Source organism: Halobacterium sp. KA-4 (genome assembly GCF_021028995.1).
Taxonomy (GTDB): domain Archaea; phylum Halobacteriota; class Halobacteria; order Halobacteriales; family Halobacteriaceae; genus Halobacterium.
On sequence record NZ_JAJJZG010000003.1, the window covers coordinates 1 to 50696 of the forward strand.

General features: G+C 65.5%; 74 protein-coding genes and 1 pseudogene (1 of these 75 running past the window's edge). 27 read left to right on the plus strand and 48 right to left on the minus strand.

Annotated elements, in window-relative coordinates; all coding sequences use genetic code 11:
* Positions 1–2082: 2082 nt before the first annotated feature.
* The 6 genes from LPA44_RS04035 to LPA44_RS04060 form a co-directional block, all read right to left on the minus strand.
* Positions 2083–2307, minus strand: coding sequence for a hypothetical protein (locus LPA44_RS04035; RefSeq protein ID WP_230888308.1), 225 nt, complete (start codon positions 2305–2307; stop codon positions 2083–2085).
* Positions 2304–2537, minus strand: a complete 234-nt coding sequence (locus LPA44_RS04040) for a hypothetical protein (protein WP_230888309.1) — start codon at positions 2535–2537, stop codon at positions 2304–2306. Before LPA44_RS04040 ends, LPA44_RS04035 begins: the two co-directional genes overlap by 4 nt.
* Complete coding sequence (locus tag LPA44_RS04045) at positions 2534–2683, minus strand: hypothetical protein (protein ID WP_230888310.1); 150 nt, start codon at positions 2681–2683, stop codon at positions 2534–2536. The genes LPA44_RS04040 and LPA44_RS04045 overlap by 4 nt, the downstream gene beginning before the upstream one ends.
* Positions 2680–2916: a DUF7389 domain-containing protein gene (locus tag LPA44_RS04050; protein ID WP_230888311.1), complete on the minus strand. Its 237-nt coding sequence runs from the start codon at positions 2914–2916 to the stop codon at positions 2680–2682. The genes LPA44_RS04045 and LPA44_RS04050 overlap by 4 nt, the downstream gene beginning before the upstream one ends.
* Positions 2913–3182, minus strand: coding sequence for a hypothetical protein (locus tag LPA44_RS04055; RefSeq protein ID WP_230888312.1), 270 nt, complete (start codon positions 3180–3182; stop codon positions 2913–2915). The genes LPA44_RS04050 and LPA44_RS04055 overlap by 4 nt, the downstream gene beginning before the upstream one ends.
* Positions 3183–3258: 76 nt before the next feature.
* The gene (locus LPA44_RS04060; RefSeq protein WP_230888313.1) at positions 3259–3453 is read right to left on the minus strand and encodes a hypothetical protein; all 195 of its coding nucleotides are present in this window, start codon (positions 3451–3453) and stop codon (positions 3259–3261) included.
* A 148-nt stretch (positions 3454–3601) separates the two neighbouring features.
* Here LPA44_RS04060 and LPA44_RS04065 point away from each other — a divergent pair, with 148 nt between their 5' ends.
* Positions 3602–3901, plus strand: coding sequence for a hypothetical protein (locus tag LPA44_RS04065; RefSeq protein WP_230888314.1), 300 nt, complete (start codon positions 3602–3604; stop codon positions 3899–3901).
* 3 nt (positions 3902–3904) lie between these two features.
* Here the strand turns inward: LPA44_RS04065 and LPA44_RS04070 are convergent, their stop codons facing one another.
* The 15 genes from LPA44_RS04070 to LPA44_RS04135 are packed head-to-tail and all read right to left on the minus strand — an operon-like array spanning position 3905 to position 10228.
* Positions 3905–4525 (minus strand): hypothetical protein, encoded by a 621-nt coding sequence (locus tag LPA44_RS04070; RefSeq protein ID WP_230888315.1) that lies wholly within the window; start codon positions 4523–4525, stop codon positions 3905–3907.
* A gap of 60 nt (positions 4526–4585) precedes the next feature.
* Positions 4586–4924: a hypothetical protein gene (locus LPA44_RS04075; protein WP_230888316.1), complete on the minus strand. Its 339-nt coding sequence runs from the start codon at positions 4922–4924 to the stop codon at positions 4586–4588.
* Positions 4924–5109 (minus strand): hypothetical protein, encoded by a 186-nt coding sequence (locus tag LPA44_RS04080; RefSeq protein ID WP_230888317.1) that lies wholly within the window; start codon positions 5107–5109, stop codon positions 4924–4926. Before LPA44_RS04080 ends, LPA44_RS04075 begins: the two co-directional genes overlap by 1 nt.
* A gap of 2 nt (positions 5110–5111) precedes the next feature.
* Positions 5112–5453, minus strand: coding sequence for a hypothetical protein (locus tag LPA44_RS04085; protein WP_230888318.1), 342 nt, complete (start codon positions 5451–5453; stop codon positions 5112–5114).
* Positions 5446–5853: a hypothetical protein gene (locus tag LPA44_RS04090; RefSeq protein WP_230888319.1), complete on the minus strand. Its 408-nt coding sequence runs from the start codon at positions 5851–5853 to the stop codon at positions 5446–5448. The genes LPA44_RS04085 and LPA44_RS04090 overlap by 8 nt, the downstream gene beginning before the upstream one ends.
* On the minus strand, positions 5853–6569 hold the full coding sequence (locus tag LPA44_RS04095; protein WP_230888320.1) for a hypothetical protein: 717 nt from the start codon (positions 6567–6569) through the stop codon (positions 5853–5855). The genes LPA44_RS04090 and LPA44_RS04095 overlap by 1 nt, the downstream gene beginning before the upstream one ends.
* Entirely contained in the window at positions 6566–7051 is a 486-nt protein-coding gene (locus LPA44_RS04100; protein ID WP_230888321.1) for a hypothetical protein, read from the minus strand. Before LPA44_RS04100 ends, LPA44_RS04095 begins: the two co-directional genes overlap by 4 nt.
* On the minus strand, positions 7048–7227 hold the full coding sequence (locus tag LPA44_RS04105) for a hypothetical protein (protein ID WP_230888322.1): 180 nt from the start codon (positions 7225–7227) through the stop codon (positions 7048–7050). The genes LPA44_RS04100 and LPA44_RS04105 overlap by 4 nt, the downstream gene beginning before the upstream one ends.
* A gap of 60 nt (positions 7228–7287) precedes the next feature.
* Positions 7288–7416, minus strand: coding sequence for a hypothetical protein (locus LPA44_RS18040; RefSeq protein ID WP_269069653.1), 129 nt, complete (start codon positions 7414–7416; stop codon positions 7288–7290).
* Positions 7413–8381: a hypothetical protein gene (locus LPA44_RS04110; RefSeq protein WP_230888323.1), complete on the minus strand. Its 969-nt coding sequence runs from the start codon at positions 8379–8381 to the stop codon at positions 7413–7415. Before LPA44_RS04110 ends, LPA44_RS18040 begins: the two co-directional genes overlap by 4 nt.
* Complete coding sequence (locus LPA44_RS04115; RefSeq protein WP_230888324.1) at positions 8381–8707, minus strand: hypothetical protein; 327 nt, start codon at positions 8705–8707, stop codon at positions 8381–8383. Before LPA44_RS04115 ends, LPA44_RS04110 begins: the two co-directional genes overlap by 1 nt.
* Positions 8700–9041, minus strand: coding sequence for a hypothetical protein (locus tag LPA44_RS04120; protein ID WP_230888325.1), 342 nt, complete (start codon positions 9039–9041; stop codon positions 8700–8702). Before LPA44_RS04120 ends, LPA44_RS04115 begins: the two co-directional genes overlap by 8 nt.
* Complete coding sequence (locus tag LPA44_RS04125; RefSeq protein WP_230888326.1) at positions 9041–9463, minus strand: hypothetical protein; 423 nt, start codon at positions 9461–9463, stop codon at positions 9041–9043. Before LPA44_RS04125 ends, LPA44_RS04120 begins: the two co-directional genes overlap by 1 nt.
* A gap of 21 nt (positions 9464–9484) precedes the next feature.
* Positions 9485–9991: a hypothetical protein gene (locus tag LPA44_RS04130; RefSeq protein WP_230888327.1), complete on the minus strand. Its 507-nt coding sequence runs from the start codon at positions 9989–9991 to the stop codon at positions 9485–9487.
* Entirely contained in the window at positions 9992–10228 is a 237-nt protein-coding gene (locus LPA44_RS04135; RefSeq protein WP_230888328.1) for a hypothetical protein, read from the minus strand.
* A gap of 57 nt (positions 10229–10285) precedes the next feature.
* Between LPA44_RS04135 and LPA44_RS04140 the strand changes: the two genes are divergently transcribed.
* The 5 genes from LPA44_RS04140 to LPA44_RS04160 are packed head-to-tail and all read left to right on the plus strand — an operon-like array spanning position 10286 to position 12334.
* A complete protein-coding gene (locus LPA44_RS04140) occupies positions 10286–10498 on the plus strand; it encodes a hypothetical protein (protein ID WP_230888329.1) in 213 nt (70 codons plus the stop codon).
* A gap of 4 nt (positions 10499–10502) precedes the next feature.
* Positions 10503–10910 (plus strand): hypothetical protein, encoded by a 408-nt coding sequence (locus LPA44_RS04145; protein WP_230888330.1) that lies wholly within the window; start codon positions 10503–10505, stop codon positions 10908–10910.
* Entirely contained in the window at positions 10903–11271 is a 369-nt protein-coding gene (locus tag LPA44_RS04150) for a hypothetical protein (RefSeq protein ID WP_230888331.1), read from the plus strand. The genes LPA44_RS04145 and LPA44_RS04150 overlap by 8 nt, the downstream gene beginning before the upstream one ends.
* The gene (locus LPA44_RS04155) at positions 11268–11942 is read left to right on the plus strand and encodes a hypothetical protein (protein WP_230888332.1); all 675 of its coding nucleotides are present in this window, start codon (positions 11268–11270) and stop codon (positions 11940–11942) included. The genes LPA44_RS04150 and LPA44_RS04155 overlap by 4 nt, the downstream gene beginning before the upstream one ends.
* The gene (locus tag LPA44_RS04160; protein ID WP_230888333.1) at positions 11939–12334 is read left to right on the plus strand and encodes a hypothetical protein; all 396 of its coding nucleotides are present in this window, start codon (positions 11939–11941) and stop codon (positions 12332–12334) included. The genes LPA44_RS04155 and LPA44_RS04160 overlap by 4 nt, the downstream gene beginning before the upstream one ends.
* 231 nt (positions 12335–12565) lie before the next feature.
* Here LPA44_RS04160 and LPA44_RS04165 read toward each other — a convergent pair whose 3' ends face one another.
* The 6 genes from LPA44_RS04165 to LPA44_RS04190 form a co-directional block, all read right to left on the minus strand.
* Complete coding sequence (locus LPA44_RS04165; RefSeq protein WP_230888334.1) at positions 12566–12859, minus strand: DUF7692 domain-containing protein; 294 nt, start codon at positions 12857–12859, stop codon at positions 12566–12568.
* Positions 12852–13064: a hypothetical protein gene (locus LPA44_RS04170; protein ID WP_230888335.1), complete on the minus strand. Its 213-nt coding sequence runs from the start codon at positions 13062–13064 to the stop codon at positions 12852–12854. The genes LPA44_RS04165 and LPA44_RS04170 overlap by 8 nt, the downstream gene beginning before the upstream one ends.
* Positions 13054–13869 carry a phosphoadenosine phosphosulfate reductase domain-containing protein gene (locus LPA44_RS04175; RefSeq protein WP_230888336.1) on the minus strand — a complete coding sequence of 272 codons (816 nt, stop codon included), beginning with the start codon at positions 13867–13869 and terminating at the stop codon, positions 13054–13056. The genes LPA44_RS04170 and LPA44_RS04175 overlap by 11 nt, the downstream gene beginning before the upstream one ends.
* Positions 13859–14278: a ribbon-helix-helix domain-containing protein gene (locus LPA44_RS04180; protein WP_230888337.1), complete on the minus strand. Its 420-nt coding sequence runs from the start codon at positions 14276–14278 to the stop codon at positions 13859–13861. Before LPA44_RS04180 ends, LPA44_RS04175 begins: the two co-directional genes overlap by 11 nt.
* 154 nt (positions 14279–14432) lie before the next feature.
* Complete coding sequence (locus LPA44_RS04185) at positions 14433–14849, minus strand: hypothetical protein (protein ID WP_230888338.1); 417 nt, start codon at positions 14847–14849, stop codon at positions 14433–14435.
* The gene (locus tag LPA44_RS04190; protein ID WP_230888339.1) at positions 14846–15058 is read right to left on the minus strand and encodes a hypothetical protein; all 213 of its coding nucleotides are present in this window, start codon (positions 15056–15058) and stop codon (positions 14846–14848) included. The genes LPA44_RS04185 and LPA44_RS04190 overlap by 4 nt, the downstream gene beginning before the upstream one ends.
* Positions 15059–15354: 296 nt before the next feature.
* Here LPA44_RS04190 and LPA44_RS04195 point away from each other — a divergent pair, with 296 nt between their 5' ends.
* The 3 genes from LPA44_RS04195 to LPA44_RS04205 all read left to right on the plus strand — a co-directional run bounded on the left by LPA44_RS04195 (position 15355) and on the right by LPA44_RS04205 (position 18293).
* On the plus strand, positions 15355–15732 hold the full coding sequence (locus LPA44_RS04195) for a DUF5805 domain-containing protein (RefSeq protein WP_230888340.1): 378 nt from the start codon (positions 15355–15357) through the stop codon (positions 15730–15732).
* On the plus strand, positions 15729–16775 hold the full coding sequence (locus LPA44_RS04200) for a tyrosine-type recombinase/integrase (protein ID WP_230888341.1): 1047 nt from the start codon (positions 15729–15731) through the stop codon (positions 16773–16775). Before LPA44_RS04195 ends, LPA44_RS04200 begins: the two co-directional genes overlap by 4 nt.
* 234 nt (positions 16776–17009) lie before the next feature.
* The gene (locus LPA44_RS04205; protein WP_230888342.1) at positions 17010–18293 is read left to right on the plus strand and encodes a DUF7405 family protein; all 1284 of its coding nucleotides are present in this window, start codon (positions 17010–17012) and stop codon (positions 18291–18293) included.
* Here LPA44_RS04205 and LPA44_RS04210 read toward each other — a convergent pair whose 3' ends face one another.
* Together LPA44_RS04210 and LPA44_RS04215 are read right to left on the minus strand one after the other, a co-directional pair.
* Positions 18294–18599, minus strand: a complete 306-nt coding sequence (locus LPA44_RS04210; protein ID WP_230888343.1) for a putative quinol monooxygenase — start codon at positions 18597–18599, stop codon at positions 18294–18296. It abuts the gene before it with no gap.
* Between the two features lie 48 nt (positions 18600–18647).
* On the minus strand, positions 18648–19592 hold the full coding sequence (locus tag LPA44_RS04215) for a DUF7282 domain-containing protein (protein ID WP_230888344.1): 945 nt from the start codon (positions 19590–19592) through the stop codon (positions 18648–18650).
* An 85-nt stretch (positions 19593–19677) separates the two neighbouring features.
* Here LPA44_RS04215 and LPA44_RS04220 point away from each other — a divergent pair, with 85 nt between their 5' ends.
* Both LPA44_RS04220 and LPA44_RS04225 read left to right on the plus strand, forming a co-directional pair.
* Positions 19678–20736, plus strand: coding sequence for a DUF7350 domain-containing protein (locus tag LPA44_RS04220; RefSeq protein WP_230888345.1), 1059 nt, complete (start codon positions 19678–19680; stop codon positions 20734–20736).
* A 57-nt stretch (positions 20737–20793) separates the two neighbouring features.
* Positions 20794–21030 carry a hypothetical protein gene (locus LPA44_RS04225; RefSeq protein ID WP_230888346.1) on the plus strand — a complete coding sequence of 79 codons (237 nt, stop codon included), beginning with the start codon at positions 20794–20796 and terminating at the stop codon, positions 21028–21030.
* Position 21031: 1 nt separating this feature from the next.
* On the opposite strand, the gene LPA44_RS04230 is transcribed toward LPA44_RS04225, so the two are convergent.
* The 5 genes from LPA44_RS04230 to LPA44_RS04250 form a co-directional block, all read right to left on the minus strand.
* Positions 21032–22021 (minus strand): CapA family protein, encoded by a 990-nt coding sequence (locus LPA44_RS04230; RefSeq protein WP_230888347.1) that lies wholly within the window; start codon positions 22019–22021, stop codon positions 21032–21034.
* A gap of 43 nt (positions 22022–22064) precedes the next feature.
* Positions 22065–22973: a hypothetical protein gene (locus LPA44_RS04235; RefSeq protein WP_230888348.1), complete on the minus strand. Its 909-nt coding sequence runs from the start codon at positions 22971–22973 to the stop codon at positions 22065–22067.
* Between the two features lie 66 nt (positions 22974–23039).
* Entirely contained in the window at positions 23040–24392 is a 1353-nt protein-coding gene (locus LPA44_RS04240; protein ID WP_230888349.1) for a hypothetical protein, read from the minus strand.
* Positions 24393–24473: 81 nt separating this feature from the next.
* The gene (locus LPA44_RS04245; RefSeq protein WP_230888350.1) at positions 24474–25316 is read right to left on the minus strand and encodes an MBL fold metallo-hydrolase; all 843 of its coding nucleotides are present in this window, start codon (positions 25314–25316) and stop codon (positions 24474–24476) included.
* A gap of 60 nt (positions 25317–25376) precedes the next feature.
* A complete protein-coding gene (locus tag LPA44_RS04250) occupies positions 25377–25775 on the minus strand; it encodes a YlbF family regulator (protein WP_230888351.1) in 399 nt (132 codons plus the stop codon).
* A 101-nt stretch (positions 25776–25876) separates the two neighbouring features.
* On the opposite strand from LPA44_RS04250, the gene dph2 reads away from it, so the two are divergent.
* Positions 25877–26914 (plus strand): diphthamide biosynthesis enzyme Dph2, encoded by a 1038-nt coding sequence (gene dph2, locus LPA44_RS04255; protein ID WP_230888352.1) that lies wholly within the window; start codon positions 25877–25879, stop codon positions 26912–26914.
* Between the two features lies 1 nt (position 26915).
* Here the strand turns inward: dph2 and LPA44_RS04260 are convergent, their stop codons facing one another.
* A complete protein-coding gene (locus LPA44_RS04260) occupies positions 26916–29132 on the minus strand; it encodes a PAS domain S-box protein (RefSeq protein WP_230888353.1) in 2217 nt (738 codons plus the stop codon).
* A 112-nt stretch (positions 29133–29244) separates the two neighbouring features.
* On the opposite strand from LPA44_RS04260, the gene LPA44_RS04265 reads away from it, so the two are divergent.
* Together LPA44_RS04265 and LPA44_RS04270 are read left to right on the plus strand one after the other, a co-directional pair.
* On the plus strand, positions 29245–29631 hold the full coding sequence (locus LPA44_RS04265; protein ID WP_230888354.1) for a hypothetical protein: 387 nt from the start codon (positions 29245–29247) through the stop codon (positions 29629–29631).
* Positions 29632–29685: 54 nt separating this feature from the next.
* Positions 29686–30306 carry an METTL5 family protein gene (locus LPA44_RS04270; protein ID WP_230888355.1) on the plus strand — a complete coding sequence of 207 codons (621 nt, stop codon included), beginning with the start codon at positions 29686–29688 and terminating at the stop codon, positions 30304–30306.
* Here the strand turns inward: LPA44_RS04270 and LPA44_RS04275 are convergent.
* Entirely contained in the window at positions 30297–32066 is a 1770-nt protein-coding gene (locus LPA44_RS04275; protein ID WP_230888356.1) for a rhomboid family intramembrane serine protease, read from the minus strand. The two genes, LPA44_RS04270 and LPA44_RS04275, sit on opposite strands and share 10 nt — an antisense overlap.
* Before the next feature lie 92 nt (positions 32067–32158).
* Here LPA44_RS04275 and LPA44_RS04280 point away from each other — a divergent pair, with 92 nt between their 5' ends.
* Positions 32159–32443, plus strand: coding sequence for a DNA-directed RNA polymerase subunit L (locus LPA44_RS04280; RefSeq protein ID WP_230888357.1), 285 nt, complete (start codon positions 32159–32161; stop codon positions 32441–32443).
* On the opposite strand, the gene LPA44_RS04285 is transcribed toward LPA44_RS04280, so the two are convergent.
* Positions 32440–32844: a hypothetical protein gene (locus LPA44_RS04285; RefSeq protein ID WP_230888358.1), complete on the minus strand. Its 405-nt coding sequence runs from the start codon at positions 32842–32844 to the stop codon at positions 32440–32442. The two genes, LPA44_RS04280 and LPA44_RS04285, sit on opposite strands and share 4 nt — an antisense overlap.
* A 77-nt stretch (positions 32845–32921) precedes the next feature.
* Complete coding sequence (hisF, locus tag LPA44_RS04290; RefSeq protein ID WP_230888359.1) at positions 32922–33731, minus strand: imidazole glycerol phosphate synthase subunit HisF; 810 nt, start codon at positions 33729–33731, stop codon at positions 32922–32924.
* 74 nt (positions 33732–33805) lie between these two features.
* Here hisF and LPA44_RS04295 point away from each other — a divergent pair, with 74 nt between their 5' ends.
* Positions 33806–34243 (plus strand): universal stress protein, encoded by a 438-nt coding sequence (locus LPA44_RS04295; protein ID WP_230888360.1) that lies wholly within the window; start codon positions 33806–33808, stop codon positions 34241–34243.
* Positions 34244–34291: 48 nt separating this feature from the next.
* The gene (locus tag LPA44_RS04300; RefSeq protein ID WP_230888361.1) at positions 34292–34432 is read left to right on the plus strand and encodes a DUF7550 family protein; all 141 of its coding nucleotides are present in this window, start codon (positions 34292–34294) and stop codon (positions 34430–34432) included.
* Here LPA44_RS04300 and purL read toward each other — a convergent pair.
* On the minus strand, positions 34429–36543 hold the full coding sequence (gene purL, locus LPA44_RS04305) for a phosphoribosylformylglycinamidine synthase subunit PurL (RefSeq protein WP_230888362.1): 2115 nt from the start codon (positions 36541–36543) through the stop codon (positions 34429–34431). The genes LPA44_RS04300 and purL overlap by 4 nt on opposite strands.
* Positions 36544–36673: 130 nt before the next feature.
* Between purL and LPA44_RS04310 the strand changes: the two genes are divergently transcribed.
* Both LPA44_RS04310 and LPA44_RS04315 read left to right on the plus strand, forming a co-directional pair.
* Positions 36674–37357: a PHP domain-containing protein gene (locus tag LPA44_RS04310; protein ID WP_230888363.1), complete on the plus strand. Its 684-nt coding sequence runs from the start codon at positions 36674–36676 to the stop codon at positions 37355–37357.
* A 3-nt stretch (positions 37358–37360) separates the two neighbouring features.
* Positions 37361–37930 carry a hypothetical protein gene (locus LPA44_RS04315; protein ID WP_230888364.1) on the plus strand — a complete coding sequence of 190 codons (570 nt, stop codon included), beginning with the start codon at positions 37361–37363 and terminating at the stop codon, positions 37928–37930.
* Here the strand turns inward: LPA44_RS04315 and LPA44_RS04320 are convergent.
* Positions 37848–39140, minus strand: a complete 1293-nt coding sequence (locus LPA44_RS04320) for an RNA-guided endonuclease InsQ/TnpB family protein (protein WP_230888365.1) — start codon at positions 39138–39140, stop codon at positions 37848–37850. The genes LPA44_RS04315 and LPA44_RS04320 overlap by 83 nt on opposite strands.
* A 79-nt stretch (positions 39141–39219) precedes the next feature.
* Here LPA44_RS04320 and LPA44_RS04325 point away from each other — a divergent pair.
* Positions 39220–39861 (plus strand): annotated as a pseudogene (locus tag LPA44_RS04325) (asparagine synthase C-terminal domain-containing protein); the annotation flags it as partial.
* Here the strand turns inward: LPA44_RS04325 and LPA44_RS04330 are convergent.
* Entirely contained in the window at positions 39862–40332 is a 471-nt protein-coding gene (locus LPA44_RS04330; RefSeq protein ID WP_230888366.1) for an NUDIX hydrolase, read from the minus strand. It abuts the pseudogene before it with no gap.
* Positions 40333–40425: 93 nt separating this feature from the next.
* A complete protein-coding gene (locus tag LPA44_RS04335; RefSeq protein ID WP_230888367.1) occupies positions 40426–41409 on the minus strand; it encodes a transcription initiation factor IIB in 984 nt (327 codons plus the stop codon).
* Between the two features lie 154 nt (positions 41410–41563).
* Here LPA44_RS04335 and gatC point away from each other — a divergent pair, with 154 nt between their 5' ends.
* Entirely contained in the window at positions 41564–41839 is a 276-nt protein-coding gene (gene gatC, locus LPA44_RS04340) for an Asp-tRNA(Asn)/Glu-tRNA(Gln) amidotransferase subunit GatC (RefSeq protein WP_230888368.1), read from the plus strand.
* Complete coding sequence (gatA, locus tag LPA44_RS04345) at positions 41839–43110, plus strand: Asp-tRNA(Asn)/Glu-tRNA(Gln) amidotransferase subunit GatA (protein WP_230888369.1); 1272 nt, start codon at positions 41839–41841, stop codon at positions 43108–43110. Before gatC ends, gatA begins: the two co-directional genes overlap by 1 nt.
* 540 nt (positions 43111–43650) lie before the next feature.
* Here the strand turns inward: gatA and LPA44_RS04350 are convergent.
* The 4 genes from LPA44_RS04350 to LPA44_RS04365 all read right to left on the minus strand — a co-directional run bounded on the left by LPA44_RS04350 (position 43651) and on the right by LPA44_RS04365 (position 45327).
* On the minus strand, positions 43651–44100 hold the full coding sequence (locus LPA44_RS04350; RefSeq protein ID WP_230888370.1) for a hypothetical protein: 450 nt from the start codon (positions 44098–44100) through the stop codon (positions 43651–43653).
* A 48-nt stretch (positions 44101–44148) separates the two neighbouring features.
* A complete protein-coding gene (locus LPA44_RS04355; protein WP_230888371.1) occupies positions 44149–44454 on the minus strand; it encodes a hypothetical protein in 306 nt (101 codons plus the stop codon).
* Between the two features lie 15 nt (positions 44455–44469).
* Positions 44470–44661: a hypothetical protein gene (locus LPA44_RS04360; RefSeq protein WP_230888372.1), complete on the minus strand. Its 192-nt coding sequence runs from the start codon at positions 44659–44661 to the stop codon at positions 44470–44472.
* A gap of 210 nt (positions 44662–44871) precedes the next feature.
* Positions 44872–45327 carry an acyl-CoA thioesterase gene (locus LPA44_RS04365; protein WP_230888373.1) on the minus strand — a complete coding sequence of 152 codons (456 nt, stop codon included), beginning with the start codon at positions 45325–45327 and terminating at the stop codon, positions 44872–44874.
* 117 nt (positions 45328–45444) lie between these two features.
* Between LPA44_RS04365 and LPA44_RS04370 the strand changes: the two genes are divergently transcribed.
* The 3 genes from LPA44_RS04370 to purM are packed head-to-tail and all read left to right on the plus strand — an operon-like array spanning position 45445 to position 48577.
* Entirely contained in the window at positions 45445–46950 is a 1506-nt protein-coding gene (locus LPA44_RS04370) for a TraB/GumN family protein (protein WP_230888374.1), read from the plus strand.
* A complete protein-coding gene (locus tag LPA44_RS04375) occupies positions 46947–47537 on the plus strand; it encodes a metalloprotease (protein ID WP_230888375.1) in 591 nt (196 codons plus the stop codon). Before LPA44_RS04370 ends, LPA44_RS04375 begins: the two co-directional genes overlap by 4 nt.
* A 53-nt stretch (positions 47538–47590) precedes the next feature.
* Entirely contained in the window at positions 47591–48577 is a 987-nt protein-coding gene (gene purM, locus LPA44_RS04380; RefSeq protein WP_230888376.1) for a phosphoribosylformylglycinamidine cyclo-ligase, read from the plus strand.
* On the opposite strand, the gene LPA44_RS04385 is transcribed toward purM, so the two are convergent.
* Both LPA44_RS04385 and LPA44_RS04390 read right to left on the minus strand, forming a co-directional pair.
* The gene (locus tag LPA44_RS04385) at positions 48574–49113 is read right to left on the minus strand and encodes a CBS domain-containing protein (protein ID WP_230888377.1); all 540 of its coding nucleotides are present in this window, start codon (positions 49111–49113) and stop codon (positions 48574–48576) included. The genes purM and LPA44_RS04385 overlap by 4 nt on opposite strands.
* 41 nt (positions 49114–49154) lie before the next feature.
* The gene (locus LPA44_RS04390) at positions 49155–49529 is read right to left on the minus strand and encodes a DUF555 domain-containing protein (RefSeq protein ID WP_230888378.1); all 375 of its coding nucleotides are present in this window, start codon (positions 49527–49529) and stop codon (positions 49155–49157) included.
* 252 nt (positions 49530–49781) lie between these two features.
* On the opposite strand from LPA44_RS04390, the gene LPA44_RS04395 reads away from it, so the two are divergent.
* Positions 49782–49955: a hypothetical protein gene (locus LPA44_RS04395; protein WP_230888379.1), complete on the plus strand. Its 174-nt coding sequence runs from the start codon at positions 49782–49784 to the stop codon at positions 49953–49955.
* A gap of 96 nt (positions 49956–50051) precedes the next feature.
* Positions 50052–50696: the 5' portion of an archaeal proteasome endopeptidase complex subunit beta gene (gene psmB / locus LPA44_RS04400; protein WP_230888380.1), read on the plus strand. It continues 87 nt past the right edge of the window; the window shows 645 of its 732 coding nt (coding positions 1–645); it begins with the start codon at positions 50052–50054; the stop codon falls past the right edge of the window.

Sequence of the window (50696 nt, forward strand, 5' to 3'; positions counted from 1 at the left end):
TGCTGGCGACGTGGCGCCAGCAGGGACGCAATCCATACGAAGAGCTTCGTCGAGTCGTCAGCAACAATGATATGATCTCACGGGCTCACACTGTGCCGACTGTCGAGACCTCGGGGTAAACACGTACTTTCAGTGTATTCCACCTCCTTCGATTCCCCATTTTCAAGGATATATTCTGCGACCGCATAGTTATCCTTTATAGTAGGGAACCTAGCATCTACAACGTCGTGTTCCCATCCCTTTTGCGAAGTGCTACCAGCCTTAACAAGCCCCAGAGGGCCTGAGGAAAGACCAGCCATTCCAATTCCTGCTAGTACCGCTCTCCTGGAAGTCTGATTATGTTCAGACATAATCCAACTTTGATTAGAAGGGTATTTATAGTATATTTTCCCCTCATTCTCACACTCTGCAATCACTAATTATTTTATAGAATGCTGCTGCTCTGAAAATCCAATAGAGCTACACTAGACCTCGAAGTTGCGTGGTCAGTCCTGCGGGACTAACCACGCGGCGGCGTTCCTGTATTGATTCACCGACGAATATGCTGTTACTGACACAGGTTTCTCGTCGATGCTGCTAGGTATCTAACTGCCTTGCTCGCCACAAGTTGAGCGGTCAGCTTAACTACGCGTTCGAAACCCACCATCAACAATAATTTTAGACTGCACTATGCGAATTGACTACTTCCACTCTTCCTGGCGAGGCACTCAATCCAATGCATGACCCTGATTACGTCGATTTGGCTACCACGACAACACGAACGGCCGAGTTAAGCGCATAACGGAAAGAAACTAGCGGAGGAAGTCCTGACTCGGACCGTGTTGATCATAAGATGTATTGTCCGATTGGTGGTTTGTAGAAATCCAAACGCCGAATCTCTGGTAGCCACCGTAGACGAGATTAATATAGCGAAATAGAATTTATTTATTCGGCTTGTGGGGTGCGAGAAACCGGTGCGTTGACGAACGTACTATTACGGAACGCGAAATCACCCCTGAATAGATGCGAGAGCACGTTCGGTCGTCGAGGACGTCAGTCGTAGCCAGTCATTTCCATATCCTCCGCTAACTCCAGGCTCAGCCGACGAAAGAACGAGTTGCGGGTAGGTGTGTATCCGTGTGAGTCGGCCTGTGTTCGAGCAGTCGAAGCGTAGCACGCGGGGATTCGAGGTCCCGAGACCCCTCCCTGCGTAGCCCCGGTCTGTACGTCCGTTTTCGAGGGGCTCGACGAACCTCAGTAGATTTCCGTCTTCGAGACGGCGTGACAGCGGCTTTTCCATATACGCCAGCGAAATCGTTCCATCTGGCGGTCTCTCTTCTCGTGAATTGGGCGACGGAGAAGCAACGAGGTTAGTGCTTCGCGTGCTGGAGGGACGTTGTCGTCACTCGGTGGAGTGTGCCTCACTCGCCGATTCGGTACCTTAGCGCGTCGAAAGCGAGGTGGCGCGCAGTCATCGCGGGCCATCCATCCAGATAATTCGCTCCTCGAACGAAGTCTTGAACGGCTGCACGAGGTTAGTGTGCTTTTCGGTATAGGGGAGCGGCGCTCGTACAGTCAACTCCAATCGCAGCAACATCATGTCCTCGGAATGGTGTATTCCATCCCGGACTGAGCTAGGGCGGATTCGCGACGGGATTAGTTTGGCGAGTCGCCCAGCCGTTCGAGAACGAGTTCCGACTGATCGCGGACCGAGTGCTTGTGGGCGAGTTCTTCGATCAGCACCGGCTGTATCGAAGCCGTTCGGTTCGACGACACGAGGGAAAACGACGACTGCTGCGAGAGAATCCGACTCGGTCGCTCGCGAGTGGTCGGAATTACGAGACGGCGCTAAATTCTATATCACGGCAGAAGGCACCATCCGTCAAAAGTAAATATCGTTCTAAATGGTTCTTTAGTTCTACTAATCATGCGGGAGGGTACTGTATTTGCCCTTGTTAGGATGCTGGTACAGACGATAAGGTGTCTTATCTGCGAGTGTGGTGCCGGATTCGGGGGGAGATTGCAGTACCGGCTGGCTGGAACAGGGGTTATTCGTACCAGATTCATGGATTAGTTCGCTGGAGGCTGTAGTGCCGTCTGGCGTCATATCTCGCCCTCCAGTGCGAGGATGTACGCGGCGATAAGCGCGAGTTCGTGCGTGTCGAGTCGGTCGCGGTCCGCGGGCTCGACGTGGAAGCCGACGCGCTGGCCGATGCGCTCCATCAGCTGCGGTCGGGTGTCGACGAGCGTGAGCCAGTCGACGACGCTGGCCGGGTCGGTGTCGTCGCGGATGAACGGCGGGAGGTCGGTGGGCTCGGGGCGGGTCACGCATCACTAACCCCCGTGCTCGTAAACTCGTCGTCGCTATACTTTTCGAGGTCGTCGTCGGTCCACTCGGCGAGCTCGTGCTGGCCGTCGGCGAGGTCGGTGTTGCGGATGCACGCGACGTGCGGGCCGTCGTGGCCTTCGGGACGGCTACACAGAAGCCCGTACGGCGGCTTCTCCGCCTGACAGAGCGGCCGCGTCAGGTCGTCGGGACAGTAATCGCAGTCGGTCACTGGTAGTTCCCTCCCTCGGCGGCCGCGTGGTTGTGCCGTCTCGCGGCGACCGCGAGCGACAGCGTCATCACGCCGAGCACGTCCTTTTTCGCCTGGGTGCGTTCGGCTTCGCTCCACTCGTCGCGAGCGTTCGCGCGCCGGCTCATGCTTTCACGCTCCCGAGGTCCTGCTGGTCCTCACTCGTGCGGCGACTCGCCTCCGGCTGGACGTCGCGGAGGTCGTCGGCCCACTCGGCCATGTACGCCTTGACGGCGTCGACGCGGTCGTTCAGCGTCTCCACGTCGGGCGCGCTGACGGTCGTCTTGATGGTGTCGCGGTCGTCGGTCGACGTCCCGCGCGTCAGCTTGACCGTCGTCGAAAACGCGGCTTCGTCGCTCATCGCTGCTCGACCTCCGGGAGCGGCATGAGAACGAGGTGGTCGTTGGGCGTCCGATTCTCGTAGACAGCGACGTACCAGCCGTACTTCTCCACGAGGTCGGTGAACGAGTTCTTGTCTGTGGCTGCCTCGTTCTGGACGACCTGAAGGCCGGGGCCGCAGTTGGCTGTCTCTTTGATGTGGGGTTTACTCTCGACGTGCTCGGCCATCTCCTCGCGGTCGAGCACGTTGCTGGCGCGAGCGAACGCTTCGCGGTCGTCGTCGCTCATGGGCCGGCCTCACTGTCGTCAGAACTATCCTCGTCGCCCTCGTCTCCGGTCGTGGGGGCAGCCGGGCTACCAGGCATCAGGCGGCCCCCTTCTGTGCATCCTCAACGTCGCTGTCGTCGACCACGAGGTCAACGTCCGAATCGGTCGGGTCAAATGGCGAGCTTTGAGCCTCCCGAATCAGCGCGCGTAGGTATTTTGCATTGCTGAGTCCGTACTTCTCGGCTTCGTCTTCAATCGTCTGCGCCATCTCGGGCGAGAGATTGAGGGACATGGTTACCCACATTGCAATCATGAGTTATGAAGTTATGAACTTCAATGTTTCTATGGGGCTGAAGATATGCAGAATTGGCGAAAATGATGCTAAGCGCGCTCCTATCCGGTGCACTTTTTAACTTATGCTGTTCATTAGTTATTGAGACATGGCCCGGCCCTCGTTCAAGCTTGACGACGAGATAGACCGACGCGTAGAGTCGCGTCTATCCTACGGAGATAGCAAGTCGGAGTGGCTTCGGCACGCGGTGAAGCTTCGCCTTCAGGTGGACCCCGTTCTCGACCGCCTCTATGAACCCTCGCAGCATGAAGAGCGCATGGAGTTCGTCGAGCGCGCGGTTATCGATGCGGTCAATCGGGAGCTGGAGCGCGCGCCAAAGAAGGGCCACGAAGAGCGCATGGAGCGGATGCCGTCCGAGGTCCGCGAACCTGAGAACGGCGAAGAGTAGTCGTTATATTCCCCGAACTGTCGCCTTTATCTCCACTTGAGCGGGGTCTTCGTCGAAATTCGACGGCGGCTGCGCTTCTACAAGTTCGGAGTTGTCGATGACCAAGTGATAGCTACCCGGGTCCAGCCGTACCGTATCTGAGCCGCCGGCAGAGTCGAGCGTGTCGCCGAAGTACTTGAAGCGTTCTCCCTCTTCGTAGTGGGTAAACTCGGAATCTGCGGCAATAAAAACGTCTACGGCGGGTCCGTCACGAACGACAAACTCGTATTCGATCTCCCACGACTCTTCCCACTCCCAGGAAAACTGGTAGTATTGGTCTTCAAGGATGTTGGTGTTTTCATCAATCCAGTCCTCCTTAACGCGTTGCGTCGTTTGCTGTTCCGCATCATCAATCTCGTCGTCAAAGACCTGTTCCACCGGGCTTTCTGTCGTCGGCTCTGGGGCCTCAGTCGTCGGTTCTAGGGTCTGCGGTTCTGTCGTCGGTTCTGTCGTTGGTTCTGGGGTTGGGGCCTCGGTCGTTGTCTCACTGCCACCCGTATCATTCGTTGCCGCGTCGGTACAGCCGGCGAGCCCGGCTGTAAGCGCAACTGTCCCCCCGATGAATTTGCGTCGGTTGAGTTCCACGCTCACCAACTAGTCGAAAGCCACCTTAGAACTGTTGGAAAGAGAAAGAGTTAGCGGCGCTCACACGAGGGACGGGACGAGCGCGACGCCGGTCGCGACCGCGCCCGCCGCCCACCCGATGAGCCCGCCGCCGATGCCGTACCAGGGCTCGCGCTTCAGCTCGGAGCGCACGCCGCGGCCCGCAAACCGTTTTCCGAGGTCGACGCCTTTGATGCCGAGCGCGACGACGAACAGCCCTGCGAGAATCATGGGCTGGCCGAGCGCGCTCGAAGCGAACCCGGCGGCGAAGCCGATAAGCAGCGCGTGGAACTCGCCTGCGTAGGAGAGGACGCCGTCGTACTCGTGGGCGTCCTCCGTGCTCGCAGAGCGGCGCTTGAGCCACTGTAGCGGATTCTTCACTATGACCCACCTCGTGCTTTCTCGTGCGCCCGCTTCGCGGCCTCGTGTGCCTCCGCGGCTTTCTCTCGGGCCTTCGGGTCTTTCCCGACACGGCGTGCGTTTTGCACGCTGATGCCGAGGACCGCGAGGTCCAGTGAGACGAGCACGCCGACGCCAGCGACGAAAGTGCCGGTATCAACTGGCATGCTCAGTTCGTCACCCCCGCGCCGATTTCGAGTAGTGGCCGGAGCAACCAGAGCGCCACGCCCACGATGAGCGCGCCGCCGACGAGCCGCCATGGGAGTTCGGGGACGCCAAGCGTCTGGTCGAGGTCGATGCCGCCGCCGTTCTCGTCGAGTTGGATGGGCGTCGCCTCAACGATAGACTGTCCTGTGCCGTCGTTCCCGCCGACGCCCTCAACGGCCTCCCAGAGGTCGGTGTTGCCGTAGCTGGACGGCGGAGTGTCGACGGGTTCGGCGTCCGGGTTCGGGTCGGCGTCGGGCGCGCCCGGCAGGCCGGTGTACTCCCAGCCCGGAATCCAGTTAGCCATCATCAATCACTCCGGCGAGTGCGGCGATGGCGGCGACGACCGCGACGACGACCGCGACGACGGCCATCAGCCGCGACCCCGTTGACGGCAGCACTCCCGAGCCCGACCCGGAGCCCGTCGACGACGGGAGCGAGTCAGGCAAATCAACCTCGTGGCCGGCCGCCGTCTCCTCGGGCTCGCCGTCGCCGTCTGGGTCCGACACCCCGACGAACCACGAGGCAGGGTCGGCGAACCCGCCGTCGCTCCCGTCGCCGTCGGTAGCGTCCGCGAGGTCCTGCACGCCCTGCATCGGGTCCTCAAGATAGCTGTTGCCCGTGCCGATAGTGTGGTCCTCGCCGTATGGACTGTTACCGCCGACCTCCGGCACGACCGCGTCGCCGTCGGCATCCATCCGCGGCATCAGTCACCACCTCCGAGTAGGACCGCGGCGATACTCGCAACAACCAGGGCGACCACCGCGAACGCCCCTGTGCCGAGCCCCGCGAGCGGACCGGAGTACGACCCGCTCTCGGACTCGCCTGGGGTCGGGACCATATCCTCGGTCACGTCACGCCACGAGTCGGCGTCCGTCGGGATGCCGCTGCCCGTCTGGTTGCCCTCGCCTGCGGGATCGGGCTCGAAGGGGTCGACCGAGTCCGCGGGCGTCGTCTGCTCACTCTCCGAGCGCCCGGCGTTGTTGCTGAGCCAGGTCGCGACGGCCTCGGTCGCCGTCAGCGCGTCCTCCGGCAGCGGCTCCCACGACGCCGGCCCCGTTGACCGGAGCGTGCGCGTCGTCGGGATGACCATGGATGCCGCCCGGTTCGCGACGTGCGAGAACGAGTCGCTAAGCCGGATAGCGTCCGTCGAGCGGTCGACCTCGCCAGCGTCCTCGTCGACATTTATCGCATCCAGCAGCGCGTTCGAAGCGTCGAGATGGAACGCCTCGCCAGACTCCCACGCTGGGGTTTCGCCAGCGTCCCAGTCGAGGGGCGCGCCGACGCCGGACCCGACCTCATAATGCACGAGGCCATCGCTGCCGATGCTGGTTTCCGGGCCGCTGTCGGGGCTGTAAATCGCCGTGACAGCCTCCCGAATCTCGGCCTGCGAGTAGTCGGCGAGCGGGTCGCTCGTGCTCACGACGACGCACCTCCGGCGACCACGGCGACTGCGACCGCGACGACCGCGGCGACCGCCGCCAACGTGCGCTTCCCGAGCCCGCCGCTCGCGTCGGCGTCGGTTGTCTGGCCGCCCGTGGACGGGGGCGACGGCGCGGGGTCAGTCGTCGGTGCGTCCGTCGTCTGGCCGTCCGACGGCGTGGGCTCGGGGTCGGGTTCGGGCGTCGACGTGTCCGGCTCGGGGTCGGGTTCGGGCGTCGACGTGTCCGGCTCGGGGTCGGGTTCGGGTTCGGGTTCGGGAGAGGGTTGCGGGGTGGCACTCCCGACCGGACTCGACGCTGTCGCCGCGAACGTCTCATTTGACTGGTAGGCGTCCTTCACACGCTGCATCTCGCGACGAGCGAGATTGCCAGCCCGATACGCATCGGTTGCGTCCATCACCTCGAAGCTCTCGATGCTGCCGGAGTTGTCGGTGTCGAAGCGCCGCAGCAAGCCGAGGCTCACTGCGATCCCCTCGACTGTCCCGGCGGCGTCCCACCATGACCGGGCGGCTCGTTTCCTTCGCGGTGCGCTCGACCAACCGCGCGAGCGTCCTCAACACGGGTCGCGTCCTTGACTGCCTTGACGTGCTCGGGTGGCGGCGCTTCCCCCGGTCCTGTAACGCCGTCGTCTGCGAACATTTCGAGGATCGTTTCGCCCTTCGCCGCTTTCAGGTGCGTATTGTAATTAGGCAATTGTAGTCACCGTAGTTGGACCGTCGGCGACGTGGCGGTCCCGCTGGTTTCTCCGTCTCCGAGTGCGAGGTCGCCGTTCTCGTCAACGACCGTTCCATCGTGGTCGTAGACCGCGAAGTTGCTGAGGGCTCTCATACGAACCAACTCAGGAACGCGGAGTCAAACGTCGGATTATTGCTCGTATCCTGACGCGACAGTTCGACCTCGAAGCGAACCCACGAATCAGCGGAGATGTTCGGGTCGTCCGCCAACGAGTAGTTGCGACTGATGGGGTTGCCGCTGTTCGTGCGCGTCCACGTACTCCCGCCATCCGTCGAGTAGGCCACGAACACGTCCACGGTTTCGCTGTCGAGCGTTCGCGTGAACGTTGCTATGTCCCATTCGTAGAGGTCCGTGGGGTAGGGCCACTCAAGAGTGGCCGACCCTGACGTAGTGGGGGTGATTGAGGATACGTCAGAAATCGCATAGGCAGCGATTGATGTTACACGATCACTCGTGTTGTCATCAGGATGAAGACCGTACGTTCCGTCTGTAATATCAATATCAGAGGACGTATATGGATAATTCGGCGAACCATCCAAACCCACCGTCTGGTCAGCGCCGTCATTATAGACGCCTACGTAGTAATTAGTCCCGCTCTGGAGGTCGGCGTTTAGAGTGACAGTATCGCCCCCAGAATACTCTGCGGTCTTTTCATCCAGTATATTTTCATTCGAGTCCAACAGAAACACGTCTTGGACTGGTCCCGTATTGCTGGAGAGCGTTACTTCAACGCCCACTAACCCGCTGGCATTAGGATTGATTTTAAGGCCTTCCGAGCGCGAAGTGCTATGGGTTGACTCATCAGCCCCTCTTGTTGCGGTTGTTCCAACTGCACCCGAGTCAAATTTGATTGAGCCACCAGATACCACGGTCCCATTATGCGTCACGCTCACACTGCTCTCCGTGAACGTTTGTGCGGCGTCGTAGGGATTCGGCCCCTGCCGCGTCGCCGAAATAATGTTCCCCGCGTCGTCGTATTCGAGGCCGTGTCCGAGCGACTGCCCAATGTCGTCCTGAACGCCCTCAGTCGACTTCCCGGGAGAGTTATAGTCAGCCATCAGGTATCACTCTCGAAGAGGACCGCGACGCCATCGCCCGCGGTCGGCGCGCGAATCGAAATGGCGTCCGTGTTCGTGACGGTGAACGTCAGCGATGCCTCCGGCTTCAACGGCGCCGGCTGCGCGCTGCCATCCCCAACGTAGACGCGACTGCTCGCGTCGTTACTATCCAACGCCATCACCAGCACAGACACGCCCTCAGGCACGTCATGGGACGGGAGCGCCGTCGCCGTGCCGTCGCTCGGCACAACCTCGACGGCAGTGACGCTCTCCCTATTTCCAACTTGCTCACGGATGGCTTCGAGGCTGGGCGAGTAGTCACTCACCGGCCCACACCCCCTTAATCGACGCGCCCGTATTGTCCGCGTCCGCGACCTCAACGGCGTCGATCTCGAGCTTGTCGAGCGTGAGCGTGCCGCCCTCGTGGGGCACGGTAATCGTTGAACCGCCCGTGGTCGATAGCGTCAGCGTCAGCGACGGGTCGCCGACGTGGGTCACGACCAACTCCTGGACGACGGCCGCCGGATTCAGGCTGTCTCCATCGGAGAGGCTGAAGTCGCCGCCGGTCGCGTAGTTGTCTGTTTCGACGGTCCCGGTGGTGTTCGTCGCGAGCGTCCCGCCACTGCCAGCGACGGTGTTGTTAAACTGTTTCTCGCCCATTACGAGAACACCCCCGAGACGAAGGACGCGAGACTGCGGCCCGCGCCGCCCTCGCGGTCAAGGGTCACGTCTACGGCGATGTCATAGCCGTTCTCGTCGTCGACGTTCTTGACCTCGACGCCGACGCGGTCCTCGCGCTCGACGCTCTCAGTCGGGTAGAACGAGTATCGGTCGCCGTCGCCGTCGATGTAGTCCTTCCCGATGAGGTCAACGAGCGGTACGCGGTCGGTGTGGTCGCCGCCGACCTGCGGCTCGACGAACGGCACGACCTGGAGGTCCAGCCGCGGACCTGTGTAAATGCGCACGTCCACGCGGTCGACGGTCGCCGCTTCAGCCACCTTCTTGGTGAGCGTCTTCGACGAGTCGGGACCGACGCGGTCGGCGAACCTGACGGTCTTGCGGTTGCTTGTGTTTGCACTCATAAATAATGGATTTCGGGGGCGTTAGCCCGACTGCGAGTAGTACAGCCGACCTTCGCAGGCCGACGGGTCGATTTCCACGCCGTCACTGGACGGGTCCGCGACGACGCGGAACTCCAGGTGTCGGCCCGGCTTCGCGTAGGGGCCGAGTGCGGCGAGGATGGGGCGCATGGTGCGGTCGCTGGCCTTCGCGTCGGCCAGCTCGCCGAGCGCGTCGATAGTCGTCGACGCGAGCACGCGCCGCTGTTCGGAGTCGGTGATGGCCGCCACAAGTTCGCCTTCGATAGCGTCACCCGCGTCGCCGGAGCCGTTCCCCGACGCCTTCAGCACGGCGTAGATGAACGCTTCAGCGTAGTCGCGGTTTGTGACGCCCGCGCCGAACCAGCCGACCTTGTCCTGCGGAATTTGCTTGCTCCAGACCGTTACCTCGGTCTCCGCGACGAGTGTTCGCGGCTCGAAGTTGCTCGGGAGGACGGGGAACTTCTGGCCGACCTGTGCGAGGTCAGGTGCGTTGGTGAGGTCGCGCGGCATCTAGACACCCCCCGTGCCGCTGTCGCCATCCTGGCCGGTCGCAGGATTATAGCCGGTGAATGCTTGGAACGCCTGTGCAACTCGGTTAGCGAGGGTCTGGCCGACAGCGTCGGCGAAGTTCCACACTGTCGCGCCCAGGATGATGGCGACGACAGCGAGCACCCCGCCCGTCGAGAAGAGGTCGATAGACCCCATCCCGAACGGCAGTTTCGCCTCGGTCGCTTCTTCGATTGCCATTGCATCCTTAGCAACGACCGGGGGAAAGTTAATATCCGAACAGTGAAATTACAGTATATGCCCCTGCTCGGCTTCGGGGCAGTCACCGTCATCATGGTGGCGCTAATCACGAAGGCCTACAAATCGGACTTGGCGGTCGTCATCGCCAAAATTTGGGCGGTATACGCCCTGTACGCGTTCGGCGTGCGTATCCATCACGCCGAGGCCGTGGTTGCGCTCATCAGTGGCTGGCTGGCTGTACTCGCCCGGACAGTAGGCACAGTGCTGTAAACCCATGCCAGAACGCTGCCCACGGTGCGGAAGCACCCACGACAGTCTCGACGGCGTCGCCAATCACGCGTGGAAAACGCAGGACGACGCTCACGACGACGCGACCTCGAAAGACGAGGGAATGCGCATCGCCGTCGAGGAAGAGTACAGTAGCGACGACCAACCGCCCGACGACCCGCCCGCGGACTCGGACAGTGATTCACCCGACGACGACGGGGACGCGCACAGTAACGGCGGCAGTAGCGACCCGACAGTAAGCGACGGCCCACCCGATATTCCCGACGACACAGACGACAGTAGCGACGACCTCGAAGAAGCCCCGTGCGGCTGTACCGTCGACACGGCCGATTTCGAGGATGGCACAGTTCTCCGCTGTACTGAGCACGACAAGAAATTCGTTTACAATGAGTGACCCAAGCAGCTTCAGCGCCGTTGACGAACAGGCCGCCGAAGGACACGCAGCCGCGGAAGGCGTCGAGCCGGTCGACGGCGGTGACGTCGGCAGTGAGCGCACCGTCCGCGAGATGCTTTTGTCGACCGGACGCGGCCGGTCGCTCGACGAGGTCGAAAGCCCGTGGGACCCCGACCGCGGGGGCATGACTCGGATTATGCGCGCCATCCAGAAGGCGACGGACGTGGACGGGCTGCCGGCGATTGCCGACCTCGGGATTGGGCTCGGTGAGTGGTGGGTGAATCTTGACCTCGACGACGGTGAGAGCAATAGCGACGGCGACAGTGGAGAGCCTGGAGAGCCTGGAGGGCCCACGCCATGAATGCGAAACACATCCTCCTTGGCGGGTCGTCTGGCGGCGGGAAAACGACTCGCGCTCGGGAAATGGTTGACAAGCACGACGGCGTCGCGGTGTGGGTGAACCACAACGACGAGGACGCCCCAGGCGATACGGTTCGGTCACTCGCGGAGATGGAGGACGCCGTCCAGTCGTGTTCGTCGCTCGCGGAGGTTCGGAACCTCCGGCTGAACTACGTCTGTCAGGACGCGCAGAGCGGCGCAGAGACGGCGCGGACGTTCGCGCGGAGTGTCGGTCAGCACTTTGACGCGGAGGTCTGTACGCTCGTGCTCGTGGACGAGGCGCATAACGCGCTGCCGGACTCGAAAGCGGAGAGTAGCGTGAAGAACGGGAACCCGGTCGCGAAAATGCTCCACGAGGACCGCGACCTCAACGTGAAATGCGTGCTCGCCACGCAGGACCCTCAAGACCTCTACTATCCACCGACTAAGCAGTGCGTGTTTATCGTCTGGTGTGGGCCCGTTCGCACGTTCCACAAAGGCTTCGTGAACTACTACAACCTCAACGAGATGGAGGCCGCCGACGACGTCGAGGACGCGAGCCTGCCGACCGATAACTATGAGGTCGTCGTTATCGACCCGACGCTCCCGCCGCGCGTCGTGCATCGCACCGAGACGAATCCACAGTACGGATGAACGGGAGCACCGGAGGTCGCGGGTCGACGGCGACGCACGCGGTCGCGGAGCGATACGGTCTAGAGGTCGAAAGCCGGCCGTGGTACGACGCCGTCAGTCCGACCGGCACGAAGTACGAAGTGAAAGCCACGTCGCGGGCGCTCGCCGACGGCAGCACCGGCCGGTTTCGTCTCTGGGAGGAACAGCACCGGAGTCTCACGGCGTCGGACGCGCAGGGGACCTCGTGGTATGCGTTCGTGTTGCTGTCCCAGAGTGGCGACGTACGCCGGATTCAGCGCCGGAAGCCGTCGACGGTGACGCGGCTGGTCAACGAGCGCGGCGGTTGGTACGACGCCGGCCACGAGGGGAAGGACGGGCGGCAGTTCAAGCTCGCGCACGACGCTGTTTTCTGAAGTCGCGCGAACCCCTGCGAACCCGGTTTGCGTCTGAGCACACGGGGTCGCGCGTCGAGAAAATGGCTTCCGCCGATATGAACACGAGCGCGAGAACTCCCGTGTTCATATCGGGAGTGCCGCGGTGGTTCAACGCAGCGTAGTAGTAAGCGAACCGAGAAGAAAACAGGCATTTCACCCCGATTTGGGGGTTTCAGTCACCCACTCAGAGACCCGTTTCCGGGTTCGTGTTCACGACTCTAGGCCGACCTCGACGTCCGGGCCGTCGTAGTCGACCGAGATTTGCCGCGTCGAAATGGTCTCGGCCAGCTCCTCTGCGAGACTCGGCGGCAAGTCGGGATGCTGTAGGGCCTCCTCGACGTTCTCGACGAAGTCGCCAGCGGCGTCACACGCGAACGCCACCGCCTTGGCGTTGGTTTCCACGTCGAAGGTCCGCTTCGCGCTCTGAATGGCGTCGTAGCGGTACGCGAGCCCTTCGTCGGGGTCCGTGCGGATTCGCACCGAGCCCGGGACGTCGTTACTCATCGGTCCACCCCTTCGAGATGCTGTAGTCCTCGTCCTTCCACTCGTGCGTGAACGCGTGGACGCCACAAACCGATTCGGCTATCTCGCGGTTGTTCTCCCGCGGGAGGTTCGAGGCGTCGGCCAGCCGCTCGACGACGACGTCGCCGCACGAGCACGTCGCCCGATAGATGTCGCGGTCGTACTCCGCACGCTCCTCACTCGCCACCGGCCTCACCTCCGTCAGGAACCGCGCACGTCGAGCACAGCGTCATCTGGTCCTCGTCGACGCGAGCGGCACGCTGCTGGTGCTCGGAGAGGGACGCCCACGCCCACAGCGTGGTCTCGTCGTCGGTCTCGGTGTCGAGGTTCCGCAGCCACTCGGCGTGGTCCTCGTAGCCTTCTGCTTCCAGGTCGATCAGCTCCTCGCGGCTGCCGAAGCACCCGCAGAAGCAGTCGCCGGAGCGACCGAGCGTGTCCCAGAGCGGATTCTCGGGAAGGTCGCGCTCGTCGAGGAACTCGCGGCAGTCCTGTTTCGTCCAGTCGTGGATCGGCGCGACCCACGTCCAGCGGTCGGCCTCTTGGACGCCCTCGACGTGCGCCATCCGACGCTCGGACTCGTGACTGCGGACGCCCGTCCAGAGCACGAGGTCGTCGCGGCCCTTCGCCAGCTTCCCCAGTTGGCGCTCCTTGAGGAAGTTGTACATCATCCCGTGCCGGCTGGGGCCGGGATAGCCGTTCTCGCGGACCTTCTCGGCGTAACTCTCGTGCGTTCGAAGCGTCCACAGCTGCGCGCCGAGCGCGTCGGCGAGGTCCTCGATGTACTCGCGGTTCGCGTCGAGGCCGGTGCCGGTGTCGAGGTACGCGAGCACGTCGATGGTTGGCGCGACCTCCTGCGAGACCGCGGCGGCGACCGTCGAGTCCATCCCGCCCGAGACGAGCGCGACGTGGAAGCTACGCCGTCCGGTCGGGACGTCGTCAAGGTCGATGCTCACCGACTGCGGAGTTGCACGGCCGTCTTGCTCAGTCGGCACTGCGATCCCCTCGTTTGACGGCGATATGGGGCTCGTTTATCGGGTCGCCCGTCTGCCGGAGGTAGCCGCGGTTGTCGAGCGGCTTCAGGACGCGCCGAGAGATGCTTTCCTTCGGGACGTTGAGCTTCGAGGACAGCACGCTCCGAGCCTCGTCGAGCGGGATAGTGCTGCCATCTGAAAGCGAGAGAAGCGCGCGGTAGGCATCAGCGAGAGTCTCATCGTCCTGTGGGGGGACAAGACCGCCGTCGGTGGCGGGCTGAGAGACAGTCTCGCGCATATGCTCTCGGATGGCCTGGCTCCGGTTCTTTCCAGCTTCGTCGAGGGCGTCGTCGTACTCTTCGACGAGCTGCTTAGGCACGCGGACAGTGACCCGCTTCGTGTTGGACTCGTCGCTCTCCATGCGAGCCATCGTTAGGCTACCTCCGCATGACGCACGCCGGTCGTGTCATACGCCACAGAATCCCCACACTGCGAGCGGTTTTGGGGACGAAGGGACAGTATGTAGGACGCCCCTCCCCCATCGCCAGCGGGACTCACGCGCGGTCGTGTGTGCGTGCGGGGGCTCACAGCCGACCCTCCGGCCGTCCGAACTGGCGGCCATCGTGTCCGGCGGCGGGCTCGACCGGCTGGCCGCCGTCGGTGACTGGTTCGGGGCTACTCTCGGTGTCGGGGATGCGGATGGGCTGGTCCTCGACGTCGTGGTCGTTGACAAAGTCGGCCTTGCGGAGCGCGCAGAGGTGAGCGCACGGTCCGTCGTGGTAGCGGTAGCCGTCGCAGTCGCACCAACCGACGTAGGCGCCGCGTTCGCGGGCGAGAGCGCACTCGTGGGTGTCGCCGTCGGGAAGGGTGACGACCCAACCGTAGCGGTTCAGGCTCTCTATGAGAGCGTCGTCGGGGTCACCGCGGGTCCAAGAGCCTGTATGGTCGTCGCGTTCGCTGAGGAAGTCGAGGGGTTCGGAGAGTGGTGGGGTGTCCGTCATAGCCGACCCCCGGCGAGTTGGCCGTCACTCGTCACGCAGCCGGACATGCGGTCGGTGCCATCGCCGAACGCGTAGGTGCCGGTTCGTCCGCAGTCCAGGCACTCGTAGCGTTCGGTGGCAGTGCCGGTCGGGTTGCCGTTGGCGTCCTCGGGGTACGTGGCGTCGACGATTTCGATTGCGGGGCTGCCGCACTCGCAGACGAGGGTCACGCGGGGACACCTCCGAAAACAGGGGCCGGGTTAGTTAGCGGGCGGGACGTCGAGGTCGTGGTCGTCGTGGTGGCGGTCGGTCCTTGTGGTGGACGTGGTGGATTCGTGGTCATGGTCCTCTCTGGCTTGTCCGTAGCGGTGTATCTATGCGAGCGGTACGACGAGTCTGAGACGACACGCCAGCGGGCTCTAACGGCCGTGAGACGCGCTAAATTCCACGAATAGCCGGGGGTGCAACACGACACCTTATCTGCTCGTGGAGAACACTGAAGTTACCGGGCGAAAATGCGGGGAGTATGGCTGGTGACGACCACGCGGTCGTAAAGACGTACGTGCCGACCGAGCAGAAATCGGCGTGGAGCGAGCACGCCGACGAGCTCGACATGTCCCAGAGCGAGTACCTGCGGACTATGGTACAAGCCGGGCGAAGAGGGTTTCTGGACGACCACGAGGAAGGTGGTTCTGGGGACGCTACCCCTGGGGGGAGCGGCCTTGAAGACCGGGTCCTCGAATCGGTGTCTGCGGCGGACGTCGTGTCGTGGGACCAACTCGTCTCGGAGCTCTCTGGTGACTTCGAGGACCGCCTCGACGAAGCGGTGCAGTCGCTGGTCGAGCGCGGGGAGATTCGCCACGACCCGCGGCAGGGCGGCTACGTCCGTCAGGAGGACCGATGAGCGAGCGCGCCGTCGACGCCGGGCGCGGCCACGACGCCGAAGACCCGATCGAGTACTTCCTCGAAGACATGGCCTACCACGGAAAATCCGAGCGTACGCGTGAGGCGTACGGGCGCGTCCTCCGGGAGTTCGAGGCGTTCCTCGCGGAGACGGGCACCGAGCCCGCGGAGGCCGACCGCCGGGACTGCCTCGCGTGGGTGCACGAACTCCGCGGCGACCACGCCGACAGCACAGTCGCGACGTACGCCTCGTATCTCAACCGATTCTACGGCTACATGACCCAGGTCGGAGAGTTCGACGGCAACCCGATGACGCTGGTCACTCAGGAAATGGACGAGGCCATCGACACGGACCCGACTCGCCGCGAGGTCTCGGTGCCCCAGATGCGGTCGTTCGTCGACGGAATCACCCACCCGCTGGAGTGGGCAGTCGTCCTCACACTGCTGAAAACCGGGCTGCGCGTCGGCGAACTCTGCAATCTCGATATTCGTGACCTCGCACTGGACGCGCCGGCGGTCGAGTCCTCTTACGACCTCGGAACGCGCGCACAGCTGGACGGGCGGCCAGACACGCTGTTCGTCGACCCGGACGTGAGCCGTGGCGAAATGGCGAACGGCGAGGAACGCACCGCGTCGAACAAGCGCAAGCGCGCAACGCTCGTACCCGTTGATGGGGAGCTGAAGGCCGCATTTGTGCGCTGGCTGGCGATTCGCCCGGACACGCCGTCCTCAGCAGAGCCGCTGTTTGCGAGCACACGAGACGCGTGGGGCGAGCGGCTCACCCCGGAGATGGTGCGGTCGTTCGTCCGCGAACACGCCGAAGAAGCGGGCTGGTACCGTAGTGGCGCCGACGCCGCCGAGAACGTCACGCCCCACTACTTCCGGCACTTCTTCACGACGCACCTCCGGGACCGCACCGGCGACCGCGGCGTCGTGAAGTACCTCCGGGGCGACGTCGCCGACGACATCATCGACACGTACACCCACAACTGGGGGGACAGAGTCCGCGAGGTCTACCTCGCGAACGTGTACTCGCTGACGTGACGTTCGAACGCCAGTACATAAATTGCATGCTGCTATATTGAATTGTGTCTCGCGGCGGTGGTCGTCTTCTCGACGATATTGGGGGCCAGTAGCGCTCTAACGCCTGCTGCTGGAGTTTTCCGCGAACAGTCTACGACCGCCTCAGTTACGCTATCGACTGCCTGAGCCGCGCCTCCAGCTCGAATGCCCAGTAACGACAACACCCAAGCCGCGGCGGACCGAATCCACTGCCGAATGCCGCCCTACGACTGGTCGCGCCGCGACGTGCTGAAGGCCGCCGTCGCCACCGGCACGACAGCTGCTCTCTCTGCGTGTCTTGACCTCGCACCCGACGACAGGCCACCACGCGGCTCTCCCGCCTCGAAGCCGGCTCGTCAACACGCGTGGAACGACCACGTGCGCACCGACGAGTACGGGAACATCGAACTGCCGCGCCACCAAACCTTGCTGTACCTCTCGCTGGACCGCGACGGCCAGCCCACGGAATCCGACCGCGAGACCGTCGAACGTGCGCTCGCCGTTCTTGACGAGGCATACGAGTGGTCGAACGACGGCCTGCTGTTCTCCGTGGCGTACTCGCCGGCGTATTTCGAGCGCTTCGACGCCGCACCCACGGGCGTCGACCTTCCGCAACCGGAGCCGCTGTCGCCGTTCGAAGACCCGGTCTTCGACACGCAGGACGTGCTCGTCCACCTCGCCAGCGACCGCGCAGACGTGGTACTCGAAACCGAACACGCGCTCACCGGGAGAAGCGACGAAATGAACGGTATCAGTGTCGACGCGGCGCTAACCGACGTGCTGACGGTCGAATCGCGGCGGACGGGCTTCGTCGGCGCGGGGATGCCCGCCGAACGTCAGGACGCCGCCGGCATCCCCGACTCGAAGCCAGTCCCCGAGGAGTCACCGCTGTTCATGGGATTCACCGCCGGCTTCCGCGAGAATCAGGCGACGGAAGACGACGTCACCATCCAGTCGGGGCCGTTCGCGGGCGGCACCACGAAGGTCGTCTCGAACCTCCGCCAGCGCCTCGACGACTGGTACGGCGAACAGAACTACGACGAGCGCGTGATGGAGTTGTTCAGTCCTGGCCACGCTGCCGACGACCTCGTAGAAGGCGTCGGGAATAACCTCGGCTCGAACAGCCGCGTGGACGACTACGTCGACGACATTGAGGAGCACGTCCGCGAGTACGGCCGCGTGGGCCACGCGCAGAAAGCCGCTCGTGCTAATCGGGACAGCGATGGGAACGTACGCGTGCTCCGGCGACACTTCGAGTCCACGGACGACATCGGCTCCAACCGCGCCGTCGCCAGCCTCCACTTCCCGTCGCTGCAGCGCGAGATTTCGACGTTCAAGGACGTGCGTCGCGCGATGAACGGCACAGACGTGACCGAGGTGACGCCGGCGGTTCGCCAGCGCGTCAACAACGGGATTCTGGAGTACATCTTCGTGCGCCGGCGCGGCTACTTCCTCGTGCCGCCACGGGGGTTGCGCGCGCTGCCCGAACCCGACCCGTGACTACAGTTCGAGTTCAGTAGCGTCGCTGACGTCGAACTTCAGGACTTCGGGTTCGCCAGCGAGCAGGTCCGGGAGTTCTGCTTCGAGTCGCTGGAAGTGGTCGCTGTTCTCGTGGGCTTCCAGTGCGGCTTCGTCCTCGTACTGCTCGAAGAATCGAATCCGGTTCTCGTCCTGGACGTCGACAGCCGCGCGGTAGTCGATGACGCCGTCTTCGCGGTTCGACTCCTCGACGAGGTGGTCGGCGAGGTCGAGGGCGTCCTCGCGGCGCGCCGGGTCGATTGGGAAGGTCGCGTGGAGTACAATCATGCGTGCCCGGATAGCGGCCACCAGCCGAAGTAAGTCCGGGTAGCGACACTACCGACGGACGAGAACGATGGCGGCGAGCGCGAGCGCTGTGAGGGCGTGGACGACGCCGTATCCGGAGACCGACGTGCCGGATTCGCTGGTGGCCGCGTCGGCGGTTTCCGTGGGCGTGACGACGCTGTCGTCGTTCGACGGCGTCTGTACGACGGGTTCGCTGGTCGTCGCAGCAACCTCGTCGACCTGCCAGACGAGGAAGTACGTGCTCACGGGGCTGTCGCCGGCGCGCACGAGGCGGTCGCCCTCGGAGAACTCGCCATCCCCGCCGTCGGTGTACAACTGTGCGTACAGCCCGACAGTCGAGCGATTCTCGGAGAACACGGACGAGTCGAAGTCGACGCCGACGTCCGCGTGAGCGCCGGCATCGAGTGCTTTCGTGCCGACAATGTGGCCTTCCGTGCCTGACTCCGTGCGGAGCACGAGAAAGACGTCGTCGGGGAGCACAGCGCTGTCGACGATCGCGGTCGCGGACGCCGTCTGCTGGGCCTGCGCGCGCTCGGCGACGACGCTGGCTGGCTGGTCACGTTTGGCGAGCGTCACCGACTGGCTGGTCGTCGCGCCGAACGCCGACGCGCGCTCGTCGACGCCGGGGTCGAACTCGCCGTCATCATGGCGGTCAGCGTGGAACACCACCCACAGCGGCCCGTTGTCGGGCCAGTCAGCCCAAGCGTCGGCGTCCATCTCGACGGGGAGGTTCTGCTGGAAGCCGTCGTCGAAGTCGACGCTTCTGTGGCCGACGGGGTCGCCGATTTCGCCGTCGTCGGTTGCGCGGTGGAGGACGACGAAGCCGTCCGTGAGTGGCCGAACGGCCTCTACGACGACCGTGCCGTCAGCGGAGTGCTGGCTGTCGACCTCGACGTGGTTGCCGTGGGCGGCGACGGGGCTGGCGGACGCCACGAGCGCGAGCGCGAGGAGGGCGGCGAGGACGGCACGTCGCATGCCGGCGTCTACCCGGGACGCGAGGTTAATGCTTCTGGAGCGGGAGACCACAGCGGCTATGGGTTCGCCGACCCCTGTTCGCGGTATGCGCCGCCGACGGTTCCTCGCGCTCGGCTCCGTCTTCGCCGCTTCGACTCTCCTCGCTGGCTGCACGGGCGACGTGAGCACGGACGCGACAGAGACGACGCCCGCAGCGACGACCAGCACGAAGCCCGACGGCGTCTACGTCCAGTCCTTCGAGGAGCGGATGGCGATGCAGGGGACGACGACTGTCGGCGACTACACGGTCGCGCTGATGTTCACGGTACCGCACACGTTCTGGACGTTGACGAACACGGAGCGCTCGAAGACCGCGAAGACGAGTGAGGACTCCATTCACCTGATGGCGGTCGTCTGGGACGACGAAACCGGAGCTGTGCTGCCGGACACGGGCGTCTCCGTCGAGTTGGAGCGCGGCGAGTTCCTCGCGCAGGAAGTGATGTATCCGATGCTCTCCCAGCCGATGGGGTTCCACTACGGCGGGAACTTCGGGCTCGACGGCGACGGCACGTACACCGCGAACGTCTCCATCGGCGGCATCTCGGCGCGCACCACGGGCGCGTTCGAGGGGCGCTTCGAGAGCGCCGAAACCGCCGAGATGACCGTGGAGTTCACCGAGGAAACACGCGCACGAGTCGGGTCGACGCCCATCGAGCAGGCGAGGGAGTCGGGCGCACTCGCACCCCGAGAGACGAGTTATCCGAAGTCGATTTCGCCAGCACCCGAGGACCTGCCGGGGACAGTTCGCGGGACCGCGGCCATCGACGACGCGTACCTCGTCGTCACCGATCTCACGTCCGCCGAGCGTGTCGGTCGACCAGAGGACGCGTATCTCGCGGTGTCGGCGCGCACGCGGTACAACAGCTACGAGCTCTCGGGGATGGCGCTGGACGTGACGCTCGAACGAGACGGCGAGACGGTCTACGAGGGCGCGCTGACGCGGACGCTCAGCCCGGACCTCGGCTACCACTACGGCGTCGCGGTGCCGAGCGTCGAAACAGGTGACGACCTCACGCTCTCGGTGCGGACGCCACCGCGGGTCGCGCGCCACGAGGGCTACGAGACGGCGTTCCTCGAGACGGCATCGGTGACGCTGACGCTGTAGGCGTCCGCAGAGCACTCCGGCCACCGGACCTACGTGCTGGCCGTCGAAGACCACGGCATGACCGGGCCACACCCGTCGAAGTACGAGTTAGAGGGCGCGAAGGTGTACGTTCACGAGGAGGGCGAGGCTGCCGAAGTCACGCACATCGACGTCGAACACCCCGACATCAACGAAATTATCGAGCCCGGGGAGAACACGTTCGTCGGCGGGAAAGAGGGCGGCGTCTTCGTGGGACTGAAAGACGAGATGCTGGAACGCGCCCGCGACTATCTCGCCAAGCGGAAAGAAGAGTGAGTCAGTCGAGGTCGACGAGGAGGTCGTCGCCGTCGCGCTCGAATTCGGTGTCGAAGGGGGCGGAGCGCTCGCGCATCGTCTCGCGGCACCACGCCGCGGCCTCCGCGTCGGCGTGGTAGACGCTGTAGTGGTCGATTTCTGTGGGGTGGAGGCGGAGTTCGGTCGGGTCGCCGTCGGCGGTCACGTCGAGTTCGAAGAGGAAGCCGCGGTCGTTGCGGAGGTCTTCGTCGATGGCGTAGTCGTCGACGAAGTCGCCGGTGTCGTAGAGAATCGGAGCGCCGTCACGGAGTTCGACGCCCTGGAAGACGTGGGCGCTGTGGCCGTGGACGACGTCGACGCCCTCGTCGACGAGCCAGCGGCCGAATTCGCGGTACTGCTCGGCCGGCGTCTCGACCATGTTCGGCCCCCAGTGAAGGGTCGCAACGAGCAGGTCGGGATCGTGGGCGGCCGCACGGTCCAGCGCCTCGCGGACGGCCTCGCGGGTGTCCGCGTCGTCGACATCGCACTCTATGCGCGCCGTGCCAGGGCTGTCCGGGCCGGCGGCGTACTCGGGCGTGTTATCGGTGAACGCGACGAACGCGGCTGTGCAGTCGCCGACGGAGACGACGGCGGGGTCGAGCGCGTCGTCCCAGTCGCGGCCAGCTCCGGTGCGAGCGATGCCCGCGTCGTCGAGTTCGTCGAGCGTGTCGCGGAGCGCGCGCTCGCCGTAGTCGAGGACGTGGTTGTTCGCGAGCGTGACGCCGTCAACGCCCGCGGCCCTCAGCGCGGGAATCGCCCACTCGGGGTCCGCGCGGAAGTGGAACGCACGGGTCGTGCGCGTCCACGGCTCGCCGCGCGTGGAGAGACAACACTCCAGGTTACAGAACAGTCCGTCGAGCCCGGCGAGCCGGTCTTCGAGGTCACCCCAGACAGCAGTGGCGTCGCGGGTGCGCTGGCGCTCGTCGACGGCGCGGCCCAGCATCACGTCGCCGGTGAATCCGAGCGTCGGCATGGCCGGCGCTACGCGCGAGCAACTGTTAGTCGTTCTCGCCGACCTACTGCGGGGGAATCGCGGTTTCGTCGGCGTTCGCGGCGAGCGCGCGCTTGACCGCCTGTACGTCCTCGCCGCCGGCTTCGGACTGGTTCTCCATCAGGACCGTCTCGCTGGGGAACAGGCGCTCGCCGACTTCGAGGCCGTGCTCGCGGGCGGTCGAGCCCGTAACCGTGAGGTAGACGCCGACGCCGACGTCCGCGATGGCGGCTTCCTCCTCGCGGCCCGCATCGGGGTAGACGAACTCGACGCCCTGCGTGGCGTCCGTGCCGAGGACCGCGCGGACGAGGCGCTCGTAGCGCGGGCTGATGCAGACTTCTCCCTCGTAGGCCGCGAGGAACGCGCGGTCGAGTTCCTCTGCGCCGACGGACTGCTTGGCCGCGGGCGTCGCCAGCAGCGTGTGGTAGACGGTGTCGCCGAGCCCCGAAATCACGCGGACGTCCGTGTCATGGGGGTCGATGCGGTCGTTCAGGTCAGCAATGGTCGAGAGCGGTTCGGGCTCCAGTTGGACGACCTCTTCGAGCACGAGGTCAGCGCTGTCGAACCCGAGCGCGAATTCGTGGGTGCGGAGCGCGCGGAACGGCTCCTCGCGGCCGACCAGTTGGACGGGCGTCCCCTCGACGTCGAGGGTCAGCGAGTCAAAGACGACGCGCCGGGGCTTACCCGCGCGGGCGTCCCGCAGCAGCGTGAAGTCCGGTTGGTGTGGTTCAGCGGGCTCGCTGTACTCGGCCAGGCGCTCGTAAACGCCGCGCTCAGCGTCCTGCTCGTCTTTCGTGACGGCCTTCTCGTAGCGCAGCGTCGACACCACGTCGTCGGCGACCGCGGTCGCGTCGGCGCGAGCGGCGAATCTGTCGAGTACGGCTTCCAGCGGCCGTCCCTTCCGCGGAACGGCGACGCGCACCGGCGCAGTCATGATAGGAGAAGAGAGCCGGCGAGCGCCGAAAACGGTTGTGATTCCCCCGGATGGGCGGTCGCGGCGCTACGTGCCGAAGACGTCCGAGAGCTGGTCGCGCCACTCCTCGATTTCGTCGACGTGCTCCTCGACGTCCTCGAGGTCCTCAGCGACGTCTTCGAGGTCGTCCTCGATTTCGTCGACCTCCATGACGGCGTCCTCAGTGTCTGCGAGGCGCTCATCGATGGCGTCGACGTCACCGCGCAGGCGTTCGAGGTCCTCGCGGAGGTCCTCGACTGCGCCAACGTCGTCTTCGACCGCCGCGACGCGTTCGCGGAGCTGCTCGCGGTCGCCGGCGGCGTCCTCGACGCTCGCCTCCACTTCCGCAACTTCGTTCGAGAGGTCGCCGAGTTCCGCGGACAGCGAGGAGACCTCATTCTCGACGTCGCTGACGAGCTGCTGGGCGGTTCCTTCCTCGTCGAGGAACTCCTCAAGGGCGTCCGTGTACGCTTCCAGTTCGGAGACGCGGCTCTGGAGGTGTTCGATTTCGACCTGCGTACTGTTGGGGACGCCGCCGAAGGCGTCCTGCAGGGTCGCGAGGTCGTCGTCGCTGACCTCGTCGTTGCGGATGGCCTCCGCGAGCGTCGCGACGAGGTCGCTGGCGTCGAAGCCGATCGATTCGGGCGCGGACTCTGCTTCAGCTCCCGCCTCTGCCTCGGCTTCCTCCTCGCCGAATCCTTCAGCCTCGGGCTCCTCTATCTCTTCTTCCTCGGCTGCGGACGGCTCGGGCTGCTCTGCCCCGTACCCTTCGGCCTCCGGCTCGGTTGGCGGTTCCTCCTCGAACGTCTCGTCCTCGACGTCCACAGGCTCCTCGTTGGCTTCGACTGCGGACTCCTCGTCGCTGCCGAGGTCGACGTCGCCTTCGAGGATTTCGGCGTCCTCCTCTTCGAGGGACTCGATGCCGCCCTCGATGTCGGCTTCTAGGCCGACCTCCTCGCTCTCCTCCTCGAGGCCGGGGACCGTCTCGCGCTCGCCACCCGCGAGTTCGCGGACGACCGATGTGGACTCCGGCGGGACGACCTCGTCGATATCCTCGCCCTCCAGTTTGATGGTCGGCGCGGAGAGGAACGGCGTCTCGTCTTGGCCTTCCTCCATGCGCACGCCGTATACGGTGGTGAAGGATTCGCCGGGCTCGATTTCGCGCTCGAAGCGGACGACGCCGTCGCCGCTGGCCGTCCAGTGCTCGCTGCCGTACTCGGGGTGGAAGCCGATTTGGTCGATGCCGAACTCGTCGGGGATCTCGTCGACGATGCGGAGCGTGACCGCGTCGTCTCGGTCGGAGTCGATGTCGAAGGCGACCGCCGGGACTGGGAAGTCCTCGGCGTTGAAGAACTTGCTGACGGTGACGCCGTCGGTCTCGACGACCGTTTCGTCACTCATCGGAACCACCCGCGGGTTGGTCGTGCATACCACCACCTACGCGGACGAGGACTTAAATTACCCGCCGACTCTCGGCGTCAGTTACTCGTCTGTCACGTCCACGCGGTCGCCGATTTCTACGAGATCAAGGCGGCGCGGGAACGCGAAACTCCGGACGTGGTGGTGCAGCGCCTTCGGGTCCGCCGTCAGCCCCTTCCACATGTCCCAGTGGGAGGGCAGCAGGCGGTCGACGCGGAGGTCGCTGGCGGCCTTCACGACCTGATTCTCGTCGTTGTACCAGCGCGTGCGCTTGGGCTCGCGGCTCTGCTTGTCGGGGACGTTGCCGACCGCGCCGAACGCCAGAATTCCGAGGTCGACATCGTACTCGCGACCAAGGCGCTCGAACTCGTCGCTTGGCTTGGTGTCGCCGCCGTGGAAGATGGTGCCCGCATCGTGCTCAATGACGTACGAGACGGGATGGGTGGCGTCCGGGTCGTGGGCGGGTTCGACGTGAATCGTGAATTCGCCGACCTCGAACGTGTCGCCCTCCGAAATCTCGTTGTACTGGTCGGTGTCGACGGCGTAGTTGTCGTCCCACGCCTCCTCACCGCGCGCGACCGCCAGCGAATCGTCGGGCGCGTAGAACTCTGCCCCGGTTTCGGCGAGAATCGGTGCCTGACTCGGTCCATGCACGTGATCGGTGTGTTCGTGGGTGGCGAGCACGGCGTCGGCCTCGGTGACGTCCCGCGGGTCGAACGGCACCGGAATCATCCGGATGGTGCGCGGCGGGGACCCAGTCCCGAGGTAGGGGTCGATGAACAGCGTCGTCCCGTCCTCGCCCTTGAGGACGAAGCCGTTGCAGCCGAGATACCAGACCGCGACGCCAGCGGGCGTGGACTGCTCGACGGCCGTCGGCAGCCAGTCGCCCCAATCGGAGTGGACCATACCGTCGGGTCACTCGCGTCGCCCCCTAAGCGTTCCGGGGTTAGGTTGTGTAGAAAACAGTTAGTCCTGACAGCACGCGCCGGACTCGCCGACGAAGTCGACGTCCAGCGGCTCCGAAATCAGGTCGTTGAGGAACTCGAATTTGGCTTCCAGTTCGTCCTGCGCGTCGAGGTACTCCGCCATCACGGGGTGCTCGTGGAGGCGCTTCTGGGCGTCCTCGACGTTCTTGGCGTCCTCCTGAGTGGCGTCGCCGGTCTGTCTCGCGAGCATGAACTCCTGGCGGAGGTCCTCGAACTCGCTGATGCGCTGCTGGACTTCCTCGCTGTTCTCGACGGCGGCCTTCGTCTCCTCGTAGCGCTGGTACTCGGGGGACTCCTCGATGGCTTCGCCGAGCTGGCGCGCGATGTCGTCGGCCTTCGTAGTGCCGGTCGTGGCCGGGGAGTCGGAGTCGACGCTCATGCCTGGCGGTTGGCGCTCGGTCGGTTTGAAGGTGCCGGAAGCGGGGGCGGTCGCCCCCGGAACCGCCGAGGTTAAACGAACGAAGCCTGTATCGCGGTGTAATGAGCCACGAAGAGACCCGTTCGGCAGGAGACCTCCGGAACACCGGACTCTCCCTGAAACACGACCGAACGTGGGACTACGAACTCGACCGCATCGTGGAGGCGGTCGAGGAGCGCGACGCGGAGAAGGTCGGCCTGCAGTTCCCCGAGGGGCTGAAGCGCAGCGCGCCCGGGGTCGCCGATGACCTCCGCAAGCTGCTCCCCGACGACACGCGCGTGATGATTTCGGGGCAGCCGTGCTACGGTGCCTGCGACCTCGACACGTACATGATGCGGCGGACGGACGTCTTCGTCCACTTCGGCCACTCCCCGATGAAGGAGTCCGAGAAAATCATCTACGTGCCGCTGTTCTCGAACGTCGACGTCGAACCCATCATGGAGCAGTCCCTCGAGGAACTTGACGAGGAGGACGTCGGGCTCGTCACGACCGCCCAGCACATGAACCTCTTCCCGGAGATGAAAGAGTGGCTGACCGAGCGCGGCTACGAGGTCCACACGCGGAAGGGTGACGACCGCCTCACCCACGAGGGACAGGTGCTCGGTTGCAACTACGCGAGCGCGGATATCGACGCTGACCAGGTGCTGTACGTTGGCGGCGGGAAGTTCCACCCGCTCGGCCTCGCGATGGAGCACCCCGAGAAGAAGGTCGTTATCGCCGACCCCGTCAACAACTCCGTCTCCGTCGCGGACACGGAGAAGTTCCTCAAGCAGCGCTACGCTACCGTCCACAAGGCGATGAGCGCCGAGAAGTGGGGCGTCATCTTCTGCACGAAGATCGGCCAGGGTCGCTGGGACCAGGCCAACGAAATCGTGGAGAACAACGACAACGCCTACCTCATCACGATGGACGAAGTCACGCCGGACCGCCTCCGGAACTTCGACATGGACGCGTTCGTGAACACGGGCTGTCCGCGCATCACGACCGACGACGGCCCGCAGTTCCACAAGCCGATGGTGACCCCCGGCGAGTACGAGATTGCGGTGGGCAACAAGCCCCTCGAAGACCTTTCCTTCGACACGTTCCACGGCACCTGGTAAGCTACTCTGCCGTTTCGACACCCGTAATTTCGAAGCGCGCACCGCCGTTCTCGCCGTCAGTAACCTCGATTTCCCAGCCGTGGGCGTCCACGAGTTCCGCGACGATGCTGAGCCCGATGCCGGTTCCGCGGTCGTTCGTCGAGTAGCCGTACTCGAAGACGCGCTCGCGGTCCCCCGCGGGGACGCCGGAGCCGTCGTCCTCGACGTAGAAGCCGTCGTCGAGGTCGCTGATCCGGACCGTGACGCAGTCGTCGGGTGGATTTTCTGAGGCGTGTTCGACTGAGTTGCGGAACAGATTCTCCAGTAGTTGCTCGAGGCGGCCTTCGTCTGCGCGCACCGTCAGCGCCGAGTCCGCGACGAGCGTCGCAGTCTGTGTCTCTACAGTCGCCCACGCGCGTTCGGCTACGGTGTCGAGTGCGACGTCGTCGAGGTCGGTTGCCGTGCGTCCCTGCCGAGCGAGCGCGAGGACGTCGTCGATGAGCGTGCGCATCCGTCCGTGGGCGCTGGCGACCCTTTCGAGGCGGTCGCTATCGTATTGTTCGCGAGCGAGTTCGAGGTTCCCCTCCGCGACGTTCAGGGGGTTGCGAAGGTCGTGGCTGAGGATATCCGCGAATTTATCGAGTTTGTCGCGTTCGCGGCGGAGCGCGCGTTCACGCTCCTTGAATTCCGTGACGTCCCGTGTGACACCCACGAGATGTGTGACCTCACCGTCGACGACGACAGGGGAGATCGTCCCGGAGACAACAACGTCGCCGGCAGGGAACTCGAACACCTCCTCGAACTCGACGGGCTCACGGCACTCGTAACACCGACGGTGGTGCGAGACCGTCTGGTCGCCGAGCGCCGAGTGGAACGCCTCGTGCTCAGTTTTTCCGACGATGTCGGCGGCCGACAGCCCGCTCATCTCCTCGTGGGCGCGGTTGAGTTGACGATAAACGAACTCGACGTCGCCGTCGTCCTTGACGACCTCCAGTAGGAACAGGCCGTCCTGGGCGTTCTCGAAGACCGTCTCGTACTGGCGTTTCAGCCGGCGGAGTTGGGCTTCGCGTTCCTCGCGCTCGCTGATGTCGCGGCTGATGGCGAGGAACTGGCGCTCGCCGTCGACTTCCAGCTCCGTGAGGTGGACTTCGACGGGGAACGTCGAGCCGTCTACGCGCTCGAACTCGGCCTCGAAGCGCCGGAGGCCGCCGTGCTCCATCCCGGCTTCCATCGCCATCACCGACTCGCGGTCGGTCGTCGTGTCCACGTCCCAGACGAATTGGCCGACGAGTTCGTCGGCTGCGTAGCCAAGTTCCTCGCAGATGCGTTCGTTGACGTCGACGATGACGCCGTCGGCGTCGTGGATGTTCACCATGTCCGGGGAGTTCTCGAAGAGGGCTTCGAGGCGCTCGGAGTCGCGTTCGAGGCGGTGCTGGCGCTCGCGCTGCTGGGTGATGTCCGTGATGAACCCCTCGATGCCGCGCAGGTCGCCGGCGGCGTCGTAGATGCCGCGGCCGCGCTCCCAGACGTGCTTTCGGTTGCCGTCCTGCGTCTCGATGCGGTACGTGACCTCGAAGGGCTCGCAGTCGTCGAGGGCGTTCTGGACCGCGGTCCACATCGCCTCGCGGTCGTCGGGATGGATGATTTCCTCGCCCCAGACGACGTCGCCAGCTTCGAGCGCGGCCGCGGGGTAGCCCGTGAGTTGCTCGCACTCGCCGCCGACGTACTCCATCGGCCAGTCGGGTTTGTTCCGGCAGCGGTACACCATCCCGGGGAGGTTGCTGACGAGGGTTTCGAGGCGGCGGTTGCGCTCGTCGAGTGCGCGCTCGGAGCGTCGCTTCTCGACGGCGTTCTGCACGCGGTTCGCCAACACGGTGTACTGCTCGGTGCTGCTCTCCTTCTGGAGGTAGTCGGTGACGCCGGCGGAGATGGCGTCGCTGGCGACTTCCTCGCTGCCCTTCCCCGTGAACAGAATGAACGGCAGTTCGGGAAAGTCCTCGCGGACGGTTTCAAGGAACTCGATACCGTCCATCTCCGGCATATCGTAGTCGGAGACGATGCAGTCGACGTCGTGTTCGGCGAGGTGGGCGAGTGCGTCCGTCGTGGTGGTTACGGCGGTCACGCCGAGTCGGGATTCGACGCGCTCCAGGTACGTGCTGGCGAGGTCGCCGAGAGCCTCGTCGTCGTCCACGTGGAGGACGTGAATCAACCCGGCCGTCGCACTCGTCCCGGCATCCATGGGCTCACATCGGGGCGTCTCAGGAAATAACGACGGGGTTGACCCACGATGTCTAATTACTACTGGGCATTAGCAAACCTTTTTGTATTTCCCCCATGTATGTGTGAGTAGCATGAGCACGTCACGCCGAACCAGCCCCATAGAGGGCTGTCGCCCCACCGACTCCACCCCCGTGACCGTCGACGCAGACACCATCGCTGGCGCATCCCGCGAGGATCTCCGCACGCTCGCCGACGACCTCGCCGACGAGGGCTACGTCCCCGCGGAAGTCGCCGTCAACGCCGCCTTCGACGAGGACTGCTCGCTGGCCACCCAACGCGAGGCCGACCGTCTCCGCGAAGTCATCGAGAACGCCTCCTTCCTCGGTGCGAACCGCCTCACCGTCGACGTGCGCGAGGCCGCCGCCCCCGAGAAAGTCCGCCCCGCGCTCTCCGCGGTCGCGGAGCGCGCGCGCCGCGACGGTCTCGCCGTCGACGTCGACGGCCTCTCCCTGAACTGACGCTCTCTCTTTCGTGACGGAGCTTTCTTCGACCCCGGAGCCCTCGCCTCGGGCATGAAGCGCGCGCTCGAACAGCGCCTCTCGGCGGTCGAAGGGTTCCGCGACCCGAGTGCCGCGCTCGAACAGTACCCGACACCCGCGGACCTCGCCGCCCACCTCCTCCACCTCGCCGACCTCCACGGCGACCTCGCCGGCCGCACCGTCGCCGACCTCGGCACTGGCACGGGGATGCTCGCGCTCGGTGCCGCCACCCGCGAGCCCGAACGCGTCCTCGCGATCGAACGCGACCCGGACGCGCTCGCCGTCGCCCGCGAGAACGAACCGCGCGTCGACCCCGCAGTCGGCGTCGACTGGCTGCTCGGGGACGCGACGCGGCCGCCGCTGGCGAGCGTGGATACGGTCGTGATGAACCCTCCGTTCGGCGCGCAGCGCGGCAGCGAACACGCCGATCGCGCGTTCCTCGCCGCGACCGCCGGGATTGCCGGGGTCTCGTACTCGATTCACAACGCCGGCAGCAAGTCGTTCGTGGAGTCGTTCGCCGCCGACGAGGGCGGCGAAGTCACGCACGCGTTCGCCGCGGAACTCGACGTCGCTCGCCAATTCGAGTTCCACACGAGCGAGCGCGAGCGCCTCGACGTCGAAGCCTTCCGCATCGAGTGGGCGGGCTACTCGTAGGACTCCCTGCTCGCGATACTGATAGTCGTGTTCTCGTGTTCGGCGAGCACCCGGCTCCCGTTTCGCACGAACGTCAACCCGCCGGCCTCGTTTGTCTCGTTCTGTCTCGGAATCCCCGTCGAGCCGATAACCGTCTTGTTGCGCAGGACGTTGAGGTCGATACCGCCGCTCGACGACGTCACGCGCACCTGTCGCCCGGCGACGACCGGATCCGCGGTAGCGTTCTCGGAACTGTAGACGTGCCGCGTCTCGTCCTCGGGCGGCGTGACGTAGACGTTGTAGACGGCGCTCGCACCCGCGGGGACCCAGCCGCGTCGGTGGACGCCGACGGACTCCTTCCAGCCGACGCCACCGACGGTGACGGACTGGTCACCGTAGAACCCGAGTCTACTCGCGCTCACCTCCTGTGTCCAGATGTCGCGCTCGGGGTTGGCGACGATGACGCCGCTCGCGGAGACGTTCGTCGCCTGCGAGAAGTACGGGATATCCACGCCGGAGACGCGTTCGTTGGTGACGTCTTCTGCGTAAGTCACCTCGTAGCCGCGGACCTCCACGGGATCGCCGGGGAGGTCAGCGTCCGCGACGGTGGTGAAGTTCACCGGCACAGCAACCATCGACATTGTCACGACGGGCAACAGCAACACGACGAACGCGGCCTTCCGCGTGGAGACGTCGCCGAACAGCGTGCTCGTGTCGGCGCGCACGGCGGCGGTCAGCAGGACGGCGAGCGCGGCGACGAGCAGCACACCGAGGGCGCGGAAGAGCACGTACTCGTCGGTAGCTCCATACCACCACACCGCCCACAGCGACATCGACGCCGCGAGCACGACCGCGCCGAACCAAATGCGGGCGGCGGAGGGCCGATTCTCGCGTCGGACGACGAGCGCAGCGGCGAGCACCGCACCGACGAGGAAACCAAAGAGGTGGCCCTGTACGGAGATACCCGCCCACCACGGCGTCGAAAAGGACGGCGAGGCGGAGGCGTACGTAATCGGATCGTGGACAACCGTCCACAAGAGGGACAGCACCTCGCGGACCGACACGGCGAGCACGGTCGCCAGCGGGAAGCGAACGAGCGCGAACCCTGCGAACGCGTAGACGACGCCGGAGAAGCCGATAGTTGCGCCCCACGAGAACACGCCGGTCAGCAGGCCGACGCCGAAGACGGCCGCCGGGAAGACGACGAGCGCGCGGACGTAGGGGTTGGTGCGCCACGAGCCGAACGAGGACTCGCCACGCTCGGTCGGGTAGTGCGAGAAAGCGTACTCTGCCAGCGGCGCGAGCGCAACCGTCGCGAGGAGGTTCCCCGTGACGTGGCCGAGGCTGGCGTGAGCGAACGCCGACGTGACGGTCCCGAGTGGGTAGAAGTACGACCACGAGACGAACGGCACGACCAGTGGCGCGCCCGCCGCACCGAACTGGACGACCAGGTAGAATGCGGCGACCGCGACGACAACCAAGAGCGTACCCCACGGAATCCCGAACAGGAGTCGGCTGCGGATGCGGCGCACAGCGGCACGACCTTCCCCTACTGAGAGCACGCCCACGCCAGTTGCGACGAACGTGACGACGGCCGCGTACGCGGCGGCGGTCCAGACGTCGACCGTTTCCAGCGCCGCCGCGGCGGCAATGCCGACGAGCACGGCGACGGGGGCGGCACACGCGAGCGAAGAAAACCGACGGAACCGCGGCACCACGGCGGTCACCGCAAGGAGGGCAAGCGTCGTCGCAACGACGACGACCACCGGCGAGACGTTCATATCACTACGTGGCTGGCCCCGGCCGCATAAACAGTCCGCCCGCGAGCCAACGGTTCGAAACGTTGAAACGCGCCACGAGCGAACCCATATACATGGACCTGCGGGTTATCGAGAAGGGAGACGCGGAACTCACTATCGAGATTGCCGGGGAAGACCACACGTTCATGAACGGGCTGAAGGGCTCGCTCATCGAGACCGAGGGCGTCGCGGCGTCCTCGTACGACATGAACCCCGAGCAGTCCGGCGGCCAGACTGAACCGGTGCTCACTATCAAGACCGAGGACGGCACCGACCCCCTCGACGCGCTGCAGTCGGCGGCAGAACGGATGGGCGACGAACTCCGGGACTTCGCGGACGCGTTCGAAGCGGCCGCTTAACCGACGACGACCGATAGTTCGAATGTCCGTCCGCCGAACTCGAAGGCGGACGCCGCGTTGCGCTCGGCGAGTGCATCCACGTATTCTTCGAGGGCGACACGACGACCGGGCTGCGTGCGCACGCGGACGCTGTCGGTGTCCGCACCAAAGTACGCGACCGCGTTCTGTATCTCGGGCATCGACAGCACGTCCGTGAGTGATAACTGCGTGGCGTCGGCGTCGCTGTCGGTCAACACGAGGTATATCGGTTGAATCCCTCCGGAGGCGTGCGCGAGGTTCACGAACCGCGCGGAATCGCACTCGGCGGCTCCCACCGCCGAGCGCCCCGGGTCGAGCGGTCCATCAGGGGAACACTGGGCAGTCCCCGGGTCCCCCGACCCGGGTGCACCAGAGTGAGACATACTACCGCTATATTGGACTTTGGTGATAAATCATTCGCAGTATCCACTCCGGAATATCGACGCCCCGGCCGTCGCGCCTACAACCGAACTGGAACGCCGTGTTCGTCGAGGTACTGCTTTGTCTCCTCGATGGTGTACTCGCCGTAGTGGAAAATCGAGGCCGCGAGTGCGGCGTCCGCGCCCGCGTCGAAGGCGTCGGCCATATCCTGGGGCGACCCACACCCGGACGAAGCGATGACCGGCGTCGAGACGGCGTCACAGACCGCGCCCGTCAGCGGCAGGTCGTAGCCGTCCTTCGTGCCGTCGGCGTCGATGGAATTCACGAACAGCTCGCCCGCGCCGCGCTCCTCCGCTTCGCGCGCCCACTCGACGACGTCCCGGCCGGTCCCCTCGCGCCCACCCTTCACGGTCGCCTCGAACCAGCATGACTCGCCGTCGACTTGCTCGTAGTGTTCGCCCTGTTCGTCGTAGCGCCGCCGCGCGTCCACGCTGATGACGATGCACTGGTTGCCGAACGCCTTCGCGCCCTCCGTGATGAGTTCGGGGCGTTCGAGCGCGCCCGTGTTGATGGAGACCTTGTCGGCGCCCGCGCGCAGCGTCTCCTTGATATCGTCCTTCTCGCGGATGCCGCCGCCGACGGTCAGCGGGATGAACACCTCGTCGGCGACGCGCTCGACGGTCTCCAGCATCGTCGCGCGACCCTCCGCGCTCGCGGTGATGTCGAGGAAGACGAACTCGTCGGCGCCCGCTTCGTTGTACCGTTTCGCCATCTCCACGGGGTCGCCCGTGTACTCGAGGTCCTCGAAATTCACGCCCGTGTAGACGGCGGCGTTCCCGTCGTCGTCTAAGTCGACGTCGACGCACGGGATGACGCGCTTGGTCAGCATGGTTTGCAGTTCGAGGGAACCGCCGATAGTGGTTTCGTCTCCGGCATCCAACGACCAGACGTGAGGGATACGCCATGACCTACGTCGTCGCGTTCGACGACTCGCCGCTCTCGCAGGCCGCGCTCGGCCGCGCGGTCGCGTTCGCGAAGGCAACCGACGAGTCAGTCGTCGCTGTCGCCGCGATTCCGCGAGACGCCGAGACGGCGCGCGAGCGCGGCTGGCTGAGCGGCGACGAGACGTTCAGCGTCGAACAGGTCGCACGGAATCTCACCGACCACGTGACCGACATTAACCCGGACGTCGAGTTCGACTACCGGGTCGTGGACAAGTACGCGCCCCGCGGTCGCGTGAGCCGCGAAGTCCGGGAGCTCGCGGTCGAACACGACGCGACCGTCGTGTTCATCGGCAGCGACAACGCCGGCCGGATGGTCGGCGGCATCACGTCCATCGGCCAGAACGTCTCCGCGGACGACCGCTACGACGTCCACATCGTCCGCCACGTCGGCGACTGACCGCGCCGGTTCGGTACTGCCAAGTAGGCCCCCATCCAATCGCCGCGCATGTCAGACGACCACGCTCACGACGACTCGGGCCGCGTCACGTCACCGATGCAGGAGTACACCACGAGCCAGGTCGGCGTCGGCCTCCTCGTGTTGCTCGTCGGCGTCGCCGTGGCGTACCTCTTCCCGGCGTTCTTCTAGTCGAGTTCACGTTCGAGGACACGCCGCGCGTCCACGATTGCCTGGAAGTCGTAGTCGACGGACTCTCCAGCCACAGCGAGGGATAGCACGCCGTCGCCAGTCGCCTCGCCGAGGTCAACGACGGACGCGTCCACCACGTCACGGAGCGCGCCGGCGTCGGTCGTCTCCACGACCGCGCGACCTGGTGCCTCCGAGAACAGCGCGCCGACGCTCGGAACGTCTACCTCAACGCCCGCGCTCTCCTTGACCATCTCGGCGAGCGTGACCGCGAGGCCACCGTCGCTGACGTCGTGGACGGCGAGCGTCGCGTCGTGGGTCGCGGCCGTTCGGACTGCTTCGACGCTGCTATCCTCCACGTCGGGGAACGGCGCGCTGCCGTCGAACTGTGCGAGGTACTCGCTCCCGCCGAGCGTCTCGTCGTGCCCGCCGACGAGCACGAGGTCCCCCTCGCCCGCGGCCGCCATCCCGGGCGCATCGTAGCCCTGCCGGACGCCGAGCATCGCGAGCGTCGTCGTCGGCGGCACGGGGCCGGCGTTCGAGTCGTTGTAGAGGCTGACGTTCCCGCCGACGACCGGCGCGTCGACCGCGCGACAGCCGTCCGCGAGGCCGTCAACCGCCGCCGCGAACTCGCCGTAGACGTCGGGTTTCTCGGGGTTGCCGCCGTTCAGGCAGTCCACTGCGGCCAGCGGCTCCGCGCCGACGGCCGCGAGGTTCGTCGCGTTCTCCACGGCCGTGGCGTACGCACCGCGGTACGGCGAGGAGTCGGTCCAGTTCGGGTTCGAGCCCGCGGAGAACGCCAGCGCCGTGTCCTCGCCACCTGCTTCGGCCACTTCGTGGAGCGCCAACTCGGCGGCGTCGTCGCCGGGCCGCCGGAGGGTGCGGTTGCCGACCTCGTGGTCGTACTGGCGGTACACCCAGCGCTTGCTCGCCGTGTTCGGACTCGACAGCACCGCATCGAACGCCTCCTCAACGTCGATGTCCGGCAGGTCCGTCTCGGGCTCGCTGGGTTCCTCTCGTTCGAGGTCGTTCATCGGTGCGCCGTCCGCGAGGAACTCCGCAGGGGCGTCGACGACCGTCTCGCCCTCGAATTTGCAGACGTAGTTCCCGTCGGTGACTTCCCCGATGACCGAGCAGCCGAGGTCGAAGCGCTCGGCGATTTTCCGGACGCGGTCGACGTCCTCGGGGCGGACCTCGTAGCACATGCGCTCCTGGGACTCGGCGAGCAGGATTTCGAGAGCGTTCATGTTCGGCTCGCGCTGGTGGACCTTCGCCAGGTCGATATGCGCGCCGAGGTCGCCGAGCGCGACCAGTTCCGAGGACGCGCCGCCCAACCCAGCCGCGCCGAGGTCGCGGGCAGCCTGCAGGAGGTCCTCGTCGACGAGTGCCTCGTTGGCTTCCACGAGGAGTTTCTCCGTGTACGGGTCGCCGACCTGCACCGCGGGCCGGTCCTCCGTCTCGGCGTCCTCCGCGAGGTCCTCGCTGGCGAAACTCGCCCCGCCGAGGCCGTCCCGGCCAGTCGCATTCCCGACGAGTACGAGCTTATTTCCGGGTTCCTTCGCGGCGGCAGTGACGAGGCGGTCCTCGGTGACGAGGCCGACACACGCGACGTTCACGAGCGGGTTCCCCTCGTAGCCGTCGTGGAACTGCGTGCTCCCCGTGACGGTGGGGACGCCGATGGCGTTCCCGTAGTCGCTGATGCCCTCGACGACTCCGTCGAGGAGGTAGCGGGAGTGGTCCCGAGAGAAGCCGCCGAAGTACAGGGCGTCCGCGAGCGCGATGGGGTACGCGCCCATCGAGAGCGTGTCGCGGACGATGCCGCCGACGCCCGTCGCCGCGCCGTCGTAGGGGTCGACGTAGGAGGGGTGGTTGTGGCTCTCGACGCCGAACGTCACCAACTGGTCCGTGCCGGGGACCGACACCACGGCGGCGTCGTCGCCCGGCCCGACGACGACGTCGTCGCTGTCGGTGGTGAACGCGGACAACAGCGGGCGCGAGGAGCGGTACGCGCAGTGCTCGCTCCAGAGGTTCTCGAACAGCGCGGCCTCCGCCCGCGTCGGGTCCCGTCCCAGTTCCGCTTCGACGAGGCGTCGGTCCGATTCGGCGAGTGGCATTCACCTTCGTGGTCCTTCCGCGAGCGTTTAGTCGTTTCCATGTACACGGACGTGAACAGTCTTGCCGCGCCGTCCCGGCGGACGATTGCGGACCGGGGCGCTTTTGCCCACCCCTACGTAACCTCCAGACGTGCTTTCCGTCGAACTCCACACGCACTCCGAGCTCTCCTACGACGGCCGCGACCCCGTCGAGATGCTCTTAGAGCAAGCGCAGGCGGTGGGGCTCGACGCGCTCGCTGTCACCGACCATGACGAAATCGAGGCGAGCCTACGGGCCGCCGATCTTGCCGAGGAGTACGGCCTCGTCGGCATTCCGGGGATGGAGGTAACCAGCGCCGACGGCCACGTGCTCGCCATCGGCGTCGAGGAGGCGGTGCCATCGGGCGAGCCGTTCGTGGACACGCTCGACGCGATTCGCGATCGCGGCGGGCTCGCCATCGTCCCCCACCCGTTCCAGTCCTCGCGAAGCGGCGTGGCGCCAAACATCTCGACGGCGACGCTGGCGTCCGCGGACGCCATCGAGGTGTACAATTCGCGGCTGCTCACGGGCCGTGCGAACCGGAAGGCCGAGCGGTTCGCGCGCGCTCATAATCTCCCGATGACTGCTGGCAGCGACGCCCACATCGCGGAGATGGTCGGACAGGCGGTGACGCGCGTCGGCGCCGACGAACGCTCGCTGGACAGCATCCTCGACGCCATCCGGGACGGCCGGACGAGCGTCGAGGGAAAACGCACGCCGTGGCACATCAGCTTCCGGCAGGCGGCGGGCGGCGCGAAGCGCCGCGTGAAGAACCGCATCGCAGAGTTCTTCTGAGGGATGGACGACGCCCTCGCGGCGACCGTTCGTACAGCGCTCAACGACAGCGACCCGCTTCCCGGCACGTACGGCTTCGCCGGCCAACTTCCCGACGGCCGACTCGTCCGGGACGTACTCGGACGCGACCTCTGTTACTTCGACGGCGACGCGTGGAGCCGCGACCCTAGTGGCCTCGACGACCCGACGTTGCTGCCCGCGGGACACGTTCGTGAGGATGACGAGACGCGGCGCGCGTGGCGACTCCCAGACCCATCAGTCAGTCGGGACGACCCCGTGACGAGCGTCCGAAACGCGCTCGACGGCGCGCTCGACGTGCCGAGCGACGACCTCGCAGTCGCGTTCTCGGGCGGCGTGGACTCCGCGCTCGTCGCCGCCGACCTCGACGCGCCGCTGTACGTCGTCGGCTACGAGGGCTGCGCGGACATCGAAGCAGCCCGCGAGTCCGCGGCCGCGATGGGGCGCAGCGACAACCTCCGCGTGCACGAGGTCAGTGACCCACCCCTAAAGGGGTGTGCTTGTCAGTGGACTCCCGTTCTGCCGACACTGGGGTGTCGGACGCCACTTCAGTAGCGCTCACGGTCATCACCCCTGACTTCAGGGCGTACTGACAGAACACCCCTCCAGCGGGGGACTTCTGCCCTCGCTGAAGTTGTAACGCCAGTTTCCGCGCAACATTCTTCGCCGCGTTGTAGTCCGCGTTCACCGAGTACGAACAGTCCAAGCACCCGAACTGTTGCCCTTCACGATTTTCCTCCAACGTACAGCCGCATTTCGAGCACTGCTGGCTCGTATACGACGGTTCGACTGTCTCGACAACGATCCCAGCCAGTTCTGCTTTGTTCTCGGTTTGTTCCTGCAGTTTGCGGAACGCCCACTGCTGGAATTTCTTGCCGTCGCTGATGCGCTCTCGAATCCGCTCCAAGTTCTCGAAGGCGATGTGCGTACAGCCGTGGCGCTTGGCTTCTGCGACGAGTTGTTTGGAGCACTGATGGAGGTAGTCTGTGCTCCAGCGACCGAACCGGTCACCGATGCGCTGATACGTCACGTGCGCGCTGCGTGTGCCAGTCTGTTGGAGGCTGGCACGCCGCTTCTCGAATTCGCGGCGTTGATGGTTGAGGTAGTCGGCGTTCCCGATGAACTCACCCGTACTGGTGGCGGCGATGTGGTCGTCGACGTTGCAGTCCACGCCTAGGACTCTCGAATCCTGGGCTTTCTCAGGACTACTCGCGTCGACCTCTTGCTCCATCGCCGCGTGCAGGTAGAACTCGTCAGCCTCACTATCGTAATGGACGGTGCTAGTTGAGAAGTCGTAGTCGTCGTTCAGGAGATACTGGCCGTGCGGTGTGCCTTCGGGGTTGTCGGGCAGGTCGTAGTCGCATTCGACACGGCCGTTGACGGTGGCGAGACTCACCTTCTCCCGGTAGTAGGTCGCAGCTCGCTTGTCGTAGACAATACTGAACGTATCGTACTCCGGTTGGCTGGTGGATTCGCCGTCGGCCAGTCGGTCCACGCAGTTGTCAATATCGTCGGTGGCGCGTTTGATGGCTTTCTGGACGAGGTTGGCGTGGAGGTAGTCGGTTTCTTCCCGAAGGTCGTCGTAGAGCGCGGCTTCAGCCTCGTTCTTACTGGTAACGCAGGCTTCGTCGGGATAGCGCCACGCCCACTCACTAGTGCGATTGGCGCAGTACTGGAATTTCTTGTTGGTGGCGTGGAGGTCACTCTTACGGTCGTCGGGCACGTCAAGGCGAACCCGCACCGTTCGCGTCACCTCCCACACCATGTACATCACAAAAATCGCTATACTTTATTAATATTTTTGAATCCGTTGGGGAGTCGGCAATGCCGGTATCGGTGGGTTGTCGCACAAAGCGCACGCGCTTCCTCCCACGGCTAAAGCCGTGGGCTTCCGCGCTGCTACCGCTGTGAGCATAGAGGATATCGAGGCCGCGATTCCGGAGACGGCGCGCGCCATCGGTCGTACGAGCGCGATGGCCGTCCAGATTGCGCTTCCCCTCTACCTCGTCGCCGAGCGCGTCGCTGGCGACGGCTTCTCGCAACTCGCGCTCGGACAGGGCGCGGACGAACTGTTCGGCGGCTACGCGAAGGTCGCAGCCGCGCCCGACGACCCGCGGACGGACGCTGACACGATTCGCGGCGCACACCGCGAAGTTCTGGAGACGCTCCCCGAGCAACTGGCGCGCGACGTGCGCGCCGTTCGCGCGGCAGGCGTCGAACCGGTGACGCCGCTGCTCCACGATGACGTGGTGCGCGCGGCGCTCGAACTCCCCGAGGAGTGGCTGGTGTCGGGGGACGTCCGGAAGCGCGCGCTTCGGGAGGCGGCGCGCGAGCGGCTCCCAGACGTGGTCTGTGACCGCGAGAAGAAGGCGGTCCAGTACGGCAGCCTCGTCGCCCGCGAGGTTGACCGCCTCGCGCGGCAAGCCGGGTTCAAGCGCCGGATGGACGACCACGTCACGAAGTACGTGACCAGTCGTCTGGACTGATCATGCTTCGCTGGCGGCATCGATGGCCTCCAGCGCGATTTGGACCGTGTCCGCGTCGAGGTCGCTCTCCCGGAGATCTGCGGGGTCGAACCACGTCCACGCGTCGATGCCCGCTTCACCGTCCGCGGGGTCGATGTCCCGTGAGGGGACGGTTGCGAAGTAGACGTGGTCGATGTGCTGGTGGCCGACCGTGCCGTCCTCGTGGACGTTGATGTCGTAGCACAGCTGGTAGCGCGGCGACGGCAGCGCGAAGCCGTCGGGCGCGGGCACGTCCGGGGCCTCGTCGAGCAGCGTCGGTTCGAGGCCGGTCTCCTCCTCGACTTCGCGTTTGCCCGCTTCGTGTGGGAGTTCGTCGCGGTCCACGTGGCCGCCCGGCGGAATCGTGAGGCCGAGGCGGTCGTGTTCGTGGAGCGCAGTGGCGCCGTCGTTGACGACGTAGACGGTGGCGGTGAAGTGACGCGTCGTCTCCATAGCGGAGGTTCGCGACGCGGCAGATAGGGGTTACGCTCCGGGGCCGTTGACTTCCTCCTACCCCTGAAGGGGTGGCCTTCCGCTAGCACCGTGTCAGGCTTCGACGTTTGCCTCGCCGCCGGCCTCCAGAATCTCGTGGTAGCGGTTGCGGATGGTGACTTCGCTGACGTTCGCGACGTCGCTGACCTGGCTCTGTGTGATGCGCTCGTCAACGAGGAGGCTGGCGGCGTACACCGCGGCGGCCGCGAGCCCTACGGGGGACTTCCCGGAGTAGAGCCCTTCCTTTTCGGCGCTTTCCAAGAGGTCGCGGGCGCGGCGCTCGACCGCGTCGGAGAGCCCGAGTTCCGAGCAGAACCGCGGGACGTAGCTGGCAGGGTCCGTCGGCGCGACTTCGAGGCCGAGTTCGCGGGCGACGTAGCGGTACGTGCGCGCGATTTCGTCGCGTTCGACGCGGCTGACGTTCGCCACTTCGTCCAGACTGCGTGGTGCGCCCGCCTGCCGTGCGGCGGCGTATAGCGCGCTCGTGGCGACGCCCTCGATGCTGCGTCCCGGCAGGAGGTCGTCGTTGAGCGCGCGGCGATAGATGACCGACGCCGTCTCGCGGACGTTCTTCGGGAGGCCGAGCGCGGACGCCATCCGCTCGATTTCGCCCAGGGCTTGCTTCAGGTTGCGTTCCTTGGAGGTGCGCGTGCGGAAGCGCTCGTTCCACTTGCGGAGCCGCTGCATCTTCTGGCGCTGACTGGACGAGAGGCTGTTGCCGTAGGCGTCTTTGTCTTGCCAACCGATGTTCGTCGACAGCCCCTTGTCGTGCATCAGATTCGTGGTCGGGGCGCCGACGCGGGACTTCTGGTCGCTCTCCTCGCTGCCGAACGCGCGCCACTCCGGCCCGCGGTCGATGGTCTCCTCCTCGACGACGAGCCCGCAGTCCGCACAGACGGTCTCCCCGTGCTCCTCGTCGATGACGAGGCGGCCGCCACACTCGGGGCAGTGGAGGTCGGCGTCGACCTTCTCGGTGGACTCCTCGCTCTCGCTCTCGGCTTCCTCGCGCTTCTCGCGGGTTCGCGTGGTGTCACTCATGGGGGCTGTGGCGGGTTCTGTGGTCGCGAAAACGTCTAATACGTGTAACAGAGTGGGGCCGGCCGCACAAAAGGACTGTGGCAGAAATCCACACACAGAACGGGTGCCGTGGGGCATCGAAACGCTTACCGACGGCACGCGCAATTCCGGAGACATGAGCGATTCTGTGGACGCCGACGAGGTCGAGCACGTCGCGGACCTCGCGCGCGTTGACCTCGACAACGAGGAGCGCGCGCGGTTCGCCGACCAGTTCGGCGACATCCTCGAACACTTCGAAGCACTCGAGGAGGTGCCCGAAGTCGAGGCCGAACCCGACCTCGTGAACGTGATGCGTAGCGACGAGGTCGAACAGAGCCTGAGCCAGGAGGAGGCGCTGCGGAACGCCGACGACAGCGAGGACGGCCGCTTCAAGGGCCCGAAGGTGTCGTAATGAGTCTGAACGCGTACATCACCGAAGACGAAATCGAGGGCAGCGAGGACGGCCCGCTCGCCGGGAAGACCGTCGCCGTCAAGGACAATATCTCCACGGCGGGCGTCCGCACGACCTGCGGGTCGAAGATGCTCGAAGAGTACGTGCCGCCATACGACGCCACCGTTGTCGAGCGTCTCAAAGAGGCGGGCGCGACCATCCCCGGGAAGACGAACATGGACGAGTTCGGGATGGGGACGACCACGGAGACGTCGTACTTCGGTGCGACGAAGAACCCGGTCGACGAGGACTACGTGCCCGGCGGCTCCTCGGGCGGCAGCGCGGCGGCGGTCGCGGCGGGCGACGCCGACCTCGCGCTCGGCACGGACACCGGCGGCTCGATTCGATGCCCGGCAGCGTTCTGTGGCGTCGTCGGCATCAAGCCGACGTACGGCCTCGTCTCCCGGTACGGGCTGGTTGCGTACGCGAACAGCCTCGAACAGATCGGCCCCATCGCGCCGACCGTTGAGGACGCCGCTGCGCTGCTGGACGTCGTCGCGGGCCCAGACGAGAACGACGGCACCACCCGAGAGGAGGGCGCGGACACGGACTTCGCGAACGCTGCCGACGGCGACGTCGACGGCCTCACCATCGGCGTCCCCACGGAACTCGTGGAAGGTGCCGAGGATGCGGTCGTGGAGACGTTCGACGCGACAATCGATGACCTCCGCGAACAGGGCGCGACCATCGAGGAAGTCAGTCTCCCCTCGGCGGAGTACGCGGTCGCGGCGTACTACGTCATCGCCATGTCGGAGGCCTCCTCGAACCTCGCGCGCTTCGACGGCGTTCGCTACGGCAACTCCGGTGGCTACGAGGGCAACTGGAACGAGTCCTTCTCGGACGCGCGCTCGGAGGGGTTCGGCGACGAGGTCAAGCGCCGCATCCTCCTCGGGACGTACGCGCTCTCCGCCGGCTACCACGACAAGTACTACAAGCAGGCCCAGGAGGCCCGCGCGTGGGTGAAACAGGACTTCGACGAGGCGTTCGAAGATGTCGACGTGCTCGCGTCCCCGACGATGCCGATTCTCCCGCCCGAACTGGGTGAGAGCCTCGACGACCCGCTGAAGATGTATCTCGCGGACGCGAACACGACGCCCGTAAACCTCGCGAACCTCCCCGCCATCTCGGTGCCAGCGGGCGAAGCCGACGGTCTCCCGATCGGCCTCCAGCTCGTCGGCCCGGCGTTCGGCGAGGAGACGATTATCAACGCTGCCGCGGCGGTCGAGAACTGAAACACAAAGCGGGTAGTAGTTAGCGTAAGTCGCGACCCGAGTGCGTGTAGCGCGCGAGCGGCGGGGCGAGAACGACTGCAGGGAGGACGAAGCGCTTTTTCCGCGAGTTTTTGCAAGCCGAGCGGCCGCAGGCCGCGAGCACAGCAAAAAGTGCGTGTGAAGTACCGCGCGCACGGTGGCGCGGGGCTTCGCCGTTTGGCCTCTCCCCAAGATGGGGAGCGTAACGGCAGCAGGCGAATTTAATTCCCTCCGCACTCCCCGAAGGGTCGTCTGGGAGCAGATGACACCCGAACACGCCATGTCTCCTACCGCACTAGAGGTCGTCTAGTGCCGCCGTAGGTGGCGTGTCCGTGGAGGTCGGCGGCTTCACCACCGCCCGACACAGCCCGGCGCAACCTCTCGGTGTTTTGCGAGGCGGATAACGTGGCTCCCGTACTTGCTATCTGGGTGCCTGTCAACTTGAACGTACGGAATATGCAGCCGAGCGTACGCGCTTCACCCCCGCCCACGGTGGGGCGGGGAACTCGCGCTGCTTCTCGTTTAGAAGTCCGGCAGGTCGTCGGGCGCGTCGTACTCGGCCTCCCAGTCGACGTACTCCGCTTTGAGCAGACGGGAGGCTTCCGCGCCGAGTTCCGCCAGCGACGCGTTGATGGCTGAGACGGTCTCCCAGGAGTTCAACTCGGGGTGAATGTTGCGCTCGCGCCAGTTCTCCGGGAGCCCGGGCGCGTGATACCCCACGCGGTCCGCGAAGTCGTCCCAGAAGAAGTCGAAGCGGTCGAACATCCCGAGGTCGACGGCGATGTCGAACGCGTCGCGGGTCAACTCCGTCTCCGCCGCCCACGTCTCGAAGGCTTCCTCCCACGCGCCGGCCTCCAGAAACTCCTGGAGGTCGTCGCGGTGGTAGTCGGTGCCTTGGACGGTGACGTCGTCGTACTCGTCGGGGTCGCCCTCCAACTCCGGCGGGTCGGGCGCAGGCGCGTCGAGAGCCATAGCCGGAGGTAAGCTGTCGGCGGGGAAAAGCCTGCGCGTCGCCGACCGTTACGCGCCCAACCAGTCGTTCGTCGAGACGTCGTGGCCGCTCTTCCGGCAGATTTGCGCGCCGTGGTTGCGGACTTCGCGGGCGGAAGGGAACGTCTCGCGCTCCTGTATCTGGTCCTGAATCCACTCCGCGAGTTCGCGGGCCTGTGCTCGCCCGGCGATGCGTTCGACCTCGTTCAGTCCCTTCTTGTAGGCCTCGCGCTGGGAGCCAGCCTTCTCCTTGGCCTGCTCGCGGTCCGCGACATCAAGGACCTCCACCGCGGTCTCGTCGATCTTCCGCAGGAGGTTCTTCGCGTGTTCAGTCATTTCTCGCCTCCACAGTCACTCCTCCTCGCGGTCGCGTTTGCGGAGTTTCGCCACGCGATCTTCGAGTCGGTCCAACGTCTCGCGGACCTCCTCGGTTGCCTTCCCGCTGGCTTGCTTGGTCTCCTCGACGGCCTCGTCGAGTTCCTCACGCACGCGGTCGACTGCCTTCTCGACCCCCTCGAATCGGTCTTGTTTGCCGTCTGTCATCGTTGCAGGTGAAGGGACGCCGACAGCGCGGATAAGCTTGTGGGCCACCTTATTTTAGTATTTTCAGATGATAAAGTCAATATAATACTATACCGTTCTAGATGGTCGGGTTCAACGTCAGACTGGCGGATCAATATCGCCGGCTGAGGCCCGAACGATATCACAGAAATACGACCGCCGGGAAACTCAGCCCGGCGACTCAACGACTGACTACTGCTGTTCGGCGTGGGCCTGAAGCGCGTCCTGCCGGAGTGCTTCCTCCGCTTCCGTGTCGCAGGCCAGCCGTGGTACTTCCGTGGGTTTGCCGTCGTCGTCAAGCGCAACGAACGTGAAAAACGACGTCGTGGTCTTGCGCTCCGTGCCCTCCACGGGGTCCTCGGCACGGACTTCGACTTTCACCTCGATACTGGACTGGCCGACGTCGAAGACGAACCCCTCCACGACCGCGACTTCGCCCATCTCGATGGCCGCGATGAAGTCGACGTGGTCCATGGAGGCGGTGACGCACTGCCGGCCGGAGAACCGCATCGACGCGATGGCTGCGCAAATGTCCATCCAGTGGAGGACTGCGCCACCGAGCGCGCGGCCGAGGTTGTTCGTGTCGTTGGGCAACAGCAGTTCCGTCATCTCGGTGTAGGAATCCATCAGGCGTGCTGTCTCGGTCATGCCTCGTGGTTCCAGGCCAAGCGGCTTGAAGGCTTCCGAGTGGGAACGAACCCCGGATAGCGGCCGGTACGTCGCCCATCCGACAAGCGTAAGGCCGCCACAACTAACGTGGACGTAATGAGCGAGGAATCCGCGGCGACTCGCGAGGGCTCCGTTCGGGTCGTCGGGACCGCCCACGTCTCCGCGGACAGCGTCGAAGAAGTCGAGCGAGTCGTCGAGGAGGAGAACCCGGACACGGTCGCCGTCGAGTTGGACGAGGGTCGCTACCGGCAGATGCAGGGCGACGCGCCCGAGGATCTCGATGCCAGCGACCTCCTGAAAGGGAGCATGGCGTTCCAGTTCCTGGCGTACTGGCTGTTGTCGTACGTCCAGAAGCGCCTCGGCGACAAGTTCGGCATCGAGCCAGGCGCGGACATGAAGGCGGGCATCGACGCCGCCGAACGTATCGGCGCGGACGTCGCGCTCGTCGACCGCGACATCCAGGTGACGATTCAGCGCTTCTGGGCGCGCATGACCGGCGTCGAGAAACTCAGACTCGTCGGCGAGCTCGCGTTGGGCGTCACCGACAGCCGGACGCTTGGGCTGGGCTTCGGCGCGTTCGTCGGCTTCGTCGTCGGCGTCGCCGCGGAATTCGTCGCCGGCCCATTCCTGCTGCCGCCGCCACCCGCGACAATTGGCGTCGTAGAGACGGCGCTGGTCGTGCTGTCGGGGCTAGCGGAGGCTGTGCTGTTCGCGGGCGTCGGCGCGCTCGTCTTCGGCGCGGTGTTCGTCGTGCTGTTCGCGCGCGCCGAACCCGAGGATGTCGAGGAGTTCTCGATGGACGACTTGACGGACGCGGACGTGGTGTCGGCGATGATGGAGGAATTCCGGCGGTTCAGCCCCGCTGGGGCACAGGCGCTCATCGACGAGCGCGACGCCTACATCGCGCACAACCTCGTCGCGCTGCGCGCACAGGGCAAACACGTCGTCGCGGTGCTGGGCGCGGGCCACCGCGAGGGCGTCGAACACTACCTCGACCACCCCGAGGACCTGCCGCCGATGGAGTCGCTGACCGGCACGCAGAGCAAGCGATTCTCGGTCGCGCGGGTGTTCGGCCTGCTGATTACGGTCGGCTTCCTCGCCTTCTTCGCGCTGCTGGTGATGGCGGGCGTGGACAACACGGTGCTCCTGCAGGTGTTCGGCGCGTGGTTTCTGTTCAACGGGATAATCTCGATGGGCGCCGCGAAGCTCGCGGGCGCACACTGGACGAGCGCCGGCGTCGGCGGCGCGGTGGCGTGGCTGACGAGCGTCAACCCGCTGCTTGCGCCGGGCTGGTTCACGGGCTACGTCGAGTTGCGCTACCTCTCCGTGCGCGTCGCCGACATCGGCACGCTGAACGAGCTCATGGACGACCAGGAGACGCCGATTCGGGACCTGCTCGGGCAGATGATAGACGTGCCGCTGTTCCGGCTTATCGCGGTTGTGGCGATGACGAACGTCGGGAGCATCGTCGCGAGTGTGCTGTTCCCGTTCGTCGTGTTGCCGCTCATCGGCGGTCCCTTCGACAGCGTCGGCGCGGTCACCGACGCGATGGTGCGCGGCGCGCAGAACAGCGCCGACGCCATCTGGGGGCTGGTACGGTGAACTTCAGCAGCCGCGAAGTCCGGGACCTGCTCGTCGCGTGGCTGGCGCTCGGGCTGGCGTTCAGCCTGCTGTACGTCCCCGTCTCCGTGACGACGATTACCGACGTGCTGGCGAGCGCGGCGTTCCTCGAGGAGTTCGCGCTGAGCCTCGCTACCGTGGGCGTCGCGTTCCTCCTGCACGAACTCGCGCACAAGGTCGTCGCGGTGCGCTTCGGCCAGCACGCGGAATTCCGCGCGGACTTCGGGATGCTCGCGCTCGCCGTCGCGGGCGGTCTCGCTGGGTTCCTGTTCGCAGCACCGGGTGCGGTCCACCACCGCGGCCGCATCACACCCCGCGAACACGGCCTCATCGCACTGGCCGGCCCACTGACGAACGTCGCGCTCGCCATCCTCTCGCTGGGCGTGTTCGTCATCGCGCCCGACATCGGGTGGCGCGGCCTGTTCATCAACGTGCTGCTGGCGGGGTTCAACATGATTCCGTTCGGCCCACTGGACGGCGCGACCGTCCTGCAGTGGAACAAGGCGGTGTACGCGGCCGCCGCCGTGATTACCATCGGGCCGGCGCTGGTATTGTTCCTCGGGATATAGTCGTCCACGCATAGACCGGCACGCTTTTCGCCCCGACATGCGCACGCTCGTGTATGAACGACGGGAGCGACGACGAACTCACGTACGCCGAGGCGGGCGTGGACATCGAGGACAGCGAGGCGGCGACCGCGGCGCTGGTTGGCGCCGTCTCCGAGGTCGGGGACACCACCGAGTACGCGGGGCTGGTGGACCTCGGCGACCAGTACCTCGCGCTCGCGACCGACGGCGTCGGCACGAAACTACTCGTAGCGGTCGCGATGGAGGACTACTCCACAGTGGGCATCGACTGCATCGCGATGAACGTCAACGACCTCGTCGCGGCGGGCGTCGAGCCCGCGGCGTTCGTGGACTACCTCGCGGTGGACGTGCCCGACGAGACGCGCGCTGCGGAGTTGGGAGAAGGACTGGCGGCGGGAGCCGAGGAAGCCGGCGTCGCGCTCGTCGGCGGCGAGACGGCGGTGATGCCGGAGGTTGTGAACGACTTCGACCTCGCGGGCACGGTCGCGGGCATCGCGACCGACGATGACCTGCTCGCCGGCGAGGCGGAGGCGGGCGACGTGCTCGTCGGGTTCGCGTCGTCGGGCATCCACTCGAACGGTCTCACGCTGGCACGGGAGGCCGCGGACCGGGCGGGCGGCTTCGACGAGCCATTCTCCGGCGACGGCTACGAGACGGTGGGCGAGGCGCTGCTGGAGCCGACCCGTCTCTACACGTACTTGCTCGATGCGCTGCACGAATACGACGTGCACGCTGCAGCCCACGTCACGGGCGGCGGCTGGACGAACCTCGAACGTATGGGCGCGTTCCGCTACGAGGTCACGGACCCGCTGCCCGCGCAGGACGTCTTCGACTTCGTGCAGGACGCCGGTAACGTCAGCGACGAGGAGATGCACCGCACGTTCAACATGGGCACTGGGTTCGTCGTCGCCGTCGCACCGGCGGATGCCGACGCGCTCGTGGCTGCGACTGACGGCGAGAAAATCGGCGAGGTCGCCGAGAGCGACGACTCCAGCGTCGAGATTCGTGGGCTGTCGCTCTAGCTGATTCGCGCGGCGACGTCGGCCTGCGTGATGATGCCGACGGTCTCGCCGTCCTTCGTGACCATCACGGCCTTGTAGTGGTCCAGCAAACTCGAAATCTCGTCGAGCGTGGCGTCCTCGGAGACGGTCGGGAAGCTCTCGCTCATCACGTCCCGGACGGGGTGGTCGCCGACGTCCTCGCCGGCGTGGACGACGTCGCTGTCGCTGATGGAGCCCACGGGAACGCCGTTCGTGATGACCGGGAGCTGGGAGTAGCCAGCGTCCTGCATCTTCTGGACGGCGTGGCTGACGGCGTCGTCGGGCGCGACGCTGATGACGTCCTCGTGCATGAGTGTTTCCGCGCGGACGACGTCACCTTCGGCTTCGTCCAGCGCTTCGACGATGCGGCGTAGCGTCGACAGGCGGGGGTCGACGTCACCGCCCTCGATGCGGGCGATGAGTGGCTGTGAGACGCCCGCGCGCTCGGCGAGTTCACTCTGCGTGAGCTCCAGAGAGTTGCGCCGTTCGCGCAGGTCCTTCGGCGTCGGCAAACGCATGCATGCGAATAACCGACAGTTATTGATAAAGGTTCGGGAGGTTACTCGTCGTCGCGCTCGGCTTCGGCCTCGCCGCCCTCCTCGACGACCTCGATGACTTCGAGGGGGACGTCGCGGAGCGCGCCGCCGACTTCGCTCTTCGCGATGCGCTCGGCGTGTTCGACGCTGTCCGCGTTGAAGACGGTGAGTTCGAGGACGAGCCCGACGAGCGCGGTTTTCGCCGCGAGGAACGCGGCGTCCAGCGGTTCGCCACACGCGGGACACGTGGTGACGCCAGCCTCGACTTCGACGTAGTCGAGGTCCTGGTCGTTCAGTCGTTTGCCGGCTTCGCTCACGGCGACGCCGATGGCGTCGTCGGAGTTCTCGACGTCACGGACCAGCCAGGCAGCTTCCATCGCAACGACGTAGTTGCTCATATTCGTTCAACGGGGCGCGGAATGTCGTGCTTTATGGTTTGGCCGTCCCGGGCGGACGTGACGGGAAACGTCTGCATAACTTATGGCGTGGTGTCGCGGTGGCAACGGCGCGGTTACGATTCGCGCCCGCTACGGTGGGGCTGCGGCCCGACCGAACGGCCCGAGTGGATAATCGCAGTACAGCGTCGGGTCGTCCCTATGCACCTGTCCGGAAAGTATTTATACGGATACGCCTTGGCGGTGACCATCCCGATGCTCGACCGCACCACCCGACTCGCGCTGTTCACGCTGTACCAGTCCGCCCTCGCTCTGGGCATCGCGTTGCTGCCCGTCGCGCTGCTCGCTCGCCGCGCCGGCGTCACGCTCCCGGTCCGCCGCCTCGTCGAGCGCACCGAGCAAGCGTACAAGGCCCGCGCTGCGAACTGAACATCCGGCGGAGACAGCCGCTATCGCCTGATTCTCCCGCGTCGCGAATCCCCGGAAAAGATGGTTTTATCCGTCCCGGACTGGTAACGTCTGGTAATGTTCAACAGCAACGAGGGCTCGGACTTCGCCCGGAACCAGGCACGGTTCGGCGGCACCCAGAACCCCTACGAGCCGGAAGTCGGCTCCCTCCCCGACAACGACCGCTCGGGCGCTGACGACGAGTACGTCAACAAGACCGGCACCACCATCGTCGGCCTCACCACCGAGGACGGCGTCGTGATGGCGTCCGACATGCGCGCGAGCCTCGGTGGCCGCGTCGTCTCCAACAAGGATGTTCAGAAGGTCGAAGAGATTCAGCCCAACGCGGCGCTCTCGATGTCCGGCTCCGTTGGCGGCGCGCAGAGCTTCATCCGCTCGCTGCGCGCGGAAGCGAACCTCTACGAGGCCCGCCGCGGCGAGTACATGTCCGTCAGCGCGCTCGCCACCATGGCGTCGAACCTCCTCCGTGGCGGCCCGTTCTTCCGCGTCGTCCCGATTCTGGGCGGCGTCGACGACGAGGGCGGCCACGTCTTCAGCCTCGACCCCTCCGGGAGTTCGCTCTCGGACAACTACACCGCGCAGGGCTCCGGCATGCCGTACGCGCTCGGTGTGCTCGAACAGGAGTTCAGCGACGACCTCACCACCGACGAGGCCGTCACCGTCGCCGCGCAGGCCATCGACTCCGCCAGCGAGCGTGACACT

Excerpts from the sequence above, each read along its gene's own strand:
- LPA44_RS04045 (WP_230888310.1), bottom strand. The coding sequence starts at position 2,683 with ATGAGCCGGCGCGCGAACGCTCGCGACGAGTGGAGCGAAGCCGAACGC.
- LPA44_RS04050 (WP_230888311.1), bottom strand. The coding sequence starts at position 2,916 with ATGAGCGACGAAGCCGCGTTTTCGACGACGGTCAAGCTGACGCGCGGG.
- LPA44_RS04055 (WP_230888312.1), bottom strand. The coding sequence starts at position 3,182 with ATGAGCGACGACGACCGCGAAGCGTTCGCTCGCGCCAGCAACGTGCTC.
- LPA44_RS04060 (WP_230888313.1), bottom strand. The coding sequence starts at position 3,453 with ATGTCCCTCAATCTCTCGCCCGAGATGGCGCAGACGATTGAAGACGAA.
- LPA44_RS04065 (WP_230888314.1), top strand. The coding sequence starts at position 3,602 with ATGGCCCGGCCCTCGTTCAAGCTTGACGACGAGATAGACCGACGCGTA.
- LPA44_RS04080 (WP_230888317.1), bottom strand. The coding sequence starts at position 5,109 with ATGCCAGTTGATACCGGCACTTTCGTCGCTGGCGTCGGCGTGCTCGTC.
- LPA44_RS04085 (WP_230888318.1), bottom strand. The coding sequence starts at position 5,453 with ATGGCTAACTGGATTCCGGGCTGGGAGTACACCGGCCTGCCGGGCGCG.
- LPA44_RS04090 (WP_230888319.1), bottom strand. The coding sequence starts at position 5,853 with ATGCCGCGGATGGATGCCGACGGCGACGCGGTCGTGCCGGAGGTCGGC.
- LPA44_RS04105 (WP_230888322.1), bottom strand. The coding sequence starts at position 7,227 with ATGTTCGCAGACGACGGCGTTACAGGACCGGGGGAAGCGCCGCCACCC.
- LPA44_RS18040 (WP_269069653.1), bottom strand. The coding sequence starts at position 7,416 with ATGAGAGCCCTCAGCAACTTCGCGGTCTACGACCACGATGGAACGGTC.
- LPA44_RS04110 (WP_230888323.1), bottom strand. The coding sequence starts at position 8,381 with ATGGCTGACTATAACTCTCCCGGGAAGTCGACTGAGGGCGTTCAGGAC.
- LPA44_RS04120 (WP_230888325.1), bottom strand. The coding sequence starts at position 9,041 with ATGGGCGAGAAACAGTTTAACAACACCGTCGCTGGCAGTGGCGGGACG.
- LPA44_RS04125 (WP_230888326.1), bottom strand. The coding sequence starts at position 9,463 with ATGAGTGCAAACACAAGCAACCGCAAGACCGTCAGGTTCGCCGACCGC.
- LPA44_RS04130 (WP_230888327.1), bottom strand. The coding sequence starts at position 9,991 with ATGCCGCGCGACCTCACCAACGCACCTGACCTCGCACAGGTCGGCCAG.
- LPA44_RS04135 (WP_230888328.1), bottom strand. The coding sequence starts at position 10,228 with ATGGCAATCGAAGAAGCGACCGAGGCGAAACTGCCGTTCGGGATGGGG.
- LPA44_RS04140 (WP_230888329.1), top strand. The coding sequence starts at position 10,286 with ATGCCCCTGCTCGGCTTCGGGGCAGTCACCGTCATCATGGTGGCGCTA.
- LPA44_RS04145 (WP_230888330.1), top strand. The coding sequence starts at position 10,503 with ATGCCAGAACGCTGCCCACGGTGCGGAAGCACCCACGACAGTCTCGAC.
- LPA44_RS04150 (WP_230888331.1), top strand. The coding sequence starts at position 10,903 with ATGAGTGACCCAAGCAGCTTCAGCGCCGTTGACGAACAGGCCGCCGAA.
- LPA44_RS04155 (WP_230888332.1), top strand. The coding sequence starts at position 11,268 with ATGAATGCGAAACACATCCTCCTTGGCGGGTCGTCTGGCGGCGGGAAA.
- LPA44_RS04160 (WP_230888333.1), top strand. The coding sequence starts at position 11,939 with ATGAACGGGAGCACCGGAGGTCGCGGGTCGACGGCGACGCACGCGGTC.
- LPA44_RS04165 (WP_230888334.1), bottom strand. The coding sequence starts at position 12,859 with ATGAGTAACGACGTCCCGGGCTCGGTGCGAATCCGCACGGACCCCGAC.
- LPA44_RS04180 (WP_230888337.1), bottom strand. The coding sequence starts at position 14,278 with ATGGCTCGCATGGAGAGCGACGAGTCCAACACGAAGCGGGTCACTGTC.
- LPA44_RS04185 (WP_230888338.1), bottom strand. The coding sequence starts at position 14,849 with ATGACGGACACCCCACCACTCTCCGAACCCCTCGACTTCCTCAGCGAA.
- LPA44_RS04195 (WP_230888340.1), top strand. The coding sequence starts at position 15,355 with ATGGCTGGTGACGACCACGCGGTCGTAAAGACGTACGTGCCGACCGAG.
- LPA44_RS04200 (WP_230888341.1), top strand. The coding sequence starts at position 15,729 with ATGAGCGAGCGCGCCGTCGACGCCGGGCGCGGCCACGACGCCGAAGAC.
- LPA44_RS04205 (WP_230888342.1), top strand. The coding sequence starts at position 17,010 with ATGCCGCCCTACGACTGGTCGCGCCGCGACGTGCTGAAGGCCGCCGTC.
- LPA44_RS04210 (WP_230888343.1), bottom strand. The coding sequence starts at position 18,599 with ATGATTGTACTCCACGCGACCTTCCCAATCGACCCGGCGCGCCGCGAG.
- LPA44_RS04215 (WP_230888344.1), bottom strand. The coding sequence starts at position 19,592 with ATGCGACGTGCCGTCCTCGCCGCCCTCCTCGCGCTCGCGCTCGTGGCG.
- LPA44_RS04220 (WP_230888345.1), top strand. The coding sequence starts at position 19,678 with ATGCGCCGCCGACGGTTCCTCGCGCTCGGCTCCGTCTTCGCCGCTTCG.
- LPA44_RS04225 (WP_230888346.1), top strand. The coding sequence starts at position 20,794 with ATGACCGGGCCACACCCGTCGAAGTACGAGTTAGAGGGCGCGAAGGTG.
- LPA44_RS04230 (WP_230888347.1), bottom strand. The coding sequence starts at position 22,021 with ATGCCGACGCTCGGATTCACCGGCGACGTGATGCTGGGCCGCGCCGTC.
- LPA44_RS04235 (WP_230888348.1), bottom strand. The coding sequence starts at position 22,973 with ATGACTGCGCCGGTGCGCGTCGCCGTTCCGCGGAAGGGACGGCCGCTG.
- LPA44_RS04240 (WP_230888349.1), bottom strand. The coding sequence starts at position 24,392 with ATGAGTGACGAAACGGTCGTCGAGACCGACGGCGTCACCGTCAGCAAG.
- LPA44_RS04245 (WP_230888350.1), bottom strand. The coding sequence starts at position 25,316 with ATGGTCCACTCCGATTGGGGCGACTGGCTGCCGACGGCCGTCGAGCAG.
- LPA44_RS04250 (WP_230888351.1), bottom strand. The coding sequence starts at position 25,775 with ATGAGCGTCGACTCCGACTCCCCGGCCACGACCGGCACTACGAAGGCC.
- dph2 (WP_230888352.1), top strand. The coding sequence starts at position 25,877 with ATGAGCCACGAAGAGACCCGTTCGGCAGGAGACCTCCGGAACACCGGA.
- LPA44_RS04260 (WP_230888353.1), bottom strand. The coding sequence starts at position 29,132 with ATGGATGCCGGGACGAGTGCGACGGCCGGGTTGATTCACGTCCTCCAC.
- LPA44_RS04265 (WP_230888354.1), top strand. The coding sequence starts at position 29,245 with ATGAGCACGTCACGCCGAACCAGCCCCATAGAGGGCTGTCGCCCCACC.
- LPA44_RS04270 (WP_230888355.1), top strand. The coding sequence starts at position 29,686 with ATGAAGCGCGCGCTCGAACAGCGCCTCTCGGCGGTCGAAGGGTTCCGC.
- LPA44_RS04275 (WP_230888356.1), bottom strand. The coding sequence starts at position 32,066 with ATGAACGTCTCGCCGGTGGTCGTCGTCGTTGCGACGACGCTTGCCCTC.
- LPA44_RS04280 (WP_230888357.1), top strand. The coding sequence starts at position 32,159 with ATGGACCTGCGGGTTATCGAGAAGGGAGACGCGGAACTCACTATCGAG.
- LPA44_RS04285 (WP_230888358.1), bottom strand. The coding sequence starts at position 32,844 with ATGTCTCACTCTGGTGCACCCGGGTCGGGGGACCCGGGGACTGCCCAG.
- hisF (WP_230888359.1), bottom strand. The coding sequence starts at position 33,731 with ATGCTGACCAAGCGCGTCATCCCGTGCGTCGACGTCGACTTAGACGAC.
- LPA44_RS04295 (WP_230888360.1), top strand. The coding sequence starts at position 33,806 with ATGACCTACGTCGTCGCGTTCGACGACTCGCCGCTCTCGCAGGCCGCG.
- LPA44_RS04300 (WP_230888361.1), top strand. The coding sequence starts at position 34,292 with ATGTCAGACGACCACGCTCACGACGACTCGGGCCGCGTCACGTCACCG.
- purL (WP_230888362.1), bottom strand. The coding sequence starts at position 36,543 with ATGCCACTCGCCGAATCGGACCGACGCCTCGTCGAAGCGGAACTGGGA.
- LPA44_RS04315 (WP_230888364.1), top strand. The coding sequence starts at position 37,361 with ATGGACGACGCCCTCGCGGCGACCGTTCGTACAGCGCTCAACGACAGC.
- LPA44_RS04320 (WP_230888365.1), bottom strand. The coding sequence starts at position 39,140 with ATGGTGTGGGAGGTGACGCGAACGGTGCGGGTTCGCCTTGACGTGCCC.
- LPA44_RS04330 (WP_230888366.1), bottom strand. The coding sequence starts at position 40,332 with ATGGAGACGACGCGTCACTTCACCGCCACCGTCTACGTCGTCAACGAC.
- LPA44_RS04335 (WP_230888367.1), bottom strand. The coding sequence starts at position 41,409 with ATGAGTGACACCACGCGAACCCGCGAGAAGCGCGAGGAAGCCGAGAGC.
- gatC (WP_230888368.1), top strand. The coding sequence starts at position 41,564 with ATGAGCGATTCTGTGGACGCCGACGAGGTCGAGCACGTCGCGGACCTC.
- gatA (WP_230888369.1), top strand. The coding sequence starts at position 41,839 with ATGAGTCTGAACGCGTACATCACCGAAGACGAAATCGAGGGCAGCGAG.
- LPA44_RS04350 (WP_230888370.1), bottom strand. The coding sequence starts at position 44,100 with ATGGCTCTCGACGCGCCTGCGCCCGACCCGCCGGAGTTGGAGGGCGAC.
- LPA44_RS04355 (WP_230888371.1), bottom strand. The coding sequence starts at position 44,454 with ATGACTGAACACGCGAAGAACCTCCTGCGGAAGATCGACGAGACCGCG.
- LPA44_RS04360 (WP_230888372.1), bottom strand. The coding sequence starts at position 44,661 with ATGACAGACGGCAAACAAGACCGATTCGAGGGGGTCGAGAAGGCAGTC.
- LPA44_RS04365 (WP_230888373.1), bottom strand. The coding sequence starts at position 45,327 with ATGACCGAGACAGCACGCCTGATGGATTCCTACACCGAGATGACGGAA.
- LPA44_RS04370 (WP_230888374.1), top strand. The coding sequence starts at position 45,445 with ATGAGCGAGGAATCCGCGGCGACTCGCGAGGGCTCCGTTCGGGTCGTC.
- purM (WP_230888376.1), top strand. The coding sequence starts at position 47,591 with ATGAACGACGGGAGCGACGACGAACTCACGTACGCCGAGGCGGGCGTG.
- LPA44_RS04385 (WP_230888377.1), bottom strand. The coding sequence starts at position 49,113 with ATGCGTTTGCCGACGCCGAAGGACCTGCGCGAACGGCGCAACTCTCTG.
- LPA44_RS04390 (WP_230888378.1), bottom strand. The coding sequence starts at position 49,529 with ATGAGCAACTACGTCGTTGCGATGGAAGCTGCCTGGCTGGTCCGTGAC.
- LPA44_RS04395 (WP_230888379.1), top strand. The coding sequence starts at position 49,782 with ATGCTCGACCGCACCACCCGACTCGCGCTGTTCACGCTGTACCAGTCC.